The sequence below is a fragment of the Legionella birminghamensis genome, from assembly GCF_900452515.1.
Classification (GTDB): Bacteria; Pseudomonadota; Gammaproteobacteria; order Legionellales; family Legionellaceae; genus Legionella_C; species Legionella_C birminghamensis.
The window spans coordinates 2,537,540-2,595,210 of the sequence record NZ_UGNW01000001.1 but is presented as its reverse complement, the minus strand read 5'-3'; the positions used below and the strand labels follow the sequence as shown (position 1 = coordinate 2,595,210).

Genomic DNA, 57,671 nt, shown 5'->3' with positions numbered 1-57,671 from the left:
GCGGCTAAACCTTCGTCAGTGCTTATCGCGACTGACAGTGAAATTATTGCAAACCATGCCGAAAATTTTCGCGCTCCGGTGATCATGACTGATAGCAGGCACCCAACGGGAACTGATCGTCTTGCAGAGGTAATTAGAAAAGGCAGTTATCGACCAGAGGATATCATCGTGAATGTTCAGGGTGATGAGCCATTTATTGAACCTTCGCTGATTCAGCAGGTTGCCGCCACCCTTCAAAATGCAGAAGTGCCTATGGCCAGCCTGTGCTGGCCTGTGGAGACGAAGGAACAACTACACAATCCGAATGTGGTTAAAGTCGTTCGCGATCAGTTCAATAATGCATTGTATTTTTCCCGCAGTGCGATTCCTTTTAACAGGGATAATCCGGAATCAATGGAACATATATTTCGCCATATTGGTTTATATGCTTATCGCGCGGCATTTATACTTGATTATGTCAGTTTTACACCAGCCCCCCTGGAGACTTGCGAGTCATTGGAGCAATTACGGGTTTTATGGGCAGGATATAAAATTCGCATCGAGGAAGCCTGTGTCAGGCCGAGACAGGATATTAATACGCAGGCGGATTTTGATGCAGCCTGTATGATGGTTCAGGATTGATTCGTTCAGGCTAAGTCAGCGCGCCGCGGAACACAGCCTCGCTCTGCGGAATAGAGCAACTCATTCCCGGGGCAATAGACGATGCGTATCCCCGCGGCTGCGACCCATAGCTATCAACACAAATGCATTAGCTATCGAATCCCCGCGGCAACGACCGCGGGGCCCATGGTGGGTTTAAACAAGAACTTAGAAAAACTATAATCCTGCCAGAAGTAAAGATTGAATGAACTGCTTAGTAAATTGAGGCTGAGAATAAGATTCATTGGGCCCCGCGGTCAAAGCCGCGGGGATTCGAATGCATTTGTGTAGATAGCTATGGGCTTCGACCGTGGGGATACGAAGGAGGAGGGCCCCATTAGACCAAAGCATGCATCCTTCTTCGCCTTAAATAAAGAACAAAAGCAGGCAAAATCATCAATACTATTCCGCAACTAAAGATCAGGCGGAAATGGTTGGCTCCGCCTATATCCATGCTGTTTTCGGGAGGAATGAAGCCCACAATTAAAGTAATAATGCAGCCTGTCAAACCGAGAAGGCATGTCGCATAATATCCGATTTTACCGCCGGGGATCTGAAAAGCGCGGGCAATGTTAGCGGTTTTACTTTTTAAACGCCAGGCGGCAATGAACATAAATACATACATCAGGATGTATAATTCAGTACTCAAATCTGTAAACAGCCAGTAGATTGCATTCACACTGGGGAACAGCAGAAACCCGCTGCATAGTAAGGTCACAAGCACCGCTTGCAAAATAAGGATCCGTGAGGCAATGCCATGTTTGTTGAGACGATAAAGCCAGTGCGGCAAGAAGCCATTGTCTGCTGCCAGTAACAGTCCTTTGGCGGGTGAAATAATCCAATTGACCATCCCTCCTAAACTACCCAGCAACAACATAACGATAATAAGAGGCATGAGCCAGGTCATATGATAGGCGCGAAAAAAATTATTAAAGGCCTGCATCACCCCATCGACAAGACTAATCTGATCCTGCGGTAAGACAAAGGCAATTGCCAGGGAACCGAAGATCATGGTTGACAGAATCAGTAAAACGGAAAAAAACATGGCCTTGGGAAAATTATGCTGGGGTGATTCAACATTTCTCACATGCACCGCGGCAAGCTCCATCCCAAGAAAAGAAGTCATAATGGCTGTCAGTGATACCCAGGACTGCGTATCGCCCCAGTGGGGGAGCAAATGATCCAGGCTTAAATCAACGGCAATAGGTTGACCCTTAATTAACCAGATGATGGCTAAGAGGATGATAAACGCCATTGGAATAATCATTCCGAAGATCGCACAAAAACTGGCAAAGCGGGCAGAGGCTTTGAGGCCGCTTAATCCCAGCAGGGTGAGGGACCAGAATACTGTCAAAATAACGGCAATCAAGTAATACTTATTTTGGGCAAGTGCCGGGTTAATCAGATAAGCGAGGGTTCCGGCGATGAAAGACAGAATAGTGGGATACCAGACCATGGTGTTGATCCATTGCAGCCAAATCGTAAAAAAAGCCATGGTTTCACCGAAGGCATGTTTAACCCAGGAGAAAACGCCGCCTTCCTCTTCCGACCAGGTTGAAGAGAGCTCGGCCGATACCAATGCCACCGGGATTAAAAAAACAATGGCAGAGAAACTGAAAAAGAAAATAAGGCTGGAGCCGAAAAGTGCTGTTGCAGGTAAATTGCGAATACTGTCGATCGCTCCGGTGATGAGGAGAACAAGTGCTAAAACAGAAATTTTTTCGGAGGACCAGGCTTTCATTAACAAAAATTCCAACAACAAATACTGATAAAAAGATATACATTATAGGGGATTGGGACGCTTGAATAAACTGATTTTTATTAAATCTAAAAAAAGTAATCAAAATGCAAAAATCATTAGGCTTGTATCTCTTTTTTTCATGATGTTAAATTGAGATTCGATATTAACAGGAGTGAGACATGTTCGGATTTTTCAGTACACAAAGTTCATGGCGATTGAGCTGGCAAATATTGAATCTGGCCGGTACTGCAGCGGGTTTAGCGTATCTATTGACTAGCGAGGACGCAAAAAGCAGCGAATTAGCGTTTAAACTGGTAATAAATTTAATTACTGTATTAGGTTTACGCGATAATAACGGCTATTTAAGTTATCTCTCCGGCGTTTTCTCAAATACAATGGGTTTAGGTAATGATTACGCTGCCCTTACCTCAGATGATTACAGTTGCCTTCCCGCTGATTTAAATGCGCTAGTGACTCTTATCCACGGAGTAAATCTGGGTATGATCGTTGTGCGCGTCCCTGAAGATGCACCGCAAGCTCAAGCCGGGCCCAAATGATCAAGCTTTGAAAGTGCTGCTTATCAGGGCTTGTCGCTTCCTTCTGCAGCGAAGACATTAGCCCTGATTAAACCCGCCCCGGCAAGGCGGGGAGCCTTGGGTTTCACCTTGCCTCGCCCGCCATTCCTCCTCAGTAAATAAATGCATACTAAGCGCATGCAAGCCGCGGCTGAATTCGTCTGCCAGCAGATTATTAATTAAGCGATGTCTGCTGATTCTGGACTGGTTTTTAAATGCATCGCTAACCAGAATCAGCTTGATATGAGTTTCTGCACCTTGCGGTACATGATGTTGTCCTGATTCATCCTGGACATCAAGATAATGAACGGATAAATGCTGATGCAAGCAGTCTTCAATGCGCTTAGTTCGGTTCATAATATTAAAATTAAAAGCCATGATGGCTTCATTATAATCCATTTGTATTTTAAGGCTATGTCAGTTTATGACTAAATTGGTCCATTTTTTTGTATTTGCTGGCTTAAATTTTTATTTGACAAGCCTAAGCGTTTTAAAATAATCGGTATCCATTTGAAAAATAGAATATTTCATTTGCTGGCATTGTATTTGCTTTAATAAAGCAGATTGCTGAATTTTAATTGAGGAGACTAGCATGAAGCAAAGGGGTTTTACATTAATTGAACTGATGATTGTTGTAGCAATTGTCGGTATTCTGGCTGCGATTGCCATTCCTGCTTATCAGGATTATACCATTCGAGCCCGGGTAACTGAGGGATTGAATATGGCAGCATCGGCCAAATTGGCGGTATCGGAAACGGCAATTTCAAGAGGCGCATTGCCGGCAACGCAAGCTGAAACAGGTTATCAAAGCCCTGCCGCAACGGCAAATGTACAATCTATTACTATTGGCGCTAACGGTGTAATCACCATTACTTATACTCAAGCTGCAGGCAATGGAACTCTTCTTATGACACCTGCCTTGCAGCCAAATGGCGATGTTACCTGGACGTGCACGCAAGGAGGAACATTGCTTGCCAAATACCGGCCAGCGAGTTGTCGAGCTTAATCGTTGATAAATCCCCGCCTTGGCGGGGATTTTGCTTGTATTGACGGTTATTTATAATTTCTGCGCTGTTAACTGATTTTTCAATCGAACATAAACCGGTAGTCCGTTGTGGTAATCAGGATAGGCTTCGCCCTGGATTAGCGGGCTCAAATAACGACGGCAGGCTTCAGTAATTCCAAATCCGTCATCACTGATAAAATCTGCGGGCATCGCTTTTTCCTGGTTGGCAACTTCACTTAAAGGCACGTGGCTGATTGACCATTTATAAGGGGAGTCTTGTTCTCTTTTCACGATGGGCATAATCGCATTGTGTCCATTAATAGCGAGTTCAACAGCTGCTTTGCCTAAGGCGTATGCGTGTTCCAAATCGACTTGTGAGGCGATATGGCGCGCTGCGCGCTGGAGATAATCCGCTACGGCCCAATGGTATTTATAACCCAGGCTGCTTTTAATTAATTGGGCGATTACAGGGGCAACGCCGCCTAATTGAGCATGCCCAAAGGCATCGCGAAGTCCGGCATCGCTTAAGAATTTTCCTTCCTGATTGCGGATCCCTTCAGAAACCACAACGACACAGTAACCATATTCCTTAACACAGGCATCTACTTTGGCAAGAAATTTTTGTTCATCAAAAACAATTTCGGGGAACAAAATAATATGGGGCGGTTCGCCTTTATTTTGCGAAGCCAGGCCGCTGGCGGCAGCAATCCATCCAGCATGACGGCCCATGACTTCAAGGATGAAAACTTTGGTAGAAGAGGCAGCCATTGACGCCACATCAAAACCAGCTTCCATTGTTGAAACGGCCACATATTTTGCAACTGAACCAAATCCAGGGCAGTTGTCGGTAAACGGTAAATCATTATCGACTGTTTTTGGAATACCGACACAAGTAATAGGATAATTCATTTCCCGGCTCATTTTGGCAATTTTATTGGCAGTGTCCTGAGAATCCCCCCCGCCATTATAAAAGAAATAGCCAATGTCATGGGCTTTAAACACTTCGATTAAGCGCTCATACTCAGAGCCGCTATCTTTTAATTTGTAACGGCATGAGCCAAATGCTCCGGCGGGCGTGTTCATTAAACCGGCAATAGCCTCATCGCTCTCAAGGGAAGTGTCAATAAGTTCCTCATTTAAAGCGCCGATAATGCCATTTTTAGCCGCAAATACTTTCCCAATTTTTTCAGGATGCTTACGGGCAGTCTGGATTACACCGCAAGCGGATGCATTGATTACAGCGGTCACGCCCCCGGATTGGGCATAAATTGCATTTTTTACTGACATTATGTCTCCCTAAATAATTACGTGTTAAGTGGCATAAAGACTATCATATTCATCGATCACTTCATCAATATTGCGGATTAATTCAGCGAATGTAGCCTTGAGATCATCAATTTTTTTTGCTTCCTTGGCTTGTTTTTCAAGTTTGGAAACCTGGGTTTGTAAACGAGGTACGCCGCAAAAACAACAGGCCCCATATAACTTGTGGGCGGCGTTTTGCAAATCCTGAATATTCTTTTTGCTATACAGCTCAAGAAATTCAGAGCGGCTCTTGTGAAGTTCGGCTACAAAGCGCTTAAGGAATTCTTCGGCTAAAGCCTGATTACCTGATACTTTCTGAACGCACAAGGGCCAGTCTATGGCCTGATTCCTGGCTTTATTCAGCAAGCGCAGAAGATGGCTGAGCAACTGTTTTTCATCAATTGGCTTTTGCAAGCAAAGATTAATGCCGGCTTTTTTCATTTTTTCCTGGTTGATATCATTGCCGCTGGCACTGATAAGCACAATCGGGGTGGATTTGTTTAAAGACTGGTGTCGGATCAATTGCGCCGCCTCCAGGCCATTTAACTGAGGCATTTGCAGATCCAGCAACAGTAAATTATACCGTTTGCTATTGCAGGCTTTGACAGTTTCTTTCCCGTCTTCTACCGTTTCAATATTGCTTAGTTCGCTGAGAAGTGAGTTTAAGAGCATTCTATTGACCGGATTATCTTCCGCTATCAGAATTTCAGGGTGAATCAGACGCAATTGCTTGCGCAGGTTATCCAGTTCCTGATCCATTGCTACTGGGGCTGTGGTCTGACTGGAAAGCTGTTCGATTACTTCGTGTAATTTTTGAATACTGATTGGCTTGAATAAGAATGCCTTGGCCCCGAGAGACTGGGGATTATGAATTAGCCATTTGGAAATTAAAACGCTTGGCATGGATTGTTTGCTAAGGATTTGCGCAACCTGTTTTTCGCAACCTTCATTCACATTTACAAAGGCAATCGTACAATCCTGATGTTTGACGAATGCTTTTTCCAGCTGATTAAACGAAGTAACCGGTACTGATTCAATACCCCAATAGCCCAGTCCATTACATAGCGCCTCCAGTTGCAGACTGTTGTCATCAAAGCAAAGTGCTTTGATATTATTGAAACGATGGCTCTGGTTTTTCTCTACTTCATAAGCAGATAATTTTTCAAGCTTGATATAAATGGAGAAAGTGGAGCCCTTATTGAGTTCGCTTTGAAGCATAATACGGCCTTCCATAGCTTCAACCAGTTTCTTACAGATAACAAGACCAAGCCCCGTACCGCCGTAGCGGCGGGTGATGGAAGTATCGGCTTGATTAAAGGCATTAAATAGCTTGGTTTGGTCTTCGCTGGAGATGCCAATGCCGGTATCAGTCACTGAGATGCACAGAAAATAATCTTTCTCCGATTCCTGTTCAATAGAAGTACGAACCAGAACATAGCCATGATCGGTAAATTTTACTGCATTGCTTACCAAATTACTCAGAATCTGCTTGATTCTTAAGGGATCGCCCAATACCGTTTTGGGTACATTAATTTGGGTGGACGGGATTAAATCAATTCCTTTTTTATGGGCATTGGGAGCGGCCAGAGTTAATACTTCATCAATACAGGCGCGCAGATCTAAGGGTATGCAGTCCAGATGAAGCTTCCCGGCATCCATTTTTGAGTAATCGAGGATATCGTTGATGATAGCCAGCAAATCCTGTGCGGATGATTTAATGGTTTTGACATAATCAAGCTGCAAGGCATCGAGCTTACTCTCCAGCAGTACATTGGTAAAACCGATAACGCCATTCATGGGGGTGCGAATTTCATGGCTCATATTGGCGATAAATTCTGATTTCTGCCGGCTTTTCTCTTCTGTTTTCTTTTTCTCTAACGATAACTGGATATTCTTTTCTTCCAGGAGTTCAAGACCCTGCTGTAAATCCGCAGTGGCGACTTCGATATGATGATTCAATTCACGGACAATGTTCAGATACTGCTTTTGTAAATGGGCACAACCTTGCTCAATCTCTCCGAGTTCACCTGGGCTTGAAACGTTAATTTTGGTTTCAAATTCATTGCTGAGAATTTGTTTCATACTGCGGCGAAGACGGGAAATCGGCTGATAAATACGCTTGGATAGAAAGTAATGAATCGTCAGGCTGATTAGCAGTCCAAGCAAAGTGATAAAGATGGTAATAATATACATCTTGTACTGCTTAATCAGTGTCGACTGGGTATCAATATCGATAGAAAGCCAGCCCAGGATATCGTCGGCCTGCAGGGGAATGAAATCTGTGGGCGTGCGGAAAGGCGTTGTCGCATATAGATTATATTTAGGAATGGTAATTGGCGCGACAAAATTGATAGAGTAAGGTCTGAATTGCTTACTTTCAATATAATCACCGGTGTACTCAGGCGGTTTGAACGGTTTGTGGATAGAATGTTTCCCGCCGCGATAAGCGACTAGCTGGCCTTCAGCATTATAAAAAGCGAGGGCTTGTACCTCTGGATTGACGGTAGAAGCATTGATCAAGCCTTGCAGGGTTCGCCGGTCGTTACGCATCATTGCTAACTGCGCCGCCGGTAATAATTGCCTGATATAGGCTTCCCCCAGACGGGACATGTGCTGATTTAAATCTTTACTGAACTGGCCATTATAAAAAACAGCAAAAAGAAGGGCGACCAGAAATACTGGAATTAAGGTCGTTAACCTGAGTTGGTACTTGATACCAATTCCCTTCATAAGGGAATCCTGTTATGGGGCATAGTAATAAGCGATAAAATTTTTGAAAACGATACAAAGTTTAAATGAAAACATCAATCAATTCCTGCATTTTATTTCCGAAATCCCTGCATTTCGACCATCAGCCATGGCCCCTCGGCCTGCGCCCACAGCTATCTACACAAATATTTTCCCCGTCCGAATCCCCAGACACCGACCACCGAATCCCCAGGCACCGACCACTGAATCCCCGCGGCACCGACCACCGATCCCCGCGGCACCGACCGCCGAATCCCCGCGGCACCGACCGCGGGGCCCATGCCTGTTGGAGCATTGTCCTCAGACAAGTTTCAATGTTGCCAAAAAATAGGGTTTAAAAGGTCATCATAAACAAGTGTTCCTAACATTAAATTGGCTTCGTGTGGGCCCCGCGGTCGCAGCCGCGGGGATTCGATAGCTTTTAATTCTTATGCACCTATGGGGCGCAGCCGCGGGGATTCGGTGCTGGAAAACATTTGTGTAGATTACCCATGGTCTTTGCCGGGCGTTGAAACTGCGCTATCATAACAGGTTAATATTGATTATTTATTGGAGAACCTGATGGTTGTCAGAACAAGGTTTGCCCCGAGCCCAACCGGGCTGTTGCATGTGGGCGGTGTGCGTACCGCATTGTATTCATGGTTGTATGCCAGGCATCACCAGGGTGAATTTATCCTTAGAATCGAAGATACGGATCAGGAACGTTCGACCACCGAGTCAGTGCAGGCTATTCTGGATGGAATGTCCTGGTTAAATCTTGATAGTGATCAAGGGCCTTTTTATCAGTCCGAACGCTATGCGCGTTATGAAGAAATTGCCAGTTTTCTGCTGGAAAAAGGGATGGCATATCGATGCACCTGCTCCAAAGAGCGCCTCGAAACTTTGAGGGAAGAACAGCTGGCTGCCAAACAAAAACCCCAGTATGACGGGCATTGCCGCGAAAAAAACTTTGCCCCGATGAAGGAGCCGCATGTTATTCGTTTTAAAAACCCTCAATCCGGCATGGTCTCTTTTTCGGATCAGGTTTATGGCGACATCCACATTGATAACACAGAGCTGGATGATTTGATCCTTATCCGTTCCGATGGACACCCTACCTATAATTTTGCAGTGGTTATTGATGATATGGATATGGGCATCACTCATGTCATCCGCGGCGATGATCATATTAATAACACACCGCGGCAAATTAATTTATTCAAGGCTTTAAATGCGCCAATCCCGGTTTTCGCCCATTTACCGATGATTCTTGGCGATGACGGAAAGCGCTTATCCAAACGACATGGTGCTGTCAGCGTTATGCAGTTTAAGGAAGAAGGAATATTACCCAAAGCCTTGCTAAATTATCTGGTACGGCTGGGCTGGTCCCATGGGGATCAGGAAATATTCAGTTCGGAAGAGATGATTGACTTTTTTGATTTAAAGCATGTCAGCAGGGGCGTTTCCAGCTTTAATTATGAAAAATTATACTGGCTCAACCAGCATTATTTAAAAGAACAGGATCCAGAAGAAACCGCAGAAGCGCTTGCCTGGCACTTTGAACAGCAGGGCATCTCCCTGGAAGAAGGGCCAGAATTGGCAGCTATCGTAAGGTTGCAGGCCGAACGTTGTAAAACATTGGTGGAGATGTGTGATAAAAGCCGGTATTTTTACGAAGACGATATAGCCTATGATGAAGATGCCGTAAAAAAACATTTACGCCCGGTTGTTCTGGAACCCTTGAATAAGCTTTACGGCTACCTGGCTGAGCAAGCTGATTGGAATGCCGAAGCATTGCATGGTTTAATTGAAAAAGTATGCAGCGAATTTGATATTAATATGGGCAAGTTGGGGCAGCCTTTGCGCGTGGCCGTTACGGGTACAGGCATGTCGCCGGCGATTGATCAAACGCTGATGCTAATAGGTAAAAAAAGAACTCTGGCGCGTCTGGATTATGCCCTTGGACGTATTCGTGAACGTGCAGCGGCCAGTTCCTGATTATTTCGAATCGGGTCATCCGAATCCCCGCAGCCCGCTCTCCTCGAATCCCCGCGGCTCGCTCTCCTCGATCCCCGCGGCTCACTCTCCTCGAATCCCCGCGGCTCGCTCTCCTCGAATCCCCGCGGCTGCGACCGCGGGGCCCACACGAAGCCAATTTAATCTTAAGAACACTTGTTTATGACTACCTGTTAAATCCTATTTTTGGCAACATCGAAACTTGTGTGAGGACCATGCTACTCTAACAGACATGGGCTCCGCGGTCGCAGCCGCGGGGATTCGGGTGGCCAGCTTTGCGGGGATTCGGGTGGCCAGCTTTGCGGGGATTCGGGTGGCCAGCTTTGCGGGGATTCGGGTGGCCAGCTCTGCGGGGGTTCGGGTGGCCAGCTCTGCGGGATTCGGAGTGACATACACCGCGGAATTCCCCCAAAAGCCCCTCAATTCTGCTTAATCGTACTGTCTTTAATATTCTTCAACCACAAGGCCCGTCTTTCTTCGCCCATATCTGCACTGCGGTAAACATAGTGGAGTACATAAAGACCATTATTCGTGCTTACAATTTTTTGAATTTCATCCTGGGCTGAGTCACTAGGTTCTTTCACTTTGAATTCGAAAATAATCTGGTCAGGTGTTTCTTCAATAATAGTAATTTCAGGATTGGCAATTTTTTTCAGGTTTTCCATAATGACGCTGGCGAATTGCTTTACGGTAGCCTGTTTTTGCAGTTCAGGAAAAAATTGGGTGGTAATCAGTTCCTGCCAATGATCAAGCTGCTCGCCTGCTGGTAAATACTCTATTGTGGTTATTGCGGGATCTTTTTTCCCCCATGCTGCCTGCCATATACGATTATCAAATACCAGATTCTGTTGTTCTGATTTTACAATTTCCTGATCAATTTTAATTCCAGGATTTAAAATCTTTGTACTGCAATATAATTCATTCTGATAAGTGTAATATTCAATGCATTGACCCGCATTCTCCTGATTCATTTTAATCAGGTCTTCCGGTTTTACCTCAGAAGCGTGTAGCGATGGGGCGGTGCAGAGGAGGAGGTAGATGCTCAACAGGTTGACCAGTTTTGTCATAATGGATATCCCTAGAAAAAAATCCATTGTAAATGATTTCATCCATAAAGTCTTTTTTGAAAAAAGTGAATACGATCATCTATAGTTAGAATAGCAAAATCAAAAGGGTCATTCGCAATGAAAGTTAAGGGATTTTGTTTTCTGCTATGGTTAAGTCTCACCACCAGCCTGTTTGCCGCTACACCTGTCAAGATTGGAACTCCTTTTTTCGATCCACCTTTTGCAACGAATGACAGCCATTACATTTTGAATGGTTTTGATATTGATTTGATGAAAAAAATATGTGAAAAATTGCAATGGCAGTGCAGCTTTGTTTCCTTGGAAGGGCCTAAATTATATACTGCCTTGTCGGAGGGAAAGATCGATTACGCGATCGGAGATATCGCAATTACCCCCTCAAGACAGCTCAATTATTTATTCTCAATCCCCTATATGATTACTGAGGGCGGGTTTATTGTATTGACTGATAGCTCGTTAACAGATTTGAAATCCCTGAAGGGCAAGCGGGTGGGGGTTATGGCCTGGCGTGTGTATAATGAATACCTGCAGCAGAACTCTGAATTGGGCATCACAGTGGTTCCCTTTGATGATTTTAATAATTTAGCGGAGGCCTTGGTAAAAAAGGATATTGATGCTGTATTTATGAACAAATACAGCGCTTCGTATTTGGCTCGCCAGCATCCGGACAAAATCAAATTGTTAGATATTGACTTGAAAATGAATGAGGGTATCGGCATTGCAAGTAACTATGGCAATGAAAAAAATATGGATAAAATTAACCACCTGATATTACAGTTCCAGGCTGATGGAACTTTTGTTAATTTATATAATTACAATTTTGGATTCTTTATAACTCGCTGACTATGTCTAATTCCCAGGAACAACAATTACATCGTGAACTTTCTTCTGCCGCGGTTATTAAAGAGCAGTTAACTGCCATAACCGATGATTTTCAGCGTAAATACAAGGATGAAGGGGCCAGGCAGTTTGCTGAACTGGCGCATGCCAGTACCGATGAGGCCCTTGATGGTATGCTAAGCGCCAAGACCATGGATAATTTTCTGCTGCATGAAAAACGCTTATCTAACCTGTTAAAAAACCTGAAAAAGAAATCAAACCTACCAGATAATCTTGAGGACTCATTAGCAAGTTATCGTTTTTATCGCCATCTCATGTCTGTACTTGGTGCCTTACGTTTAGAAAATGCAGAGCCTTTGCTTAAGCATCAACCGCAGTGGTTTATCGAAGATCTTCAATATCAGGAGTGGGAGCCACGGCTTAATCAATTAGCCAAATTAAAAAATGAAAATGAGCTTGAGGTTTTAAAAAGCAAATTTTTTGAAGAAATTCTTAAAAAAGACTCCAGAATGGATTTAGCCAACCTGGCCTCTCTCGCAGTCATGGAGCGGCAGATTCGTGCCTTTAGTAAGCAGCGTATGGCGGAATTGAAGCAAAGCAAAAAATGGCAGCATTTCTTGCAAGATGCCGGCTGGATGGGGCTTGGGTTAGGATTAGTAATAACATCCTCTGTATTTGGCATTGCATTTCCATTTCTGGCGATACCCGGTTTGGTGCTCGGGGCAGCAGTAGTCGGTTACAGCGTTATTGACTTTATCAAGCAAAGCCGGGAAGTGTATTCGGAACTGTATCCTGAAGATAAAGGGTCTCACATCACCCAGGAATTTATTGAGCAATTAAAAAAAGAATACGGCGAGAGTCTTCCTGGAATTAATATTGAGGTCTTGGTCAAGCAGCAAATGACCAGTGATAGAAAATGGTCGCTGGAGAAAAAACTGGTGACTGGTCTTGGTTATGGTTCCTCAGCAGCGGGTCTGGGGCTGGCTATGCTCAGCATGGCCTTTCTTTTTCCCGGATTCACTGTACCGTTAGGTGTCATTATTGCTGTCAGCGTCGCTGCTCTGGTAATTACCAGTTTTTCCGGGGTTCTGCTGGGATTCAAAGTGTATCGCGAAAATGCAGAATATAAGAACAGGGAACGGGAAATTAAAGAGTTGATCACAGAAGATACCCAGTCGCTTGCAGAGCTTCCTCTCTTGCCCCAGGATCAATTCGAGCCAAGCAGTACAGCCAGATTATTTCAGAAAGGAATTGCGACCCATGTAGAAAATGGGGAATCAGCTTTAACTGACGAAGGGCATGATAAGATACAGGAGCGGGAAAAAACGCCGGAGACTGGTAATGGGAATGCGCCAGAAATCAAAGATGAGGGTGAAAGTGAAGGGGAAACGCAAAGACCTCACTAATGTTTGCCTGCCCGTCTTTGCGAGCCTCTGGCGAAGCCATCCAGATCGAGGCTTGAATGGGGCATCGAGCTCTAGATTGCTTCACTTTGTTCGCAAAGACATGATAAGCAGCTATGATCAGGCCGCTTCCGACCTGTCATGACTCGCCAATAAGGCTTCTGCCAAACCCAGCATAGCGCATTGCGGGTTCATTTCTCTGGCTTTGTTAATCGATTCAGCGGCCTCTCTCCATTGTTTGTTCAGAATAGCCACTAATGCCAGACCCGACCAGGCATCTGAAAGTGTGGGTTCTATCTGTGTCGCGGATTGATAGCAATGCCAGGCTTTGTCCGCATCATTCATCAACAAATGGCACCAGCCAAGCCCCAGCCATGCCTGATAAAAATGTTGATGGTACTCAATGCTTCTCTCAAACGATTTTTGCGCATCCAGTAGCTGATGCTCCTCCAATTGTTTAATGCCAAGCCGATACCAGAGGCGGTAGCTTGACGGATGCATTGCCAGGAATGATTCGATATCGCCTAAGCTTGTTTGCTGATCAAGAAATAACATGAGCATGCGCGCATCCTCATGAACTGGATTAAGTGCCAGGCTTGCTTTTGTAAAATGAAGCGCCTGCTGTTCGTCTTCAAGCTCAAAATAAGCAGTGGCTAATAAACCCAGGAGCTCTTCATTATGTTCAAAACCTTGCACAGAACAGATAAGTTGAATACTGTCCTCAAAGCGCTGAAGCCGCTGTAGTATCCTTGCTTTCAGAACAAGTATTTCATTGCTGCTTTCCAGTGATTCAAGCATTTCATTAATTGAAAGGAGTAGATTGGTATTATTAGGATCTTGTTGAAGATAAGAAAGATAACGCTGCAGTGTTTGATTTTCCATTATTAAATCCTTTAATTGCTTGCGAGGCAGGGAGGATTGTAATAGAAAACAAAAGACTGAGTAAAGGGCTTTGGAAAGATTCTAGGGTGGGGAAAATACTCCCCACACTATGTCTTAAGTTTAATAATTGAAAGTACTTTTCGAATTTTCCTCTGAAAAATCAAGAAATTCAAAATCATCGATATCCAGTTCGTCAGGAACACCGGCGGGCTCGAATCCATCCAGGAGGCTGCTGCTTATGTTCAAATGAGGGAGATCGATTTTTTCACTTTGTTCTGATTTAGCGGAGGCAGCTTGCGGTGTATTATCTTTTTGATAGCGGCTAGAAAGATAGCTACTGATATAGCCTATTCCTTGGATCACCTTTTGTGTAGCCGCTTTACTGTAATCACCAAACTCATATCCTTTCTTCATCTCTGAAGTTGCTTTGTTAGCAGCCTGGGCGCAAAGCTTGATATGCGCTGATATTCGCTGGACTTCCTGAATCTGTTCTTCCTTTAATTTGACTGGAGACTCTTCTGATAAAGTTTCATTAAATTTAATCACCGCGGCAACCAGAATATCGTAACGAGGACCACGCTGCACCGGATCAATCAGATAATCGGCCAGTCCAAATCCTTGTGTATTATTCGCAGAGATATACTCTTTCATAGCCTGAAAGCCGCGGCCATCGCCTGATATCGGTGCAAATGCAAGATAAGTTTCTGCATATTCCTGATAGGTTCTAAAATACAAGGCGAAAAGATGCGCCCGTTCGGCCCTCAACTGATTAAATTTCTCTATTTCAGTCGTTGAAGCATTTCCTGCCTCAATTTTCTGGGAAAGAAGAAAACCATAGGCGACATTCTGATGAATTTTAATGGAATGGTTAATAAGCTGCGGAATCAATTCTTTGAATTTATTTAAAATGGGCTGATTTCCAACAAGCTCATCTTTCGAAAAAGCGTCTTTCAAAAAAGTTAATTTGTCACGATAAACTTTTTCACTCGAAAAAAGTTCCTCAATTGCATAATTAATACTTGGTTCTTTCTTCTCTTGCATTGGTTGCTCCAATCGACTTTGTAGATTAAAAAATAACCATTTTACAGTTTTTATATTAAGAGAAGATTAATTGCCATCGTTCCGTCATTGCGAGCCTTGGCGAGGCAATCCAGAGCGGGGCTTGAATGAGGAGTCGAGTTCTGAATTGCTTCACTTCGTTCGCAAAGACGGGGAGTGGAGTATTATGCCATCGTCCCGTCATTGCGAGCCTTGGCGAAACAATCCAGATCGCGGCTTGAATGAGGCACCGGGCTGCGTCTGGATAATTTGATAAATGCAAAGGGGACAACAAAGAGCGAAAAGAATGTCCCTACTACCATACCGCCAAGGATAACAACCCCCAGTTGCCGGCGGCTTTCAGCACCAGCGCCTGTTGCCAGGGCGAGCGGGAGGGCGCCGAGCAGCATGGCCATGGTTGTCATTAAAATAGGGCGTAACCTGATTTTTGCACTTTCGATCACTGCATTAAACTTATCCATCCCTTCCTGGATTTTCTGGTTGGCAAATTCAGTAATCATAATGCCATGTTTGGTAATCAGGCCCACAAGGGTTACCATGCCGATATTGGTGTAAAGGGAGATGGTTTGGTGCGTTAAATACAGGGTCAATAAAGCGCCTACGAGACACAGCGGAACACTTAATAGAACAATGAGCGGATCGATAAAACTTTCAAATTGCGCAGAAAGAACCAAATAGATAAAGAGCAATGCCAGAAGCATTGCATAGATGCTGCTTCCAGAGGATTCAAGATAATCCTTGGCGGTTCCAGTAAAGCGGAACTGGATGTCATCAGGCAATTTCTTTTCCAGCAGATCCTGAATTTTATCGATTACCTCATTTAAATGAGCACCGGGAGCCAATTCAGCACTGATGCTCGATGTTCTTAAACGATTCAAATGGGGCAGGCTATCTGGGCCAATGGAATGGCTTACATCAATTAATGTGGACAAAGGCACCATTTTATGCCGACCGCTTTTCACATAGAGTTTGTTGAGAATGGCAATATCGCGCCGCTGCGAATGTTTTAGCTGTAAAATGACTTTGTAGGTTTGTCCATCATAATTAAAATTGACCGGATTGCTGCCGCCAAGCATGGTGGAGAGCAATTCGGCCACCTGTGCCAGATTAACGTCGAGATCAGCAGCAAGCTGCCTGTCGATTTCAATATTCACCTGCTCGCTGTCCAGGGCAAGATTATTTTTAACATGCCTGAGTTGTGGAAATTCACTGAGGGACTTAACCACGTCATTACTAATTTCATTTAAACGCTTGTAACTGGTATTCCCCATGATGGCCAAACTGAACTGATTGCTGCTTCCGCCGCGATTGCCAAGGGGGTTGGGGCTTACCGGGTATACATTGACCCCGGTTAATTTCTGCATTTTTTCACTGAGCTCATCGCTGATCTCTTTTTGCGAACGTGAGCGCTCATGCCAGGGGCGTAGTTTTAAAATGGTAAATGCTGAAGAAGGTTTTACTGAAACAAAATAATTGACCTGCTCAGGTACGGATTCATAAATAGCTTCCAGTTCCCGGCTGTAGTGATCAGTATATTCCGTACTTGCGTTGGTGGGTGAGGCAACAGGTCCAATGATATAGGATTGATCTTCAACAGGGGCGAGTTCGGCCCCCAATTGATGGTAACAGAAAAAACCAAGCAGACAGGATGCCGCAAGAATCAGGGATAGGCGGTATGGGCGATGCAGCATCCGGATTAGACTCTCGCTGTAACGTTCGCCAAGCCGGCTAAAAAAATGATTGAGTAAGTGACTGTAGCGGCTTTCCTTATTATCGAGCAATTGTGAGCACATCATTGGCGAAAGACTTAAGGCTACTAACCCAGATAATAAAACACAGATCGACAAGGTGGCCCCGAACTGGAAAAAAAGTTTACCGGTAAAACCGTTAACGAAACCCATGGGCGCATAGACTGCTGCGAGGGTGATGGTCATTGCTAGAATGGCAAATACGATTTCATTGCTGCCTTTGATGGCAGCGCGGATAGGGGACAAGCCATTTTGTATATGCCGATGACAATTTTCCAATACCACAATGGCATCATCAACCACTAATCCAATGGCTAACACCATTGCCAGCAGGGTTAATGAGTTAAGCTCAAACCCAAGCCAGTACATCGGCCAGAAGCAGCCAATCAGGCAGATTGGGATAGTTACAATAGGTATCAGTGCCGCGCGAATACTCCCAAGAAACAAAAGAACAACCAATCCCACAAATAAAGACGCTTCAAAAAAAGTCCAATACACTTCATGGATAGACGCTTTAATAAAGCTTGTCGAATCAAAAACGATCTCTGCCTTGAAGCCTTCAGGAAACGTTTTCTCCATACGCAGTAAACTTTTACGAACGGCTTTGGCAACATCCACCGGGTTAGCATTGGATTGGGCTAAAATAGCCAGACCTACTGCCGGTTTGCCATTGATTCGTAATAAATTATCTTCATTTTCACTGCCGACGGTGACAGATGCAACTTCACTTAAACGGATTAACTGATGGTTCCGCTGCGCAATGACCAGTTCCGAGAATTTTCTGGCATTCTGCAGCCGCGCATGGGTCACAACTGTATAATAGCGGTTCGCACTTTTAATCTGCCCGCTGGGAACGTCGATATTCTGTTGTGCAAGTGCGTTTTTTATTTCGGCAACAGTAATCTGGCGGGCAGCCATCTTGACCGGATCGAGTGCAATTTTTACCGCATAATTTCGACCGCCGTGGAAACTGACCTCGCCAACTCCCTGAATTTCCTGCAAAACCGGTTTGATATTCCTGGAAATATAATCGGTAATTTCAAGCGGATTTTTTCTCGCATCATGGAAACCAAGCACCACCACGGGATTGGCATCAGAATCGTTTTTATTGACGACAGGTGCATGGCTCCCCAAAGGCAAGTGGGTCTGCAGCGATGACATTTTATTGCGGATATCGCTGATCGCCTCATTAATGTCCACCCCTAATTGAAAGTCGATGGTCACACGGCTTTTTCCAAGCAGACTGGTTGAACGCAGGCTGTCTACACCCGAAATGCTGGATAACATGTTTTCAACCGGAATGGTAATTTCTTTTTCAACCAACTCGGGGCTTGCCCCATCAAATTCAGTGTTAATGGTGATAGAGGGTTTCTCAATATTGGGTAGATGACGCAGTGACAGTTTGGCGAAATGCAAAAGACCGGTAATGACAATCATGAGGGTTAGAACAATAGTGAATACAGGGCGCTTGATGCAATGTTCTGGAAAAGTCACCTCGGACTCCTGATGTGATTAACGGCAATAACCTTGCTGCCTTCTTTCAATTTATGCTGGCCACGGACAATAATGATGTCATCCGCTTTCAAACCCTGGCAGATTTCTGTCATAGCGGCATGGTGCGTGCCTGTTTTCACACGCACAGTGATCGCTTTATCCCCGCGAAGCACAAAAATTTTCTGCCCGCTGATGGTTGGTATTAGGCTTTCCTCAGGAACAAGCAGCCGTTTTCTGGCTAAACCCAACTGGTGTTTGACCCTGACGAATAAACCGGCAGAGAGCTGGTTTTTGCTGTTATCAATCAATGCTTCTACAGCAATCGTGCGCGTGTCTTTATCCACCGTGGGAGCCAGATAATTCACTTTTCCAATAAAAAAAGTATTGGGAAAGGCGTCTGAACTAACCCGGACACGTTGCCCATTATGAAGGCGGGGCAGAAGTCTTTCCGGCACATTGTATTCTACGCGCAGCTGCTGGTTGGCTACCAGATGAACCAGAGGCTGCCCTACTTTGACATATTGCCCAACACTGACCTGTTTCGAGCCCAGGGTACCAGTGAAGGGTGCACGCAGGTTGAGCTTTTCCAGTTGCGCCTGTTTTACTTTTACCGCATTTCGTTTCTCGCGCAGATCGGCTAATGTCCGATCAAGTGCCTGGGCGGAAGCAAGGCTTTTCTGTGCCAGCTCTTTGGTGCGTTTATAATTAGTCTCACTTAATGCGAGGCTGGCTTTGGCACTGGCCAGCTGGCTTTTCATAACCGTATTGTCCAGTTGAATGAGCAGGGTGTCTTTTTTTACCAAAGCACCGGGCTGAAAATGAATAGCAACAATTTGCCCGGCAATTTCTGAACTGATATCGATATTATCCATGCTCGACAGACTGCCCAGAGTCTCAAACTGTTCAGCTAAAATGCGTTCAGTCACATGAGCAGTTTCAACTGTAACGACTGGTGCTTGTGGTTGGGTATGTTGTTTACCGGAAATTGCAAACTTGAAGTAAAAAAATGAAATTGCTGCCAGGCCAGTCAAAAGCAAAAGTGAAAACCGAGATTTCATGCGAGGATCCTGGAATGTTTAGCTGATCGGATTATTATAAAGCAAGTTGCGGCAATGGGAAACCTTGATGCGCTTTGCTTATCGGGGCTACGTGTTATGATCCAGGCTGATTAATCCGGGAAATGAAAATATGAGATATCGCTTTATTCCACTGTTACTTATTCCATTAGCCTTTAGTGGAGCCTCCTTTTCCCGACCGCAAAAGATTAATCAACCCCAATTAGAGTCTGTAAGCATTCACTCTATTCATGATGCCATTCAAAATCATCAAATGACCTGCTTTGATCTTGTGGCTGCATATATTGAGCGTATAAAAAAATATAACTTAAGTGCCAGAAGCGCTGCCCCAATCAATGCCTGGACTGAGCTAAACCCTTCAGTTCTGGTGGAGGCGCAGCAATTAGACGCTGCTTTTAAACAGTCCGGCAAACTCACTGGGGCACTTCACTGCATTCCAGTCATATTAAAAGATAATATTGATTCGTTTGATACAACGACAACCTCTGGTTCCTATGCTTTATTGGGAAGTCAGCCTGTTCGTGATGCGTTTCTGGTGAGCAATTTACGTAAGGCAGGCGCTATTATCCTGGGAAAAGGCGGAATGGACGAGTTTGCCTGGGGCATGATCGGGATAAGCAGCCGTAGTGGTCGAATGGGTAATGCTTTCAATCCCAATAAAAATCCTGGCGGATCCAGCGGTGGACCTGCAGCCGCTGTCAGTGCCAGTTTTGCTGTACTGGGTATTGGTACTGATAACAGTGGCTCAGTAAGAATCCCGGCAGCATTCCATGGATTAGTTGGATTACGTCCGAGCACCGGCTTAATTAGTCAACAGGGTATTTTCCCTATGGGGAATCTGGATGGCACTGCGGGGCCTATAGCAAAATCCACAGAGGAGCTCGCCCTTGTATTGGATATCATTGCCAAACCCGATCCACAGGATCCCAAAACGCTTGATATTCCCAGAATAGAAAGCTACAAGCAGTTTTTGAACAGGAACGGCTTAATGAATAAACGGATTGGTATTGTGCATAATGTCAACGGCATTAAACCATTCGAAAACATGCCAGGCCGCATTTTAAAAATAGTACAAAGCGCAACTCAAGACATGCATAAAATGGGTGCCACTTTCATTGATATTGATCTCCCATTGTTTAATAACGATCGAAAAAATAACCAGGCAGGGGAGCTTCAGGATGTCAATGCATACCTGGCTTCCTTTCCCTCAACCAGGAAAAATTTTCAGGATATTTGTGAATCTAATCGCACGCGAAATTTTGGAACCAATAAAGAATGTATTCGCTTTTTCAAGAACATGGCAAACAAGGGCAGCACGACCTATCAAAAAGCAGAATCGATATTTGCCAAAAATAAAATCTATGTCCACAGGATTATGAACGAACATAAACTGGATGCTTTACTGATACCAATAACGACCCATGGAACTGCGACCTATGAAGCAATGAGCGTCAATACCTGGCGTGCTCCAGTCTCTTCTAACTCTGGTCTTCCTTCCATCAGTATAAATGTGGGTTATAGCGCTGGCATGCCTGTGGGAGTTGAGCTGGTGGGTAAGCAATTTCATGAGGGCCTATTAATAGGAATTGCCTACGCTTATGAAATGCAGGCTTCAAAAAAAATTAATCCAACGATGCCTGAAGAAAATGCATCCTTACTCAATTTATCAATTCCAGAACTTAATAACTTATTTACCTTACTCGGTAAAAATTCATATGAAGAAGTTTTAATACATAATGGAGATCCGGAGGATAAGTCTCATGAATTAACACCAGAAAAATTTCAAAAGATTACCCTCGAAACAATTGAAAACATGAAGTTGAACCAAAAATGAATCTGGACGAATACTTGATTCTGGATCTAAATGGGCGGAGGATTACCCTATTTTTAACAGGCGATAAATGTATTTTTAAACAGAGATATATCCAGGCCTGTTTATTCAGTGAAATATTCATCGCTATGTTTGGGAAGCCCGTCCTTCCGTCGACTCTTAGCCAGGAATTATTGTCGCTGAAGAACCGAACTTTTCAGTAGTAATAGTGCTCGGAGCCTGGAAGAAGGCAGATGAATAGCCTGTATCTGAAAACAACTGCCCAGATGTTTGTGTATTAACCCCTGGATTGGCGCCTTGCAAATATGGGTTGATGCGACTTCTTATAACGCTGATTTTCTTTAGAACCGTTTTATAAGCAAGACTAGCATTTAACTGATTAAAATTTTGTTCTAAACGTTTAAACAAGTCGTTTAATCGCTGAGTATGGCTGCTATCGTTAGCCAGGTCCGGATCAAGAGCCAGTAAATCCAATTCAAATTCTAAATTTTTATCCTCTAATTCCAGGCGAATACACTGAATGACCTTTTGTAGTCGTTCATTATTTTTATAGTAGATTTCAGTTTCACTCTTACCCAAAAGGGTTTGAACTCTTAAAGTTGATTTTAAAGCTTTATTAAGTATTTCGAGGCTTGCAATTGGATCGTCTTTAACTCGAATTTCAATAGCTGCAAATCGGCCAGCAGCTGCCTGGACAGCAAGCCTGGTGGCTATGGAAATATAATTTTTTTTCTCAGATACGGATAGTTTTGCCGCAGCGGTTTCGTAAAGATGGCTGAAATAATTGTAAGCACTGATAATAGATTTCTGTCGGTTTTGCAGCAATAGAGTCAGATTGCTTTTATACTCGCCATCGATTAACTTAAAAACGTCTTTTTCAATCGCCTTCAGGTCAATAGATTCAATTGATCCGTTATTGACTTTAGTATGCATGAGCATGATTTCAAAACAATCGATCCCGCAATCAACGCCGGACGCAGTGCGGTAATCAGTGCCTTTTAATGCGTCAAAACCAATGAGGACTGTTGGAAGGGCGGGGGATTTAAAGGTGGCGCGATTCGATACATGAATCTTATTACGAAAGCTCATAATTCTTGGTTTATCTTCATATTTAACAGCTGGTTTTAAAGGGGTGTAGCTAGCGACTCTCCCTCTGCTGTTAATGCCTAGCAATAAATTAAGCCACTCCTGTTGTTTCGCTTCGGGTAAATCAGGCGGCGCCTCCATGTAGGCACAGACTTTTCCTTTGGCTTCCCTTGAGTAAGTATAAAAAGTAGGAAACGCCTCATAATGCCAGCCAAGTGTTCGCAGCGCTTCTCGTGCCGCTATATTTTGTTCAGGAGATTTATGGAATTTATAATCAGAGGGAACCGCATCTGTACTTTCCAGACTAAAGAAATTTTTTATTGACTCAGAATCAGCGACGATAATCTGGGCTATTAAATGATCAGGAATGGGGTTGAGATCAACAAGAGGACTGGGTATAAAGACTTCGTCAAGTTTTTGTTTCTGCTGAAAGTTATTTACTGCCTGTGCGACGACTCCTCTATATCCCGAGCAGTCATACACATAATTTGCAGGATAAACATGCTGGGTACCATCATTGCTAACAGTGATTACACCATATTCCTGGCCTTCCTTTGCCGGTTTCATATCAATAAAGGTCTCGTTTAGAAAAAGGCATCCCGTTGATTGGAGGAACTCGTACATGAAACGTTCCAGCTCTTTTATATGGCAAGCGGGTGAGTGATTGCTGGTATCAATCCCTGTTTTATCCTGAACTTTAGTAAATGTAGACTTATTGATATGTCCAGGTCTGGTGTAAATACCGATACGGCGATCGATAAGTACTATATTCTCAGGATTAACTTTTTCATTAATTAATCGATTCGCTGTATATAGGCCGCCTAAACCAGCGCCTACTATAACAATTTTTGACATATTACAAATAATTAATGTACATAAATATAGCCGATTATATAAAAATAATATTAAGTGTTTATTAAGCAAGTATTTAGTGCATTGATAAAAATGTGAAAGGTATGGAACTGGATTGCTTCACTTCGTTCGCAAAGACGAGGCCAAATTCACCCGTCATTGCGAGCATAGCGAAGCAGAACGGAACCAGAATGAGGCACTAAAGCCTGGTTTGCTTCACGTTGTTCGCAAAGACGGACACTAGACTGCCAGCCATTGATTCAGGACTTCCACAATTTTTTTGGCCTGATCCTCACTGGAAATATTAAATTTTGACTTCATCCAAAACTGGTTATTTCTTTTCTGGTAGCGTCTGATGGAATATTTGACAGGGCCAAAATCGTTCTTGGCATTGTCCCAATCCTGGTATTTGAACATGATGGTCGTCCAGGCGCCTTTTGATAAAACGTATTTATCCAGTTCGCGCGTAGTTTCTGTACCGTTTTCGCTAAATGCGATCGTTAAATCATCGATTGTTTCACTCATTTAAAACCCTCAGGAAGACATTAATCGATGGATTGTAGTTTGCCATCAACAAAAGTCAAGGACATGGGCGGACCATACTGGGAAGGCTGATAGGTCCAGATCTGCGGTTTGGTTTGACTTTGTACAGGCACTTCGATGAAGGTATTATTGACGATAGATGGACTGCCGCAGGCACCGTATACTTTACCTACCGGGTCGCCTGCCTGAATACTGGTGCCGCCACAGATTGAAAAGGCATTAGTAGAATTGCCATTTAGAACAATATCGTGAACCTGATTATTCACTACATCCACCTGCAATTGTACACCGCCACCAGTTCCCTGAAAGGGGGCGCTGCCATAATTACTGTTTCCAATAGGCAACTTCCATACGCCATAAAAAGCGGTAGGCGCGCCCTCATTGTTATAATACAGTTGCTGGGCAGGAATTTTTTGCATGAGAGGACGATTGGAATTCTGCTGGCTTAGCGGTTGTCCGCAGGCAGCAATAACCTGATCCTGTGTCATACCTACATTGATATACCCGTGATTCTGCGGACAGTACACCGAATCAGCTGCCCAGAGGATGCAGGGGAAAATAATTGTTCCTACGGCTACTGCAATTTTTGCGGCCATTTCAGTCTCCTGAAGTTCCCTCATAATCAGTATATACCCTGCAGCGTAAATTTATTGATTTGTAGCGTATAAAAAAAAAAAATCTTTTATTTCAGTCACTGTTAATAAATACTTCATAATTATTTTTTATACTTTATGGTAGGCAACCAATAGAGAAGTTAGTTATGCCACTAAAAATCAAAATTAAAAATCCTGCTGAAGTGAATGCTGGAATTTCAGCCAAGAAGGAAAGAGTCACAGATATTAAACAAGGCACTGAGGTAATGCTGCAGAATGTGGAGATGGATCTAAATGGCGGCCTGGCCGATATGTTGAAAGCTGAAAAAATTGATCAGGAAATGTATGATGCGGGAATTGAAACCAATCTGATCATGAAAGATGATTACACCAAAGCGCTAGGTGTGGCAGATAGAACCATTGCCCGCTATGACCAGCTCATGGCAGAAAGCTCTGGACTGGTCATTATTATACCTGCTGCAACGCAACGAGAGGAGCTTAGCCAACTGATCAAGCGCGCTGAAGCATTGCTGCCAGGAAGCGAGGACAACGGCGAAAAAATATTTTTGAATGAGATAATATCCGTTGCACGCGGGTTGAAGGATACCCTTGATACCGGTCAGGATATAGCAGAAACAAGTATTCCCTTGAGCGCCAAAGAATTGATGTTGTGGGCCGGATTGACCAAAGGCCTCGATCCAAGCTACGAGCATTTGGACAAAACGGCAAAAGATATTAACTACTTATTGACGCGAAGAAGTATTGCTCAGACGAGTGAAAATCTGCTGGTTGAGGAAAAACATATCCTGGTCAATTTGTTTAGTAAGCTGATGTCGATCATTCTGGAAGATGATGCCGATAAAACTACCAAGATACAGCATACTATTGGATTAGCAGTAGGGTCTTCTGCGTCGATTGAAAGAACTCAGGGGTTTAAAGGCTGGATAAATGACATCTGTAAATCCTTATCGCTTCCTGCAATTTTTACTATCAAGTCAGAATCTGTTTCCAGGACAGATAATCTCAGGCATGAGCTTGAATTGGCTAAACATACGAATGATGTAAATGAAGAATCAAGTGAACAACAGCAAGCCGATGATTCTGAAGAGCCACAGACACATAGTCCCTCATAAGTGTCCATACTCCCCGGTTGCCCCCAACCGGGAATGCATTACTTTTACACCAGCGGCAATGGCATCGATGCACTAATAAATAATGTAATAACCTTGATAATTATCATCACAATATAAGGTGCAAAGTCGAAACCCGAAATATTGGGGATTAATTTATGGCCTATTCGAATTAGTGGATTGGTCATCAGGTTAATCACATAACCGGCTGGATTCTGCTGCTCCCAATGGGGGTTAACCCAACTCATGATGACTCGGATCAATAAGGCGAAGAACAGTAGATTGAGCGGTTGCACAATGAGGTCAGCCAGCACAAAAAGAAGCAGGTAGGGCACAGGCAGCAGACGCCCATATGCCAGCAGGCCAAGGCAAATAAATTTTATAATTTCGATCACTATGATCAGTGCAAATCCTGGCCAGTCATATTGGGATGGCGCTTTTCTTGGTTTTCCGGGAGTCTCATGTTGAATCATTCGTTCAATGGGGCCGAGTACAGGCCCAATCAGCGCATTAATGCTTTGATTCACGGGATGCAGCGGGCTTAATCGGTAATAACGCAAGATCACTCTAGACCAGAGAAGAAAAAGAATCAGAGTAAAAATTACTGACACTAAAAAATAGGCTGCTGTTAAAAGTCCTGTCATCATTTTTATCACCTGCACCTTATTGATTGCTGTGTGCATTGTACGGCATAACAATTATTTGACAAGATCTCCCCCCATCCGAATCCCCGATGCTTTGGCCATCGAATCCCGCGGCATCGACCATCGAATTGACCATCGAATCCCGCGGCGGCGATCATCGAATCCCCGCGGCGCCGACCGCGGGGCCCATGAGGAGTTCATACTGGACCCCGCGGTCTGCGCCGCGGGGATTCGAAAAGGAGGCGTTGTGGGGATTCCGAAAAGGAGGCGTTGTGGGGATTCCGAAAAGGAGGCGTTGTGGGGATTCGAAAAGGAGGTGTTGCGGGGATTCGCAAACGGAAGACTCTGCTGGTTTCGATTATCGATTGATTAATATAAAGAGTGCGTCAATGTGATTATATAAAGTTTACTGGATTGCTTTTTGATACTGACAATCCCGCTTTTTCGATCAAGCGCAGTATTAACAGAAAAATCATTATCAGTGATTAGTGCAATCTGATTAGGCGATATCAAAGTAATTCCTTCTATTTTTGAATCTCTGATACCCAAAGCTGCAAGGTCAAGCAACTCCTTTTTATGCACAGGGATAATATTTACTGATGATGGGGAGCTCTCTTTATTTGTCGCGCCAGCCAGGTCAATTAAATAAATCTTTTTATAACTACCTTTTCCTTCTCGATCATTTTGCTCAATGACTAGAAAACGGCCATCACCAAGGGCAACCATATCTCCGGTTCTATCAGAGTATTTTTTATCAAGCTGATATATAAATTGACCGCTTATCTGCTGTGTTTGATTATCGAACTCAATTAAGGGAAGGTTTTTATCCGCTTTATCTGTCACCACGGGGCTTTGTAGCAGTACATAGACCTTGTTTCCCTGCAAGGCAATGCTTTCAAAACCGCGATTCATTTGTCTCTGCGTCAGATAAAAGGGTAATCCCTTGCCAGGAGAAAATGATTTTAGGAGTTGACCATCGGACGAGAACTGCAAAATGGATGGTCCATATTCTTCAACCAGCCAGTAACTATGATCACTGGCTATTTCAAGGCCTTCCAAATCGATGCCCAAGGGATTAAAGGGTAAATTCTTTCCAAAAATATCAACGGGCTGTTCATTATGTTCCGCTGCAGGCGGAAGTCCGGAAAAAGGCCTGCTATCAATGGTTTTCAGTACAATCTGCTTATTCACTGTTAGTGATTTAGAGGTCGGGGTTAAAGACAGGATAACCAGGCGAGGATTAAACTCGGGAAGTAGAAAGGGACGCTTTATGTTGCCCTCTTCTTCATAGGCAGCAGAATTCGGGCCTCTGTCAGTATGAGTCAGAAACTGAAGTGTTCCGTCAGCTGTCGTTCCCATATATCTTAATCCCGAAAATCCACCCAAGTGAACAAGCTGTCCAGCTTCAGTTGTCCCTATGGCAGGAGGCTCATTCAGCTCATAACTTTCAATAGCAGGAGATGAGGCTGCGTATCCGCTTGATTGGTAAACAATAAGTAGAAAAAAAAGCGACAGGCTTTTTAGAGGTCCCACATTTGCTCCTTATGAGTGCTTTGCCTAAATATACCCTAGTTCTGAAGGCATGATAACGCAAATTATTCAATACAAGCCTGCTATCGAATGAAAGGGGTGCAACGCAGATGGGTAAGCTCCAGACCCGCTCTTAGACTATTCAATTCTTTCACTGATTGTGTGTCAATTAAGTCTTTTTTACCGAAGAAGGTGCCGTAATAGCCTTGTTCTGAACGCTGATGAGTGATAAGGGCAGGGACCACAGTGATGGCTGCGAGAATTCCCAAGATCTTTCTCATCGCCGCATTAAAGGCATACCAGCCCCGATGCTTGGCCAGTTCAGTTTTAGCCCCGTCCATTGCCAAACGGCAGCGCCCAATAAATGCAGCCTGAGATGCTTTATTTATATGGTTCAAAAACTCATCTTTAGCAGTTTTTAATTCCAGAACCAGGTTGCTGACAGTGTCATGATAGGCTGGGTTTTTTCGTGTCGTGGATTGTTTGATCCGCGTTTCAAACAAGTTAATTTGCTTATCAAAAACTGCCATGGGCTCTTTTAAAAGCTCACGCAATGAATGCTGACGCTGAGCCCGGGATCTCTGCTCCCGTTGCCGGCGCGCTTCGGCCTGACGTTGTTGTTCCTGTCGTTGTCTTTGCTGTTCCTGTTGCAGGCGTTCTTGTTCCTGTCGTTGCCTTTGCTCTTCCTGTTGCCGGCGTTCTTCCTCCTGACGCTGCCGTTCCCGCTCCTGTTGCCGGTGTTCTTCCTCCCGACGCTGGCGCTCCTGTTCTTTGCGTTCCTTCTCCTGACGCTTGAGGTCTACTTCCTGTGCTTGTAGTTTATTAAGACTTTTTGAGTCATTTTTATCAAGTTTATTTATGAGATCGGGACGATTCTTGAGGATTAATTCTGCTAATCTTAGATCATTGTTATCTAAAGCCTGAGCAATATGAGTTTGGGTAAACCTGTATTTATAATTTTTATCTGAATTAAAATTAATTTCTAATTGTTGATAATAATCATCAAATAGTTTGATAATGGATTTTGCCGATACATCCTTATCTGTATTTAGAAGCGTTTCGGCCCATTGTCTGGCTGTTTTTCCATGCATCCGTGAATAGTGGGGATTGTCAGATTTTAATACGGATTTAGCATGAATATTGGCTCCCATGTCCATGAGAAATTTTGCCATGGTCGGGTGACCATGGGCGCAGGCATTAAGAAAGGCGGTATGCTGGAAAGCGCCTTTATATTCAAGCAAGTCGGGTCTATATAATAAAATCAATTTGATCATACCCGTATGTCCCGCCCTTGCTGCATCAAGAAACAATGGACCGCTAAAATATTTCCTCAGATCTTTTTTCCACCGCAATAACTGTTTAACGAGTTCAGCCTCTCCCTTTTTGACCGCAAAGAGAAAAATTTTCTCCGCACTCAAATGCAGATAAGGATCATTAGTCTGCAAAAAGGTTTTAATGAGATTTAAATTACAAGGTTTCTGAAGAAATGCTGAATTAAAACTGGAAATACTGAAAGGAATGCGGGAAATCAATAATTCAGCGCAGTGATACTTTTTATCGTTAATCAGCCGGGTCAATATGTCTGAAGCTTTATGAGGAGTAATTTGTGCTAAGTGTTCTTCGATCACTTCCCATAATAATGCCTCGCCGCTGTCTGAATTCAGTATCTGATAGATTAATGACAAGTGATCATATTCAGTAATATAATGCCGGCGCTTATCATAAAAAAGCCCAAAATTATTTGCAGAGATTTCACTTGCTTGTGCGGGTGTATTGATATTGCCACTCTCTGTAAGAGGCGAGGTGCTCCAGCAAAGCTTCCCTCCCATGACCAGGTAATGGGTGTTTTTCAACTGGACTGCCGAGCATGCCGTACGCAGCTCATCGTAGTGGGGCGCATCAATATAGGATATGGCAATCTCATAAGTGGCATCGAGAATAGACTGCCATTGACCTGGCGAAATTGGCAATTCGGCTATCGAAGGGATGGAATGGCTTCGGGTAAGTTGAGTCAGTAATTCAGATAATTTTCTTGGGTCCTGAATGTGATCAAGGAATCGTTTTGCCTGCTTTTTATCTGTTAAATGTAACTGAAGGGTTGCTAAATAGAGGAATGTTTGGAATATGAATAACTGATAGCTCAGGGCTTGCGGCATATACTCCTTGTAATTACTGTGTTCCTCGGTGTATTTCAGGAAGCATCGCTGATAAAGACTAAGAAAATTATTGATTCGAGGCTGCTCAATTTTTATATGCGGATCAAATAATGAAAAAATAACACTTTCTATATCTTCAAGTTTCCAGTCATTTCTCTTATCCTCATCTTCCTCAGGAAAAGCTGCTCTGAACTGTGCTTCAATATAATTAAAATCAACATCGGGGGCATTAGCAAGTTGTGGAATATTCTCTTGCAGAATTGAATAAACCGTGCGGAAACAGAGCTTGCTTTTTTTAGAAAACAGACTTAAAAGCTTGTCAGTATTTAATTGATTAACTGCTGCAGAAATCGATTTTTTTAAACTGCTTTCATCGCTAAAAGGGATGCGGTTCAAGCGTAGGGAAACGGTATCTGAAGCGATTATTTTATCTAAAACACTCGCTGCGGGGCTAGTTATGTCGATAATATTTGGAATATCAAGATTTCGTATTTTATCAGGTACTGTTTTTACAATAAATTCAGCTTTTGATACCATTATCGAGTGGTCACCCGATAGTAAATCCCGACGCATGGTATCATACCCAGGAGACCTTAATTTACAATCCAAAGCCTTTTCCTTGGCTTTAAAAAGATTAAACATCAACGCTTCGATGAACTGCTTATCGCTTGCCTGAGTTTGGTCAGCGCCAAGCTGTATTAATTCCTTAATAAGATCATTAAAAAGATATTCAAAGGAGTGTCTGCTATCAAAAGTTTTAGTAACCTCATCAAAAGGGCCGTCAAAAAAAGCCCTTCTCTCAAGATCTGATTTACAAGTATTGTCGCCAAATAAGTAGAGGGACACAGGGGCGTTTTTATCCCCGGTGAAATTATCTGAAACCTTACTGGCGCCAGTGAGAGGAATGATTATCGAAAGTCCCAAGCTATCAAAATGAATAAAAGGATATTTTTTAAATAATTTAAGTAGCTTGTCTTTCATGTAAGGATAAACTATCGTCAATTTTGGTTGCCTGATATTTTATCACAGTTGAAAGAAAATGTGTTATTATGATTAAATTAAGCTCATATAAATATTTTCTTCTGCAGGCATATGGCTAGCTAATTTGGCAAATACAGCGACCATAGCCGCTAGTGCAAATGCGGTACCTAGACCCAAATCAAATCCATTTTGCCCGCCGAGCTTTTTCTCTACCTTATGGTATGCAAATTGCTTTACCACCTGAGTATATCCTTTACTTTCTGCAATTCGCAGTGCTTGCCGATCATTTTCATTAAAGCCGAAGATGGGGATCTGTTTCAGAAAATCACCGAGCACCTCGGCTGCATTTCTTGTAGCAGCATAATACACAGGATCAAACGTTTTACGAGAACCAGACCAGGCCGATGCGCCGTGTGCGAGTAAAAGCTTAATGATGTCTATACAGGCTTTCTGCTTATAGTCATTTTCTCCGGTTAGCTGCTCGCAGGCAAGAATCAATAACTCATAGCCAAGGATGGGATATGCTCTTTCTGGTAAATACCTGGGGTTAAACAAGCATGGGCAGAAAGAGTGATTACTCTTGGATTCTTTTACACTAAAATCAATCGGATATTTTCTGAATGCTGCTTCCAGCGAATTCAGGTCTCTTTCTTTTACATGTTTTTTCAAGCGATCAACAACTAAATAGGGGAGCATTTTTCCTCCATGCGATTGTAAATTCAGGATTTTGCCAGATAGTCTTTATAAATTTGAACAGCCTTATTACCGGACTCCTCGAAAACATAATGGGCTGATGAGGGAACACGGGTAACATAAAATTTATCCGCATCATCCATATACCTGGTTGCATCTATACCAACCTTTGAGCTGATACTATGTTTTTTAATTGAGGGATCCAGCTTGGAGCCCAGTGCCCCATTGATAACCACTAGATCACGCTCTGCCTGAAACCGGGTAGCGACTGCCCACTCAATTTCATTGGGATCATCAATATTGATGTCTTCATCGACAACGATGACTAACTTTATATCATAATGGCATCCAAAAGCGCAACATATTACATTTTTTGCTTCACCCAGATTTGTTTTTTTCATCTTGACAACCAGATGATAGCGTCCTAGACCGCCAGTGGTTAATCTTAAATCCATCACATTGGGAAAATTAACGCGGATCCTTTCCAATAAGGAGGCTTCCCGAGGAACCCCGCCCAGGACTACATTTTCCAGACCTGAAGGATGATTGGTCTCAAAAATAGGTTTATGGCGATGGGTAATACATAGTATTTGCACCACTGGCAGCATGGAGCTTCCGCTGTAATACTTGGGAAATTCACCAAAGGGGCCTTCCAGTGCCCTGACACCTGGCAGAACAACACCTTCGATGGCTATTTCCGCCTCTGCCGGTATAAACAGATCATTGGTATAGGATTTTACAACGGGCAAGGGTTTTCCGAGCAGGGCGCCTGCTATTTCCAGTTCAGACTGATCGCGTGGGGCAATCATCTGTGAGGCCATTTTGGTAATTGGATCATGGCCAATAGTGATGGTCACAGGCAGCGCCTTGCCCATACTTTCGGCATCCTGGTAATAGGCATGCAGATCGCGCGGCAGCATCAGAATACCCAGTTTATCGGGTGCATGCACTTGCAGGCGGTTGATAGAGGTATTCTGTTTGCCGGTTTTTAAATTCAAACCATGTACCAGACCGGAAGTGATATAGGGCCCGACATCTTTTTCATGGTGGGTTACCACCGGCAGGAGCTTTAGTAAATCAATCCCCTTGTCATGGATAACCTGATGAACTGGTGCCTGCTCCTGGTTCACTGAATTCCAGGGCAGGGGGTTATGCAAAGCTTTCTGGATATGGGCAAGCATGTCCTCTTCCCTGACATTCATCGCCTCGCCAGCCCAGGATCGCTGGCCAAGCGTTCCTGCCACAATAGGGATAGTATGCCCAAGGGGTTCAGGAAAAAAACAGGCTTTTTTCCCCTCAAACTTCTCTATCCATGTCATCACTTCAAATTTGGGATCAGCACCTGTTTTGCAAATCATCAAACGTTCAGTGTTATAAAGCTTGTCGAGCCATTCTCGTAAATTATTCATGGTTTCATCCCTGTTTAATAATGATGACAGTCAAGAAAATGCAAATCATGGAAGGAGTCCATGGAGGTAGATGGATCTCCTTTTGCAAGGGGCTGTCCATTTTCCGGTTCCAGAGCGAAAAACAGGGGATATCCAGGATTATCCTGCACAACAATATGATATCCTTCTATAGGTATACCTCGGTCTTTCATAAACTGGTAGGGGTTTTCGAGCAACTGTTTTTTGAGTACAGCATCCTGGACGGCTTCATCGAGTAAATTCTTTATTTTCTCAGCCAGTTGAGGGGATTGAATATCGGTCATGTTAATCTTCCTGATTGATAAGGCTATTTATTTTGTAAGTATAATCTCACCCATATCAAAATGTACTATAGGTTTCACCCAGTTCCTTGGCGCGTTCGCAGGCTTTGTGCAGCGCTTCTTCAATTAGTTGCATAAATCCGCCCTTTTGCAGGACATCCAGAGCGGCTGCCGTGGTGCCGCCTGCTGAGGTAACGTTTTGCCGTAAGACCTCCGGGGAAGACTGGCTGCGGTCTAACAATTCAATAGCCCCCAAAATAGTCTGTGCTGCCATTTTCTTTGCTAAATCCTTGCTTAAACCCAACTTCTCGGCACCCCGTATCAATGCCTCTATAAACAAGAACACATAGGCTGGTCCACTGCCCGATAATGCGGTGACAGGGTTGAGAAGTTGCTCATCATCAATCCAGAACGCATAGCCGCCAGGGCTGAAAATTCGTTCTATCATCAGGCGTTGCTCAACTTTTAGCCATGCGTTTCCAACCAGTGCTGTAACGCCTTTACCAACAGCAATCGGTGTATTGGGCATGCTTCTGACTATACTTTGCCCTTTGCGGCAAAAATGTTCCAAATGGGAAAGACGAATGCCGGCCGCCATTGAGAGTAAAACAGCGTTTTCGGGAAGCAATTGACCAATCTCGCCAAGGATGTCATTTACTTTAAAGGGTTTAACTGCCAGAACAACGACATCGGCGTTGTCTATCACTTGCGTATTATCATGATGCGTAAGCAGATTTGCTTGTGGTTGGCCTTTTGGCAGGGAAGGGGATGAGACGGCTAATTGAATATCAGGTTGGCTCATCAGATTATTTGCAAAGGCTTTTGCCATATTGCCATATCCTATAATACTTATTCTCATAGACGGTCTCCAAAAATAGCGCGGCCTATTCTGACTATCGTACTTCCAGCCCGAATGGCAGCAGCCAGATCATCGGTCATGCCCATGGATAGGGTATCCAGCGCAAGCCCGGTTTTTTCATTAACCCGGTCAAGTAGTTGTTTAAGGCGCTGCAGGCTCTGGTATTGTCCGGTTTTATCCGGGCGGGGCAAAGGAATCGCCATTAATCCACGGAGTTGCAGACCTGGCAATTCAGTAATGAGTTGCGCCAGAGGCAGGATTTCATCTGGTTTTACACCCGATTTACTTGTCTCATCATCCAGATTTACCTGAATACAAATGTTAAGCGGCGGCATAGAAGCGGGGCGGTGCAGGGCAAGGAGCCGGGCTGTTTTTTCCCTGTCAAGGCTGTGAACCCACTCCACCTGTCTGGCAATGGCTGCTGCTTTGTTACTTTGAATGGCACCGATAAAATGCCAGTGGATTGCCAGATCATGAAGCGCCTGGATTTTTTGTTCGGCCTCCTGCCAATAATTTTCGCCAAAATGACGCAAGCCAGCTGCATAGGCTTCACGAATCGCATTAGGTGGCTGGGTCTTACTGACTGCCAGCAGAGTAATGCTGCCGGGAACGCGATGATAGTCAGTTTCCAGTCTGACAATATCAGCTTCTACCCGGATAATCCTTTCAGCGATAGTCATTTTCTGATTCATAAATAGCTGATAATAACTGATTCTGGCCGCCAGATCACTCTACTTTGAAGGGCCTGCGCTGCAATCGTTTGCGTCATACCATGACCTGAGTTACTCTTGCAATTATAGTAATGACTTAGAGCCATATATGGATATCGCCGAGCTATTAGCCTTCTCTGTAAAAAATAATTCTTCCGATTTGCATTTATCCGCTGGCATGCCTCCGATGATTCGGGTAGATGGCGATTTGAGAAAAATTAATATTCCGCCGCTGGAGCATAAAGATGTCATAAAAATTATGTATGACATCATGAATGATAAACAGCGCAAGGAATATGAGGAGCATCTGGAGACCGATTTCTCCTTTGAAATTGCCAACCTCGCGCGTTTTCGGGTTAATGCCTTTAACCAGGCCCGTGGGGCGGGTGCAGTATTTCGGACAATCCCCTCCAAGATTCTCGGCATGGAAGAGCTGGGATTGCCGCCGGTGTTTACGGAAATTGCATCATTCCCTAAAGGACTGGTGTTGGTGACCGGTCCCACGGGTTCGGGTAAAAGTACGACGCTTGCTGCTGTTATCGACTATATAAATTCAACTCGTTATGATCATATCTTAACCATAGAAGACCCGATTGAATTTATGCACACCAGTAAGAAATGCCTGGTTAACCAGCGTGAGGTGCATCGTGATACCCATAGCTTTGGTGCGGCTTTACGTTCAGCATTGCGGGAAGACCCTGACATTATTCTTGTCGGTGAGCTCAGAGATCTGGAAACTATTCGACTGGCGATGACTGCGGCAGAAACGGGGCATTTGGTGTTTGGAACCTTACATACCAATTCGGCCACCAAAACAATTAACCGTATTATTGATGTTTTTCCTGGTGATGAAAAATCGATGGTGCGCACCATGCTTTCGGAGTCATTGCAGGCTGTAATTGCTCAAACACTATTAAAAAAACGGGGCGGGGGCCGATTGGCTGCTCTCGAAATCATGATTTGCAATTCTGCTATCCGTAACCTGATTCGCGAGGACAAGGTCGCGCAGATGTATTCTTCAATCCAGACCGGTCAAAGCAGGGGAATGCAAACTTTAGATCAGCATCTTACGCAACTGGTCAATCAGGATCTGATTGCACGGCAAACGGCTCGTGAAATTGCGATTAACAAGTCAATATTCTAGATCGATCTGTTTTAAACGGCCTGTTATTCATTTTTTATTTCAGGTAATATCACGCATTCCCGAATTTTTAAGGATGAAAAGTGTTTAAGCAATGGGTAAAAGCCGCTTCTTTTGCTGGCTTACTTTTTTCAGGGGCAGCTGAAGCAGCGATCCCCAAATTTAGTCTGGAACCTCTGACTCCAACGATTTTGCAGGTACCGTTTAATTCAACTGCAAGCGTTAGCTATCTGGTAAGAAATAACACCAGTGTTCCTCGTATCCTGACAATGGAGCCGTTACCGGGCATAAGCCAGGTAGTTAACACTGGAACTTGTGGCAATCCTTTTTTTCTAAGCCCGGGTCAAACCTGTGTCTTGAGCCTTCAGGTTAATGGTAATTTATTGCCAGCCAGTGGTATTCATGATGGTCCTGTGGTGTGTAAAACCCTTGGAGCCGGAAATAATAATCCCGATCCCTTCTTATGCTCTCGTCCAGGCCCTGCTGCAATCCTGAATATTAGCGTGGCTGCTCCGACAACCGGCCATTTGCAATGGTCATCCAATGGAACACCAATCACAAGTATTGACTTATTAACCAATACCAGTGGCAACATTACTTTAAGCAATACAGGGATCAATACTGTCTATAATCTGCAGATAACTATTCCCGCTCCCTATAATGCTTATTTCACCAATGGTTGCGGCGCCAGCTTATTGCCGAATAGCAGTTGCAATATAGCCTATGCAATTCCCTCGCCGGTATTCTCAAATAATTTTGTCATAACCGCTTCAGCGACTAATGCCAATAACAGCCCTTTGCCGTTGGCAGTGGAAATTGGGGCAGTGGGATCAGTGCAATGCTGGGGGGATAATTCTTCCGGGGAATTAGGGAACGGTACAACCTCTCCGCCACAACCGCCAGTCACTTCTCCGGCTGACCCGAATAGCGTTGTTTTTGGGATTACTAATGCAACGGAAGTCAGTGGAGGCAGCAATTATACCTGCGGTATGCTCGAAACTGGCATAGTGCAGTGCTGGGGAAGCAATACAGATGGGCAGTTAGGTAATGGCGCTGCACTTCCTGGCGGTCCTGTTCTGTTTCCGGGTAATGTTCTGGATATTAATACGGCCGTCGATCTCAGCGCTGGCGAATCGCATGCCTGTGCAGTACTTGCCAATGGCACTATGAAATGCTGGGGGCAAAATACATACGGACAATTAGGTAATGGCTTAAACACTAATAGCAGTACGCCTGTTACCGTCACAGGAATTAGCAACGCAGTGGAAGTCAGTGCCGGTCAGCTCCATACCTGCGCGGTTCTGGCAACTGGCCAGGTTGCTTGTTGGGGGGCGAATGATGAGGGTCAATTGGGGAATGGCACTACCAACCCTCTGCCCCAATTTTTCCCGCCTGCCCTCGTACCTGGAATTACTAATGCGATTGCAATTACCAGTGGCTCTAAATTCACCTGTGCCCTCCTTGCAAATAGGCAGATGAAATGCTGGGGGCGAAATGCAGAAGGGGAGTCTGGCAGCGGACAATTTAGTGCTTCTGAACCAACACCTGTTACCGTTGTGAGTCTGTCTGGTTCAGGCGTTTTATCCGGTATTGTTGATATTTCAGCCAGAGGAGATCATATCACTGTATTAGCAGGCAACGGCCAGGTTTACGCTTGGGGTTTAAATAATGTGGGGCAATTAGGAAACGGTAATCTTATCAATAGTGCAGTCCCTACAGCTGTTGTAGGCCTCAGCGATTCTGCCATTGATGTTGGCTCAGGAATTGCCCACGCCTGCGCCCTGCTGGTTACTGGCCAAATGGAATGCTGGGGAATAAATGATCATGGCCAATTAGGTCTGGGCAATGCACCCCCTCCAGCTCCTGTACCGCCAAATATTTATAATTCTGCCTATCCTGTACAAGGCTTAACAAATGGTATTGGCTTGTTTGAACATCATTCAGACTTTGTCAGTTGCGTAATCGTTCCATAAATTCTATCTCCACTCGGGAATACCGCTTTTTTTCTGGCGGTATTCCGAGTGCCATGCCAGTGCTTCCTGTTTTGCAAATAGAAACGCTTCTTTAATATTTTGTTAATGTTGCTCTACTAAAATACGCTTACTTTCTATCAGTAGAGAAACAATATGGCCGCCCATGCAATAGATAGTCCTGTCATTTTATTTTCACATCCTGAATATGGGCAACGCCTTTTATTTAAAAATAGTGCTGCAAATACGCGTAATGAACTGGGAAAAAATGGGGTAAGCATCCACAATGGATTCAGTTCACTTTTCTATAAAACAATTAAGATAAATGCCCAAAAAATAAACAGGGATGGAAGTGTAGAAGCAACTACTTTTTCTGTAAATCGCAGCAGCCTTAGCAAGTATTTAGGTATTAAAGATCCCAGGAAAATGAAGGATGAAGATCTGGTTGCTGCTCTCCAAAAACAGTTCTGGACCGATGATCCTGAAAATAAAGAAACCGTAAAAGCTCAGGCTTTAGCGGGTGAGAAGTTGCGGCATGCAGGGGAGCACAATAAGCGGCCGATTAGTAGTTGGCGCAATGCATTAAGTGATTATTTGAAAGGCAGTTTTCTTAATTGGCTTTATAAAAAAACAATAAGCGGTGTCAATCGGATAAAGGTTCGTTTTCTTTTTGTGAGAACGGAAAAAGACATTTTTGAAGCCGGGGAAATATTGGCAAAAAAACGTGTCAAACAAGCCTATAAAGAGGTTCCTGCATATAAAGAACATCTGGAACGATCCAAGTTTAAAATTACCTCAAAAACCCGGCTTGTCGATCTGCCGGTTACTAACAAAGAAAACTATATTAAAATCAATCAGAAGCATGATGCAAAAACACACCGTCATGGAAAATACCCAGCGAAAGCAAAGGTAGATACCTCAACAGGAACGACTGGAAAACCAACCCCTTGGGTGCGCAGCCATGAAGAAGTAGAGATTGTAAAGGAATCCCTGCAATTAGCTGCAAAAATACAATTTGGCGATCGAAAACTCCATTATATTGATGCCTTTGCGCTTGGTCCCTGGGCAACGGGCCTTACCACTTATGAACTCATGCGCAATACTGGCAGCGTATTTGCCACGGGTTCAGATAAGGAAAAAATCCTCGATGAGTTGCTTCGTATTGAGAGTTATGACAATGATTTACGCGGACAGGCCTTAGATCGATGGCAACAAAAGCACCCCAAAGACATTAGTGATCAGGATAAGGAATTAATTGGTGATTTAATTAAAAAAGTACTGGCTAAAGTTTTAAAAAATCGCGATTTGGACTTATACGATGCCCTAAAAGAAGCCTTTGAGCAAACTACGGGCCGCAGTGCAGAGCTTGTCCGCCGCTATAAGGGCGAAATACGCCGAATGGCTGCCGAGTTAAATAAGGACAAACAGCAAATCATTATTGCCGGTTATCCGCCATTTTTAAAAGATTTGACTGCTTATGTTGAAAGCAAGGGCTATCATTTTGATGATTTCTCGGCAATCGGTGTAGTCGGCGGCCAGGCGATTTCAGAAGCAATGCGAGAATTGCTGATAGAGAAAGGTTTCAATCAGATTTATTCCTCTTATGGGGCGTCTGATTTAGATATCAATCTGGGAGTGGAAACTGAATTTGAGATAGCGCTGCGTAAAGCGATTGAGAAAAATCCTGGGCTGGCGCGGGAGCTTTTTGGTGAAAATAAAGGGATCCCGATGGTATTCCATTACGATACCATGAATTATCATGTGGAATGTGACGGCGATAACCAACTGATTTTTACTTGCACCCATGATCACCGCTCTTCCGAACGCGCTCGTTATGTTCTGGGAGATGAAGGGCGGCTTTATGCCTGCAGTGATGTTCAGGCGATTCTGGCTAAACATGGGCTTTTCCTCAAACCTAAAACGAATCTTCCTCTGATGTTTGTCTGGGGGCGTGAATCAACTGTTGTTTATAATGGGGCCAATCTGGCGTTTACCGAATTGGAACGTGCAATTACTGATGACGAAGAGTTGAAGGAACAGGTACTCAAAAAAGCATTTTATGCCTACCATGATGAAGAGGGTGCAGAAAGGCTTGAAATATGGCTGGAGCTTGATGAAGGCAAGGAATTTCCTTCAGAAGAGGAGATGCAAGCATCTACACAACGCTTGTTTAACAGCCTTACAGCGATTAATCAGGATTTTAAATGGCAGCTTGAACAGTTGGACAATGGCACCCTACTGCCTGTGGTACGCTATTTCAAACGCGGTGCAAGCCCCATCAGCGAAACCGATGGTCACCGTAAACAGGTACTGGTATTTAAACAAAATGCTAATCTGGCGAGTGATTATCAATTCCCTGATGCAAGTCAGTGCAAGGCAGTTGCTGCAAAAATGGCGCCTGAAATCCTCCAGGAAAAAATACCTCAATTGAAAGGCTGATAGCCTGCTTCCTTAGAGCAAAGACTCCCCTTTGCGGGAGTCTTCTGCAAAGAACCTGTAGTGTATGTCTCTTGATTTGCGATAGAATAAATCTTTTTATTCAGGTCATATAACAATGAATGTTAACGAATCAATTTTCCTGCGCAGCCTGCGTAGGGAGCCAGTGCCGAGGACTCCTGTATGGTTAATGAGACAGGCAGGCCGCTATTTACCGGAATACCGCCGTGTCCGTGCACAGGCAGGTGACTTTATGACGCTTTGTAAAACGCCGGAACTGGCTTGCGAGGTTACGTTGCAGCCGCTTAGACGCTTCCCTTTAGATGCGGCAATTTTGTTTTCAGATATCTTGACCATCCCCGATGCGATGGGACTGGGATTATATTTTGTGGAAGGGGAGGGTCCCTGTTTTCGCTTTCCGCTGCATTCACAAAACGCCATTCAAATTCTTCCCTATGAAGGATTAAACGACCGGCTTGCTTATGTTTTTGATGCTGCTCGCTTAATTCGGCAGGAAATGCCGGCGGAAATGCCGCTGATTGGTTTTTCAGGCAGCCCCTGGACGCTTGCCTGCTACATGGTTGAAGGCCAAAGCAGCCGCCAGTTCCCGAGAGTAATGCAATTGATTGAAAAGGATCCTCATGGAGCTATGCTTCTGTTAAGAAAACTAAGCCATGCAGTCAGCCAATATCTACTGGAACAAATTCACGCGGGCGTTAATGCTGTTATGTTATTTGATACCTGGGGTGGAATGTTGTCGAGCGAAAATTATTTCAAATATTCCTTGAATCCTATGAAGGAAATTGTTCAAACACTGAAACGGCACCACCCTGAGGTACCGGTCATTTTATTTACCAAAGGAGGAGGGCAGTGGCTGCTGCAAATGGCTGAAACGGGCTGTGATGCTCTGGGTCTGGATTGGAATACTGATTTGGGAGTAGCCAGGAAACTGCTTGATGACAAGCTTAGCCTGCAAGGTAATTTTGAGCCTGCCCTGTTATTAAGTGATGAGGAAACGATTATTGATGAAGTAAAGCGCCTTCTTGCTTCTTATGGCAAAGGGCATGGTCATGTTTTTAATCTTGGACATGGGATAACTCCCGATGTTCCTCCTGAACATGTAGGTATTTTATTGGAAGCTGTCAAAACCTACAGTCCTGCTTATCACGAGGGAGTCCAGTGATTATCGAAAGCCGTTTCAAACCAGCCTGGTGGCTGGGAAATGCACATGGCCAAACGATCTATCCTGCGATTACCCGCAGCATCCAGATCGTTGCTGATAGCACAGAACATATTGAATTGGCGGATGGTGATTTTCTTGAATTATCCTGGATGACTAAAGGGCTGCCAGCAAATACACCAGTAATCATTCTGCCTGGTTTAGGCGTTAATCTGAATGCGGCTTATGCTGCCGGGTTAATGAGGGCATTCAATAAAGCCGGCTGGCGGGCAGTGATGATGCATTTCAGGGGCGGCGGAAACCAGCCTAACCGTTTACCAAAAGTTTATCATTTAGGCGACACCAGCGATTTTGCCTGTTGTATTAATATCCTCGCTGAAAGGGAACCCCATACTTTAAAGGCGGCTGTCGGTGTTTCCCTGGCAGGCAATGTGTTGCTGAAATACTTGGGAGAGACCGGCTCGCAAGACTTGTTAAAAGCAGCCGTCGCAGTTTCTGTACCGTTCAAATTGACTCTTGTTGCTGAGAAAGTGAATAAAGGATTCTGCCGCATCTATCAAACTTATCTATTGAAGAAATGGAAAAGAATGATGCATCGCAAAAAAGAGGTTTACGCTAAAAATTGGAAAGATATGTCAAACAGGCTAGATAAATCCCGTTGTTTTTTGAGTTTTGATGAAAACATTACGGCGCCTTTGAACGGCTTTTCCAGTGCCTGTGAGTATTATGAGAAAGCGAGCTCACTCCCGTATTTATCATCGATTAAAACGGATACGCTGATAATCCATGCCAAAGATGATCCCTTCATGACGCCCGATGGTCTTCCGGCGGTTGAGCAACTATCAGATAAGGTTACATTGGAGCTAAGTGAAAAAGGCGGACATGCTGGTTTTATCAGTGGCCATTTGCCAGGGCTCCCTGTTTATTGGCTTGAAAAAAGAATACCAGAGTATATCCGATCGGTGTTTTCTAACAAATCTTAAGACCCTGAACTACTCCGAAACTTCACAATGAAGACTTATCTGAATCCCGCGATGTAGACTCATCCGAATCATCCCGCGATGAAGGCTTATCCGAATCCCCGCGGCAGCGACCGCGGGGCCCGCACGAAGCCAATTGAATGTTAAGAACACTTGTTAATGACTACCTCTTAAATCCTATTTTTTGGTAACTTTAAAACTTGTCTGAGAACCATGCTACTCCAACAGGCATGGGCCCCGCGGTCGGTGCCGCGGGGATTCGGACGTCGGTGCTGCGGGGATTCGGACGTCGGTGCTGCGGGGATTCGGACGTCGGTGCCGCTGGGATACGAGCCCTTCGCCCGCGGGTTGTCGGCAACTATCCTCCCCGTCCCGGTCGCGGATTAAAATGACGGCTCAGCTGTATAGCCATCTCCAATGACTGCTCATAATTCAAGCGTGGATCAACCAGGCTGCGATAGGCATGCTTTAAGTCCTCTTCGTTCAATCCTCGTGCGCCGCCGATGCATTCAGTGACATTATCGCCTGTCAATTCAAAATGAACGCCGCCAAGATTACTGTTCATTTCACTATGAATTCGATCAGCCTGCTGCAGTTCTGATAAAATATTGTCAAAATGGCGGGTTTTAATCCCATCTGCTGTTGTCTCAGTATTTCCATGCATAGGATCACAAGACCAGGTAACAGGGATATTGGTTGAATGGACTGCTTCAATCAGAGGAGGTAATAACTGGGAAATGGATTGGGCGCCGAATCGCGTAATCAGCAGCACTCTGCCGGCTTCACAATTAGGATTGATAATTTTGAGTACATCTATTAACCATTCACGCGTTGCTTTGGGACCTACCTTAATGCCAATCGGGTTTTGAATACCGCGCATAAACTCAAGATGAGCACTATCAAGCTGTGCAGTACGCATGCCTATCCAGGGGAGGTGAGTGGATAAATTATACCAGAGACCGTCATGCAGGCGCCTGGTCAGTGCTTGCTCGTAATAAAGATGCAAGGCTTCATGGGAGGTGTAAAAATCAACCTTGCTAAGATTGTTTAATGCATGGCCATTGATGGCCTGAAAAAAATCCAGGGAATCAGCTATTGAATGAACCAGCGAATGATATTCATCGGCCTGGGGTGAATGGTCGACAAAGCGCAAGTCCCATTGCTGAGGATGGTTCAAATCAGCGAAGCCCCCGTCAAGCAGGGCGCGGATAAAATTCAAAGTCATTGCTGCACAACTGTAACCCTGCAACATTAATTTGGGATTGGGAACACGCGACCGGGCATCAAACTGAGGCGAGTTGACCAAATCGCCTCGATAGCTGGGCAGCGTAACTCCATCTATTGTTTCGAAATCCGAGGAGCGGGGCTTGGCATACTGGCCGGCAATCCTTCCCACGCGGATAATTGGCTTGCGCATCCCATGCAGCAGAATCAGACTCATCTGTAACAGAATTTTCAATTTATTGCTGATTACGTCGGAACGGCATTCGCTGAAAGATTCTGCACAATCACCACCTTGCAGAATAAATGCCTTACCTTGTCCTGCTAGTGCTATTTCTTTCCTGAGTGTTTTAATTTCCCCACTGGTAACCAGCGGCGGTAACTGGCTTAACTGCTCAACGACTTTTTGCAGCTGATTTTGATCAGGGTAAACTGCTGCTTGCTGGTAGGAGAACTGTTGCCAGGAGATTGGCGACCACGCGTTCATAAGCACCTTGGATTATTTAAGTATTGTACAAGTATGCGATAACTCCCGGGGAGTAGCAATACATATACAGGTTTCCTTCAAAACAGAATCTGCAAAAAATATTTTATAAGCAGGCTTGATTTTCTTTCTGCCGGCCCCATTTTATTTTGTCGGTAAATTCAGGAGTTGTTCAGATGAGCAGTGAGAAAACAAAAGACTGGAAAAAAATCAAAGAAACGATCGAGCAAAAACTCAATGAAGACACTGAAGATTCGGTTGAAATTGATGATGAAGAGGATGGTGGAAACGGCCAGACAGGCACAGGAAATGCCCTGGATCACCCCAGTTATGTGGCATTGGAAGAAAAATTGACCTTGGCTGAGCAGCAGGCTCATGAAAACTGGGAAAAGTCAGTCAGGGCAATGGCCGAGCTTGAAAATGTAAGGCGCCGCGCTGAAAGGGATATAAGCAATGCCCATCGCTACGGCCTTGAGAAATTTATTACCTCGCTTCTGCCTGTTGCTGACAGCCTTGAGCAAGCCATGCAGTTGGCTGATAAATCGGCGCAGGATGGTATGTATGAAGGCTTGGAATTAACGATGAAGCTGTTTCTGGATGCCTTGGCTAAACAGGACGTCCAACAGATCGATCCGCAGGGACAGCTATTTAATCCCCAGGAGCATGAAGCGATGTCAATGGTGGATGCACCGGGTGCAGAGCCTAATACAATAGTGACCGTGTTTCAGAAAGGATACAAAATGGCGGATCGAATTATTCGTCCGGCCCGGGTGATTGTGGCAAAAAAATAACATAGATTTCAGGGCATTTTGGCTTGAATTTTCAACATTCATCCCCATATGTTTGACTAATTGCAGTAAAAATTATTGGAGCAAAGGCAAATGGCAAAAATTATTGGTATTGACTTGGGTACAACAAACTCTTGCGTTGCGGTAATGGAAGGCAAGAATGTACGCGTGATTGAAAACAGTGAAGGCCACCGTACTACACCTTCAATTGTTGCATTCACTGATGATGACGAAGTATTGGTTGGGCAATCTGCAAAGCGCCAGGCTGTAACCAATCCTGATAAAACTCTATTTGCCGTCAAGCGCTTGATTGGCCGTCGTTTTGACGATGCGGTCGTACAAAAAGACATCAAAATGGTACCTTACAAAATCGTCAAAGCAGATAATGGCGATGCCTGGGTACAGGTTAAAGGCCAGGATAAAGCGCCTCCGCAAATCTCCGCAGAAGTATTACGCAAAATGAAGAAAACTGCTGAAGATTACCTGGGCGAAGAGGTAAAAGAAGCCGTTATTACAGTACCTGCTTACTTCAATGACTCTCAGCGTCAGGCTACCAAAGATGCTGGACGTATTGCCGGTCTGGAAGTCAAACGGATTATCAACGAACCCACTGCTGCTGCCCTTGCTTATGGCATGGACAAAAAACGCGGTGATTCTATCATTGCGGTTTACGACCTTGGCGGCGGTACATTTGATATTTCAATCATTGAAATTGCTGAAGTTGAAGGCGAGCACCAATTCGAAGTACTTGCGACTAACGGCGATACATTTCTCGGCGGTGAAGACTTCGACCTGGCATTAATTGAATACCTGGCTGCGGAATTTAAAAAAGATACCGGCATTGATCTGCATAATGATCCTCTGGCGCTGCAACGATTAAAAGATGCGGCAGAAAAGGCAAAAATTGAATTGTCCTCTGCTCAGCAAACGGATGTCAACCTTCCCTATATTACAGCCGATTCGACCGGGCCCAAGCACATGAATATCAAATTAACCCGTGCCAAGCTGGAATCATTGGTTGAAAAGCTGGTTGAACGTACAATTGAGCCTTGCAAAACAGCACTTAAGGATGCGGGATTAACCGTTTCACAGATTAATGAAGTAATTCTTGTCGGTGGTCAGACGCGTATGCCCCTGGTTCAAAAAACCGTACAGGATTTCTTTGGCAAAGAGCCCCGTAAAGACGTGAATCCTGATGAAGCAGTGGCAGTAGGTGCTGCTATTCAGGCTGCTGTATTGTCTGGTGAAGTAAAAGATATTCTTCTGCTTGACGTAACCCCGCTTTCTTTAGGTATTGAAACCCTGGGCGGAGTAATGACCAAATTGATTCAGAAAAATACAACCATTCCTACTAAAGCCAATCAGGTTTTCTCTACAGCGGATGATCGCCAGACAGCCGTAACCGTCCATGTATTACAGGGCGAGCGTGAGCAGGCATCTGCCAATAAATCCCTGGGTCGGTTTGATTTGACTGATATCCCTGCAGCTCCTCGCGGCGTACCGCAAATTGAAGTTACCTTTGATATCGATGCCAATGGTATTTTGAATGTATCCGCAAAAGACAAGGCAACTGGCAAGGCGCAGTCCATCGTGATTAAGGCTTCCAGCGGTTTGAGCGATGCTGAGGTTGAGGCAATGGTCAAAGATGCGCAATCCCATGCAGAAGAAGATAAAAAATTCAAAGAGATGGCAGATCTTCGTAACCAGGCTGACAGTTTGATCCACAGCAGCGAAAAATCCCTGACTGATTTGGCAGGTGAGCTTGCTGATGATGAGAAAAAAGGAATCGAAACTGCAATTGCCGAGTTAAAAGAAGCTGTTAAAGGAAATGACAAGGCTAGCATTGAAGAGAAGCTGAAAGTTTTATCCGATGCTTCTGGTAAAATGGCTGAGCGTGTTTATGCTAAAAAAGCGGCCGAAGGGCAAGCACAGCAAGGTGCAGAAACACAACACGCCGGACAGCAATCCCATGCTGGAGAAAGCAGTACTGGCAAGTCTTCTTCTGATGGCGTAGTGGATGCCGAATTTGAAGAAGTCCAGGACGATAAGAAATAAGAAATTTTACCCCGCGCAAGCGGGGATCTTTTTTAAACTGTAGCCTTGATAAGTGTCGCGTATCAAGGTTTTTTACGTTGCAGGGGCTACAATTTAATTATTAATGTAGGGTGAGAGAGCGCTTCTTCTCTGGTTTATTCGTCTTTGCGAACCAAGTGAATAATCAGTCGAATGAATCCTGCTCTTTCTGTATTATTCCGCTTTTACCTCAGGTAAAAGCATAGAAATTGGTGTGTGCAGTCATGGATCAGCGGGATTATTATGAGATTCTGGGTGTTAGTCGCGGTGCCAGTGAAGGCGATATAAAGAAAGCGTATCGAAAATTGGCAATGAAGTATCATCCGGATCGTAATCCAAATGATAATGTTGCAGAAGAGAAATTTAAAGAAGTGCAAAGAGCCTATGCAGTCTTATCGGATACACAGAAAAGGACTGCCTATGACCAATTTGGGCATGCCGGCGTTGACGGCGCTGCTGGCGGTTTCGGCGGTCAGGGCGGATTTGGTTTCGGTGATGTGTTTGAAGATATTTTTGAGAATATTTTCTCTGGCGGCAGGGCGCATGGCCGGCAGTCAAGGGGGCAGCGCGGCTCCGATCTGCAATATAATATTCAACTAACGCTTGAAGAGGCAGCACAGGGCAAACAGGTAGAAATCACTGTTCCCAGGCATGCCGCATGCGAAACTTGTAACGGCTCAGGCGCAAAAGCAGGCTCGACCCCAAAAAATTGCGAAACTTGCGGTGGAATAGGCCAGGTGCGAATTCAGCAGGGCTTTTTCTCTATCCAGCAAACCTGCCCCGGTTGTCATGGTGAGGGGAAAATAATAACCGATCCATGTAACAGCTGCCACGGTCAGGGACGTGTAAGGGAAAGCAAGAAATTAACGGTTAAAATCCCTGCGGGCGTTGATAATGGCGATAGGGTACGCTTGTCTGGAGAAGGGGAAGCCGGAATTTATGGTGGAGGCTCAGGGGATTTGTATGTACAAATCAGTGTTAAACAGCACGCTATTTTTGAACGTCATGAGAGCGATCTTTATTGCGAAGTGCCAATCAGTTTTGCTACGGCAGCTTTAGGCGGCACTATCGAGGTGCCGACACTTGAGGGGCGCGTCAGCCTGAAAATACCAGCGGAAACACAAACAGCAAAAGTATTTCGTTTGCGCGGCAAGGGAATTAAATCGGTTCGCGGACATGGGACCGGTGATTTGCTTTGTAAGGTAGCGGTAGAGACGCCGGTTAATCTTTCAAAAGAACAGAAAGAATTGTTAACCAAATTGCAGGAATCATTGGACAGCAGTAAAAAAACGCATTCGCCCAAATCAACGTCCTGGTTTGATGGTGTAAAAAAATTTTTTGAAGACATGAAATTTTAGTAAGTCTGAGCTACAATTACGGCTTTGAATATTTTTTTTTGTCCTTTTTGACAAACATCAAATCGAGATGCCCCGCTTGCTTGCAACCGGATTATCTTATTATTGCCCTTTTGTAGGATTTCTTCATGTCTAATAAACCAGCTATACTAGCTCTTGCTGACGGAACAGTTTACCACGGACTGTCCGCAGGTGCTTCTGGCCACTGTGTGGGAGAGCTCGTTTTTAATACGGCAATGACTGGTTATCAGGAAATGCTGACCGATCCCTCCTATGCCCGCCAGATCATCACTCTGACTACTGCGCATGTCGGGAATACAGGTTGTAACGAAGAGGATATGGAATCTTCACGGATCTGGGCAGCAGGTCTGGTCATGCGTAATTGCTCCCAATACCCCAGTAACTATCGCTCCACTCTCTCTTTACCAGAGTGGCTTAAACGAAACAGTATTGTTGCTATTTCAGGGATCGATACCCGGCAATTAACTATTCATCTGCGCGAACAGGGTGCAATGGGAGCTTGTATTAGCACACAGGTAGATAAGCCAGAACAGGCAATTGCCAGGGCGCGTGCCTTTAATGGTTTGAATGGTGCTGATTTGGCCTGCGAGGTATCGCGTCAGGCAATTGATCGCTGGGATGAAGGCCGGGGAGCCTGGGCTTTGGATTCCCGCCCGCTGCAATATCACGTGGTGGCCTATGATTTTGGCGTAAAACATACCATTCTTCGTATTTTGAAGGATAAGGGCTGTTACATAACACTTGTGCCAGCCAAGACGACTGCTGAAGAAGTGCTGAACTTAAACCCGGATGGTATATTCCTTTCAAATGGACCCGGTGACCCGCTTGCCTGTGATTATGCCATTGAAGCAACCCGCACTTTTCTCGATGCGGAGATCCCTTTATTTGGTATTTGCCTTGGCTTTCAGATTTTAGGTTTGGCCGCAGGCGGTAAATCATTAAAAATGAAATTCGGGCATCACGGTGCAAACCATCCAGTTGCCGAATGCACTGGTGAAAAACGGGTTTTTATTACCAGCCAGAATCATGGGTTCTCTATTGATGAAACCAGTTTACCCGAATGTCTTGAGGTAACTCATCGCTCTCTGTTTGATAATAGTTTGCAAGGAATCAAACATAAAACCAAACCTGCTTTTGGTTTTCAGGGACATCCTGAATCAAGTCCTGGCCCTCATGATATCGAGGTTCTCTTTGAGCAGTTTATTGCGATGATGAAAAATAATAAATAATCAAGAAGTGCCGATATAAGAGCGAGGGACTGTTTTTATATCCCTAAAACGAATCGAGTCTTGCACGTATGACTTGCAAGACAATACAAACCAAGGAGTTTGTATATCAATTTTGATTGCAAACTCATATTAACGTTGAAAGGAAATATAAAAGTGACTGAGCTAAGAGTATTTACTTCAGAATCCGTTTCTGAAGGGCATCCTGATAAAATCGCTGATCAAATTTCTGATGCCATTCTTGACGCAATTCTGGCGAAAGATCCAAAGGCAAGAGTTGCCTGTGAAAGTTTTGTAAAAACCGGAATGGTTCTTGTCGGCGGAGAAATAACTACTTCTGCCTGGGTAGATGTAGAAGAAATTACCCGCCAGGTGATTAAAGATATTGGCTATAACAGTTCTGATATGGGATTTGACTGGGCTTCCTGTGCGGTGTTGTCTGCAATTGGCAAGCAATCTCCGGACATCGCGCGAGGGGTAGATAATCAGGACACCAAAATTCTGGGCGCAGGCGATCAGGGCTTAATGTTCGGTTATGCAAGCCGGGAGACTGATGTTTATATGCCAGCCCCTATTGCCTATTCTCACCGGCTGATGGAGAAACAGGCGGAGTTACGAAAGAATGGCAGTATCCCCTGGCTTCGTCCTGATGCAAAATGCCAGCTCACGCTTATTTATGAAAACGGTATGCCTGTAGCGGTGGATACCGTGGTATTTTCTACGCAGCATCACCCGGATATTGGCTATAATGATTTAGTTGATACCGTTAAATCTGAAATTATTCAAAAGGTCATTCCCTCTGACTGGCTGAATGCAAAGACCCGCTATTTTATTAACCCTACCGGACGATTTGTCATTGGCGGTCCCTTGGGGGATTGCGGTCTGACCGGGCGTAAAATCATTGTAGATACTTATGGCGGAATGGCCAGACACGGTGGCGGATGTTTTTCAGGAAAAGACCCCTCAAAGGTGGATCGCTCAGCCGCTTATGCTGCACGCCATGTTGCTAAAAATCTGGTGGCTGCCGGGATTGCAGAAAGATGCGAGATTCAGGTTTCCTACGCGATTGGGGTTGCTGAACCCACATCGATTAGCGTGGAAACATTCGGCACTGGCGTCCTCCCGGAGAATATGATTATCAATCTGATTCGTGAGCATTTTGATTTAACACCGCAGGGAATTATTGATCATCACGATCTGTTAAGACCGATTTATCGCCAGACAGCTACCTATGGCCATTATGGCAGACCGAATTTACCATGGGAAAGGCTGGACAAAGTCGATGCTTTAAAAAAAGCCCTTTAATCAGAAGCCAGTAACTATTAATTGCAAGGAATACTATGAAACCAACCAATGTAGCCAGTAATCTGCAGAAACAGCAGGACTATAAAGTGGCTGATTTATCGCTTGCCGATTGGGGGCGCAAGGAAATCGCTATCGCTGAAACGGAAATGCCAGGCTTAATGGCATTGCGGGAGGAGTTCGGCGAAAAACAGCCATTGAAAGGGGCTCGCATTGCCGGTTGTTTACATATGACCATTCAGACAGCGGTATTAATTGAAACATTAATTGCCTTAGGCGCTGAAGTCCGATGGTCTTCCTGTAATATTTTCTCCACCCAGGACCATGCTGCGGCAGCCATGGCTGAAGCGGGTGTCCCGGTATTCGCCTGGAAAGGGGAGACAGAAGATGAATACTGGTGGTGTGTCGAACAGACCCTGCGCGGCCCCCAGGGTTGGACACCTAACCTGCTATTGGATGATGGCGGTGATTTAACCCAGGTTCTGCATGAAAAATACCCTGAGATGCTCAAAAATATTCATGGCGTTTCAGAAGAAACAACTACAGGTGTTGCCAGACTGTATGAAATGGCCAGAACGAGTCAATTAATGATTCCAGCCATTAACGTCAATGACTCGGTGACCAAATCCAAATTCGATAACCTGTACGGCTGTAGAGAGTCATTGCTGGATGGCATAAAACGCGCCACTGATGTCATGATTGCAGGAAAGATTGCCCTTATTATGGGCTATGGCGATGTCGGCAAGGGATGCGCACAGGCTTTACGCGGTCAGGGAGCTACCGTGTGGATCACAGAAGTCGATCCGATTTGTGCTCTACAGGCTGCTATGGAAGGGTATCGGGTGGTTACGCTTGAAGACGTGGCTCATGAAGTAGACATTGTTGTAACGGCCACAGGCAACTATCATGTAGTGACCCATGAACACATGCAGCGTATGCGTAATCAGGCAATTCTTTGCAATATTGGCCATTTCGATTCTGAAATTGATATTCAAAGTTTACGTCAGTATCAATGGGAAAATATCAAGCCGCAGGTCGATCATGTTATTTTCCCTGATGGCAAGCGTTTAATTATTCTGGCAGAAGGCCGTTTGGTCAACCTGGGCTGCGCAACCGGGCATCCAAGTTTTGTGATGTCCGCTTCATTTTCAAATCAGGTCATGGCACAAATTGAACTATTCACTAATGCCAGTAATTACCAGAATCAGGTGTATGTACTGCCCAAATTACTGGACGAAAAGGTGGCGCGCCTGCATCTTAAACGCATTGGAGCCAAGTTGACTACACTCACTAAAGAGCAGGCAGAATATCTTGGTGTGAAAGTGAACGGTCCATATAAGCCGGATCATTATCGCTATTAATGGCTTAGATCTCGAATCCTGCGACATAGACGTCGAATCTCCGCAACGTCGACCATTCGAATCCCCGCGGCTTCGACCATTCGAATCCCCGCGGCGTCGACCACTCGAATCCCCGCGGCTTCGACCACTCGAATCCCCGCGGCTTCGACCACTCGAATCCCCGCGGCTTCGACCACTCGAATCCCCGCGGCTTCGACCGCGGGGCCAATGTCTGAGTGATCCTCACAAATTTAGACAGCCAAACTCAGCTTATATCCCAATCCGTTCGGCCTGAGGAGCCGCTTTGCTCCTCCTCAGGCCGAACAGTGCTAATACAATTTGGGTTAGACTGTTTCTATTCGTTAGCTAATGCATTTGTGTAGATAGCTATGGGCCCCGCGGTCGGAGCCGCGGGGATTCGACTGAGGAGCCGCGGGGATTCGACTGAGGAGCCGCGGGATTCGACTGAGGAGCCGCGGGATTCGACTGAGCAGCCGCGGGGATTCGGGTGGTGTTGTTGGATAGGAAAGCGAAAATTACTTCCAGGCTGGTACAGCAGCGTCACCAAACAATTCTTTGGCTTTCGCTTCAACTTCTGGAGATTGAAAAGCCTTCACAAACTCCCCAAGCTGTACTTTCTTCTCGCTGTTCTGATTAATTACAATGAGGTTTGCATAAGGCGAATTTTTATCTTCAACAAAGATTGCATCTTTTAAAGGATCCAGCCCGGCAGGAATAGCGAAGGTGGTATTGATAATCGCCGCATCGACATCATCAAGCACACGGGGCAGCTGGGCCGCATCCATTTCCTTGATTTGCAGCTGTTTTGGATTGTCACTAATATCAGCTACCGTCATCGTTTTCCCATCTTGTTTAAGCTGAACCAAACCGGCTTTTTGCATTAGCAGCAAAGCACGTTCTTCATTGCTGGGATCATTAGGAATGGCAATAATAGCCTTGTCTGCAATTTCACTGATTGCCTTATGCTTGTTGGAATAGATGCCTGTGGGGTAAACAAAGGTTTTACCAATCGGCTCCAGGGTATAGCCATGCGCTTTCATAGACGCTTTTAAATAGGGGAGATGTTGATAAACGTTCGCATCAATACTGCCATCCTGTAATGCTTCATTGGGTAGATTATAATCACTAAATTCAACTATTTTGACGGTTAAATCGTATTTTTTGAGTGCGACCTCTTTGGCAGTTTCCACCAGATCCGTTTCCGGCCCTGAGATGGTTCCAATGGTTAAGGTGTTAGGAGAGGGCTGACTGCAGCCCAATAAGCTTAAGGCCAGAAAAATAAGGGAAAATACGCGCATAAAAATCTCCTGTTAACAATGAGTGTAACGTTTGGCTAATCTATCCCCAGCCATTTGCAAAAATTGCACGATAGCGACCAGAATAACAACGGTGATAATCATGATAGTCGAATTAAAACGCTGATATCCGTAGCGTATAGCCAGATCTCCAAGGCCGCCGCCGCCAATGGTTCCGGCCATTGCCGTATAATTAACCAAAGCGATTGCCGTAACCGTGGTGGCCTGTATTAGCGCAGGGAAGGCCTCCGGCAGCAATATATGTTTAATCATTTGCCAGGTACTTGCTCCCATTGAGAAGCCAGTTTCAATTAACCCCCCGGGAAGCCCCTGATATATATTATCCACCAATCGTGCATAAAAAGGGATGGCGCCTATGGTCAAGGGAACAATGGCTGCGTTAATTCCTATCGATGTGCCAACTAAAAGACGGGTGAATGGAATTAAGGCGACCAGTAGAATAATAAAAGGAATTGAGCGGGTAAAATTGATTAGGCCAGCTGTAAATCGATTGATCCAGGCGTGTGGTTTTATCTTCGCGGACGTAAATAACAGGGTACCTAAGGGCAGGCCGATTAAGGTAGCCAGAATCGTGCTGACTGCCGTCATATAAACTGTTTCAAGGCTTGCTTGAACAACATCAAAAAACAGGTTCAGTGACATAACCTAATATCTCCACAGTTAAATTGGCTTTTTTGCAACGCTCGATAAATGCAGTCAATAAATTCTGATCGGCAATCAGTTCAACAATCAATACCCCGCAGGTCACGGTATCGAAGCGATCGATATTGGCAAGCAGAATATTAATATCAATATGTAATTCACGGCTGGTTTGGCTGATGAAGGGGACTGTTGCATTATCCCCCTGGAAGAGCAGGCGCAGCAGCGGCTTGTTATTGGGCCGTTGGGTGAGGGTGCTTGCCAAACAAGCGGGTAATTGAGGGCTTAATTGCGAATACAACATATTTCTTGCCGGGCTTTGCGGATCATTGAATGCAGAGGCGATTGAAGTAATTTCGATAATTTCCCCTTTTTCCATAACGGCAAGACGATGGCAAATCCGTTTCACCACATCCATTTCATGCGTAATCAGTACGATAGTGATCCCGTAAAGGGTATTAATTTTCTTAAGCAGAGCCAGAATGGATTCTGTGGTTTCAGGATCCAATGCCGAAGTCGCTTCATCACAAAGTAGAATTTTAGGTGAGCAACTCAGTGCACGCGCAATGGCAACACGCTGCTTCTGCCCACCGCTTAATTGAGCGGGATAGGCAGATTTTTTATCGTCCAGTTCAACCAGGGGTAATAACTCATCAATCTTTGCAGCAATTTCTTCTTCGCTGATTCCTTGTATCCGCATGGGCAAGGCAATGTTGTCATAGACAGTTTTTGACTGCAGCAAATTAAAGTGCTGGAAAATCATGGCAATTTTATGGCGGGCCTGACGCAGATCCCCGTCTATTAGTGACGTCATTGATTTATTGTCAACAAGAACCTCACCAGAATCTGGTCTTTCCAGCAAATTGATACTGCGAAGTAAAGTGGATTTCCCGGCACCGCTGCGGCCAATAATGCCAAATATTTCGCCTTCCTGAATAAAAAGGTTGACATTATTCAGTGCGGTTACCTGATTATAAGATTTATAAAGCCCAACTAATTCAATCATGCATATAACCTATGGAGTACAGCAGGCGGGGATTTGGGGCAGGATAGAATATTATCCGCTTTAGCCGTTTTACAAAAACCAGGTACTGGCTTTGTGCGCCCGCAAGCTGAAAGTTCAAATCGGCGCAATTGATCTAATGATACGCTATTTCTAAACAGAGGGGAATAGATTTTTAAAAGTTGCTATGTTTTTGAGCTGGAAAAGATTTTAGAAGTAATTGATTGATTTGACTTTTCCAAAAGATCTTGGCATCTTAGCGAGTTTTAGCAAGGAGCAGTAAATGAAAAAAATAGTCCTCTCTTTAATGGCAGGTGCCGCGTTCTCTGTTCAGGCCGCCGAGTTAAGCAGTTTTTCTGAGGTAGCCGATGCTGTGAGCCACGGACAAGCGTTGAGCTTTGTTTGGTCCGTCAAAAACTGTGTTTCCGAAATGCCTCTTCCTGATCTGACCACTTCTATTCAACCCAACGCTGTAATGCTGGTTGCAGGTCAATTGATAACTGCATCTGATCGCCATTTTACGCTGAATGATCCTTTCCTGCCAGGAACCCCTGCTTTTGGTTATAGCAAATTTGAAGTCACCGCAGATGGCAAGGCAGCTCTGAAAATTACATTAATGCGTGCAGCCGATTATAGCAAAGTGCGGGAATATAGCATTCAGTGCCAGCTTGGAAATGGCTTGAATATTTTTACCGCAGGTTAATGCATTACTGAACCCAGGCGGTGAAGACCATTGGATCCGCGCGGGAAGACCATCGAATCCCGCGGGGATTCGAAGGGGGGTCGCAGCCGCGCGGATTCGGTATAATCTTCGCCGAGGTGTTCCCACTAAACCTTCAACTCCTCCCTGTCTTTATAATACTCAAGCGCTTCCGGGTTCGCGAGCGAACTTAAATTACTCACTGTCTCCCCATGAACTACTTGCCTGACGGCAACTTCGACAATTTTGCCGCTCATGGTGCGCGGAATGTCAGAAACCTGGAGTATTTTGGCTGGCACATGCCGTGGAGATGCATTTTTTCGAATGATATCCTTTATTTTTTGTTGTAATTCTTCGCTAAGCTTTAGGCCATTACGAAGTTTCACAAATAAAACGACTCGTACATCGTCATCCCATTTCTGCGCAATAACAATACTTTCCAATACTTCCTCAATCTTTTCCACCTGGCGATAAATTTCTGCAGTGCCAATGCGTACTCCTCCAGGGTTTAGAACGGCATCGGAGCGGCCATAAATGATCAAGCCATCATGTGGGGTTAGTTCGGCATAATCGCCGTGAGCCCATACCTGCTCGAAACGCTCAAAATAAGCCCGTTTATACGCTTTTCTATCCGGGTCATTCCAAAAGCCAACCGGCATTGAAGGGAAGGCCTGGGTGCAGACCAATTCGCCGCATTCCTCCTGTATTGGCTGACCTTCTTCATTAAAAATACTCACTGCCATGCCAAGGCCGCGACATTGTAGCTCTCCGCGATAGACGGGCAGGGCCGGATTGCCCAGGGCAAAGCAGGAGACTATATCGGTTCCGCCGGAAATGGAGCTTAACTGCACATCCGATTTTATCTTCTCATAAACAAAATCATAATTTTTAGGCAGCAAGGGGGAGCCTGTTGATAATATCGTTTTTAAGGCGGACATCGAATAGTGCTCACAAGGGATTGCGCCCGCTTTCTCTACAGCCGAAAGAAATTTTGCACTGGTGCCGAATACTGAAACTTTTTCTTCATCAATGAGTTGAAAAAGCCGATAGCTGTCGGGGAAATTGGGTGCGCCTTCGTAAAGGGTTAATGTAGCACCCAGGGCGAGTACTGAAACCATCCAGTTCCACATCATCCAGCCGCAGGTGGTATAAAAGCAGAGATTATCCTGTTCAGAAATATTGGTATGCAGCCCCAGTTCTTTAAGATGTTGCAGCAGGGTGCCGCCAGCACCATGCATGATGCATTTGGGTTTGCCGGTAGTGCCCGATGAAAACAGAATATAAAGCGGGTGGGCGAAGGGCAGGGAGGTAAACTGGCAATCATCAGCTGGTTTCAGGAAATCTTTCCACCATATGCCCTGTTCAATCGCCTTAATATGAAAATCACCATCGATAACCGGACAGATAACTACTTTCTCTATTGATGGAATGGCCGCTTTAATCTCGGCAATCTTTTCTTGTGCCAGATGCGTTTTGCCTATGTACTGGTGTCCGTTACAGGCAAATAATACTTTGGGTTCTACCTGTCCCAGGCGATCGATAGCCGCCTGGGCGCCGAAATCA

General features: G+C 44.7%; 45 protein-coding genes (2 of these 45 running past the window's edge). 20 read left to right on the top strand and 25 right to left on the bottom strand.

The features are described 5' to 3' along the window. Positions 1–621: the 3' portion of a 3-deoxy-manno-octulosonate cytidylyltransferase gene (gene kdsB / locus DYH42_RS10970; protein WP_058523644.1), read on the top strand. 120 nt of this gene lie to the left of the window's left edge; 621 of the gene's 741 nt are visible here — the last part of the coding sequence; its start codon lies off the left edge, out of view; the stop codon is at positions 619–621. Between the two features lie 355 nt (positions 622–976). Here kdsB and DYH42_RS10965 read toward each other — a convergent pair whose 3' ends face one another. Beyond that, positions 977–2,380, bottom strand: coding sequence for an APC family permease (locus DYH42_RS10965; RefSeq protein WP_058523645.1), 1,404 nt, complete (start codon positions 2,378–2,380; stop codon positions 977–979). Between the two features lie 179 nt (positions 2,381–2,559). On the opposite strand from DYH42_RS10965, the gene DYH42_RS10960 reads away from it, so the two are divergent. Beyond that, complete coding sequence (locus DYH42_RS10960) at positions 2,560–2,937, top strand: hypothetical protein (RefSeq protein ID WP_058523646.1); 378 nt, start codon at positions 2,560–2,562, stop codon at positions 2,935–2,937. Between the two features lie 57 nt (positions 2,938–2,994). Here the strand turns inward: DYH42_RS10960 and DYH42_RS10955 are convergent, their stop codons facing one another. After that, on the bottom strand, positions 2,995–3,333 hold the full coding sequence (locus DYH42_RS10955; RefSeq protein ID WP_341272421.1) for a BolA family protein: 339 nt from the start codon (positions 3,331–3,333) through the stop codon (positions 2,995–2,997). 214 nt (positions 3,334–3,547) lie between these two features. Between DYH42_RS10955 and DYH42_RS10950 the strand changes: the two genes are divergently transcribed. Then, positions 3,548–3,961 carry a pilin gene (locus DYH42_RS10950; protein ID WP_058523647.1) on the top strand — a complete coding sequence of 138 codons (414 nt, stop codon included), beginning with the start codon at positions 3,548–3,550 and terminating at the stop codon, positions 3,959–3,961. Between the two features lie 51 nt (positions 3,962–4,012). On the opposite strand, the gene DYH42_RS10945 is transcribed toward DYH42_RS10950, so the two are convergent. Both DYH42_RS10945 and letS read right to left on the bottom strand, forming a co-directional pair. Next, positions 4,013–5,248, bottom strand: coding sequence for a 6-phosphofructokinase (locus DYH42_RS10945; RefSeq protein ID WP_058523648.1), 1,236 nt, complete (start codon positions 5,246–5,248; stop codon positions 4,013–4,015). Positions 5,249–5,272: 24 nt separating this feature from the next. Then, the gene (letS, locus tag DYH42_RS10940; RefSeq protein ID WP_058523649.1) at positions 5,273–7,996 is read right to left on the bottom strand and encodes a two-component system sensor histidine kinase LetS; all 2,724 of its coding nucleotides are present in this window, start codon (positions 7,994–7,996) and stop codon (positions 5,273–5,275) included. A 579-nt stretch (positions 7,997–8,575) separates the two neighbouring features. On the opposite strand from letS, the gene gltX reads away from it, so the two are divergent. Next, positions 8,576–9,991, top strand: a complete 1,416-nt coding sequence (gltX, locus tag DYH42_RS10935) for a glutamate--tRNA ligase (RefSeq protein WP_058523650.1) — start codon at positions 8,576–8,578, stop codon at positions 9,989–9,991. A 437-nt stretch (positions 9,992–10,428) separates the two neighbouring features. Here the strand turns inward: gltX and DYH42_RS10925 are convergent, their stop codons facing one another. After that, on the bottom strand, positions 10,429–11,076 hold the full coding sequence (locus tag DYH42_RS10925) for a hypothetical protein (protein WP_058523652.1): 648 nt from the start codon (positions 11,074–11,076) through the stop codon (positions 10,429–10,431). A gap of 117 nt (positions 11,077–11,193) precedes the next feature. Here DYH42_RS10925 and DYH42_RS10920 point away from each other — a divergent pair, with 117 nt between their 5' ends. After that, positions 11,194–11,937, top strand: a complete 744-nt coding sequence (locus DYH42_RS10920; protein ID WP_058523653.1) for a transporter substrate-binding domain-containing protein — start codon at positions 11,194–11,196, stop codon at positions 11,935–11,937. Between the two features lie 2 nt (positions 11,938–11,939). Beyond that, the gene (locus DYH42_RS10915; protein ID WP_058523654.1) at positions 11,940–13,340 is read left to right on the top strand and encodes a hypothetical protein; all 1,401 of its coding nucleotides are present in this window, start codon (positions 11,940–11,942) and stop codon (positions 13,338–13,340) included. 117 nt (positions 13,341–13,457) lie between these two features. Here DYH42_RS10915 and DYH42_RS10910 read toward each other — a convergent pair whose 3' ends face one another. From DYH42_RS10910 to DYH42_RS10895, 4 genes are all read right to left on the bottom strand, one after another. Next, entirely contained in the window at positions 13,458–14,219 is a 762-nt protein-coding gene (locus DYH42_RS10910; protein WP_058523655.1) for a tetratricopeptide repeat protein, read from the bottom strand. A gap of 120 nt (positions 14,220–14,339) precedes the next feature. Continuing rightward, positions 14,340–15,260 (bottom strand): RhoGEF domain-containing protein, encoded by a 921-nt coding sequence (locus tag DYH42_RS10905; protein ID WP_058523656.1) that lies wholly within the window; start codon positions 15,258–15,260, stop codon positions 14,340–14,342. A 182-nt stretch (positions 15,261–15,442) separates the two neighbouring features. Beyond that, positions 15,443–18,520: an efflux RND transporter permease subunit gene (locus DYH42_RS10900; protein WP_058523657.1), complete on the bottom strand. Its 3,078-nt coding sequence runs from the start codon at positions 18,518–18,520 to the stop codon at positions 15,443–15,445. Next, complete coding sequence (locus DYH42_RS10895) at positions 18,517–19,578, bottom strand: efflux RND transporter periplasmic adaptor subunit (protein ID WP_058523658.1); 1,062 nt, start codon at positions 19,576–19,578, stop codon at positions 18,517–18,519. Before DYH42_RS10895 ends, DYH42_RS10900 begins: the two co-directional genes overlap by 4 nt. 130 nt (positions 19,579–19,708) lie before the next feature. Here DYH42_RS10895 and DYH42_RS10890 point away from each other — a divergent pair, with 130 nt between their 5' ends. Beyond that, positions 19,709–21,430 (top strand): amidase, encoded by a 1,722-nt coding sequence (locus tag DYH42_RS10890; RefSeq protein ID WP_058523659.1) that lies wholly within the window; start codon positions 19,709–19,711, stop codon positions 21,428–21,430. 156 nt (positions 21,431–21,586) lie between these two features. On the opposite strand, the gene DYH42_RS10885 is transcribed toward DYH42_RS10890, so the two are convergent. The 3 genes from DYH42_RS10885 to DYH42_RS10875 all read right to left on the bottom strand — a co-directional run bounded on the left by DYH42_RS10885 (position 21,587) and on the right by DYH42_RS10875 (position 24,504). Next, a complete protein-coding gene (locus tag DYH42_RS10885; RefSeq protein ID WP_058523660.1) occupies positions 21,587–23,368 on the bottom strand; it encodes a hypothetical protein in 1,782 nt (593 codons plus the stop codon). A gap of 237 nt (positions 23,369–23,605) precedes the next feature. After that, positions 23,606–23,890 carry a hypothetical protein gene (locus tag DYH42_RS10880; RefSeq protein ID WP_058523661.1) on the bottom strand — a complete coding sequence of 95 codons (285 nt, stop codon included), beginning with the start codon at positions 23,888–23,890 and terminating at the stop codon, positions 23,606–23,608. 20 nt (positions 23,891–23,910) lie between these two features. Continuing rightward, positions 23,911–24,504 (bottom strand): DUF2845 domain-containing protein, encoded by a 594-nt coding sequence (locus DYH42_RS10875; protein ID WP_058523662.1) that lies wholly within the window; start codon positions 24,502–24,504, stop codon positions 23,911–23,913. Between the two features lie 164 nt (positions 24,505–24,668). On the opposite strand from DYH42_RS10875, the gene DYH42_RS10870 reads away from it, so the two are divergent. Further along, the gene (locus DYH42_RS10870) at positions 24,669–25,634 is read left to right on the top strand and encodes a hypothetical protein (RefSeq protein WP_058523663.1); all 966 of its coding nucleotides are present in this window, start codon (positions 24,669–24,671) and stop codon (positions 25,632–25,634) included. Positions 25,635–25,678: 44 nt separating this feature from the next. Here the strand turns inward: DYH42_RS10870 and DYH42_RS10865 are convergent, their stop codons facing one another. The 8 genes from DYH42_RS10865 to DYH42_RS10830 all read right to left on the bottom strand — a co-directional run bounded on the left by DYH42_RS10865 (position 25,679) and on the right by DYH42_RS10830 (position 34,882). Continuing rightward, positions 25,679–26,278, bottom strand: a complete 600-nt coding sequence (locus DYH42_RS10865) for a YggT family protein (protein WP_237759014.1) — start codon at positions 26,276–26,278, stop codon at positions 25,679–25,681. A 366-nt stretch (positions 26,279–26,644) separates the two neighbouring features. Next, positions 26,645–27,808: an esterase-like activity of phytase family protein gene (locus DYH42_RS10860; protein WP_058523664.1), complete on the bottom strand. Its 1,164-nt coding sequence runs from the start codon at positions 27,806–27,808 to the stop codon at positions 26,645–26,647. A gap of 80 nt (positions 27,809–27,888) precedes the next feature. Beyond that, positions 27,889–30,963: a Dot/Icm T4SS effector AnkF/LegA14/Ceg31 gene (gene ankF, locus DYH42_RS10855; protein WP_131792996.1), complete on the bottom strand. Its 3,075-nt coding sequence runs from the start codon at positions 30,961–30,963 to the stop codon at positions 27,889–27,891. A 51-nt stretch (positions 30,964–31,014) separates the two neighbouring features. Further along, positions 31,015–31,638 (bottom strand): ankyrin repeat domain-containing protein, encoded by a 624-nt coding sequence (locus DYH42_RS10850; protein WP_058523666.1) that lies wholly within the window; start codon positions 31,636–31,638, stop codon positions 31,015–31,017. Between the two features lie 23 nt (positions 31,639–31,661). Next, entirely contained in the window at positions 31,662–33,044 is a 1,383-nt protein-coding gene (locus tag DYH42_RS10845; protein ID WP_058523667.1) for a UbiD family decarboxylase, read from the bottom strand. A gap of 14 nt (positions 33,045–33,058) precedes the next feature. Further along, the gene (locus DYH42_RS10840; protein ID WP_058523668.1) at positions 33,059–33,346 is read right to left on the bottom strand and encodes a hypothetical protein; all 288 of its coding nucleotides are present in this window, start codon (positions 33,344–33,346) and stop codon (positions 33,059–33,061) included. Positions 33,347–33,401: 55 nt separating this feature from the next. Beyond that, positions 33,402–34,202, bottom strand: coding sequence for a pyrroline-5-carboxylate reductase (gene proC / locus DYH42_RS10835; protein WP_058523669.1), 801 nt, complete (start codon positions 34,200–34,202; stop codon positions 33,402–33,404). Next, positions 34,199–34,882 (bottom strand): YggS family pyridoxal phosphate-dependent enzyme, encoded by a 684-nt coding sequence (locus tag DYH42_RS10830; RefSeq protein ID WP_058523689.1) that lies wholly within the window; start codon positions 34,880–34,882, stop codon positions 34,199–34,201. The genes proC and DYH42_RS10830 overlap by 4 nt, the downstream gene beginning before the upstream one ends. A gap of 139 nt (positions 34,883–35,021) precedes the next feature. Here DYH42_RS10830 and DYH42_RS10825 point away from each other — a divergent pair, with 139 nt between their 5' ends. The 5 genes from DYH42_RS10825 to DYH42_RS10805 all read left to right on the top strand — a co-directional run bounded on the left by DYH42_RS10825 (position 35,022) and on the right by DYH42_RS10805 (position 42,622). After that, positions 35,022–36,056, top strand: coding sequence for a type IV pilus twitching motility protein PilT (locus tag DYH42_RS10825; RefSeq protein ID WP_058523670.1), 1,035 nt, complete (start codon positions 35,022–35,024; stop codon positions 36,054–36,056). An 80-nt stretch (positions 36,057–36,136) separates the two neighbouring features. Further along, a complete protein-coding gene (locus DYH42_RS10820) occupies positions 36,137–38,026 on the top strand; it encodes an RCC1 domain-containing protein (RefSeq protein WP_058523671.1) in 1,890 nt (629 codons plus the stop codon). A 153-nt stretch (positions 38,027–38,179) separates the two neighbouring features. Further along, positions 38,180–40,462: a phenylacetate--CoA ligase family protein gene (locus DYH42_RS10815; protein WP_058523672.1), complete on the top strand. Its 2,283-nt coding sequence runs from the start codon at positions 38,180–38,182 to the stop codon at positions 40,460–40,462. Between the two features lie 115 nt (positions 40,463–40,577). Beyond that, on the top strand, positions 40,578–41,642 hold the full coding sequence (hemE, locus tag DYH42_RS10810; RefSeq protein WP_058523673.1) for a uroporphyrinogen decarboxylase: 1,065 nt from the start codon (positions 40,578–40,580) through the stop codon (positions 41,640–41,642). Beyond that, the gene (locus tag DYH42_RS10805; RefSeq protein ID WP_058523674.1) at positions 41,639–42,622 is read left to right on the top strand and encodes a hydrolase; all 984 of its coding nucleotides are present in this window, start codon (positions 41,639–41,641) and stop codon (positions 42,620–42,622) included. Before hemE ends, DYH42_RS10805 begins: the two co-directional genes overlap by 4 nt. Positions 42,623–42,977: 355 nt before the next feature. On the opposite strand, the gene DYH42_RS10800 is transcribed toward DYH42_RS10805, so the two are convergent. Then, positions 42,978–44,327 carry a 3-deoxy-7-phosphoheptulonate synthase class II gene (locus DYH42_RS10800; protein ID WP_058523675.1) on the bottom strand — a complete coding sequence of 450 codons (1,350 nt, stop codon included), beginning with the start codon at positions 44,325–44,327 and terminating at the stop codon, positions 42,978–42,980. A gap of 173 nt (positions 44,328–44,500) precedes the next feature. Between DYH42_RS10800 and grpE the strand changes: the two genes are divergently transcribed. The 6 genes from grpE to ahcY all read left to right on the top strand — a co-directional run bounded on the left by grpE (position 44,501) and on the right by ahcY (position 52,450). Further along, a complete protein-coding gene (gene grpE / locus DYH42_RS10795; RefSeq protein WP_058523676.1) occupies positions 44,501–45,115 on the top strand; it encodes a nucleotide exchange factor GrpE in 615 nt (204 codons plus the stop codon). 90 nt (positions 45,116–45,205) lie between these two features. Beyond that, complete coding sequence (dnaK, locus tag DYH42_RS10790; protein WP_058523677.1) at positions 45,206–47,167, top strand: molecular chaperone DnaK; 1,962 nt, start codon at positions 45,206–45,208, stop codon at positions 47,165–47,167. A gap of 242 nt (positions 47,168–47,409) precedes the next feature. Then, the gene (gene dnaJ / locus DYH42_RS10785) at positions 47,410–48,543 is read left to right on the top strand and encodes a molecular chaperone DnaJ (RefSeq protein ID WP_058523678.1); all 1,134 of its coding nucleotides are present in this window, start codon (positions 47,410–47,412) and stop codon (positions 48,541–48,543) included. Between the two features lie 125 nt (positions 48,544–48,668). Continuing rightward, positions 48,669–49,790, top strand: coding sequence for a glutamine-hydrolyzing carbamoyl-phosphate synthase small subunit (carA, locus tag DYH42_RS10780; protein WP_058523679.1), 1,122 nt, complete (start codon positions 48,669–48,671; stop codon positions 49,788–49,790). Between the two features lie 153 nt (positions 49,791–49,943). Next, entirely contained in the window at positions 49,944–51,092 is a 1,149-nt protein-coding gene (gene metK, locus DYH42_RS10775; protein ID WP_058523680.1) for a methionine adenosyltransferase, read from the top strand. A 35-nt stretch (positions 51,093–51,127) separates the two neighbouring features. Beyond that, positions 51,128–52,450, top strand: a complete 1,323-nt coding sequence (gene ahcY / locus DYH42_RS10770) for an adenosylhomocysteinase (protein WP_058523681.1) — start codon at positions 51,128–51,130, stop codon at positions 52,448–52,450. A 515-nt stretch (positions 52,451–52,965) separates the two neighbouring features. On the opposite strand, the gene DYH42_RS10760 is transcribed toward ahcY, so the two are convergent. The 3 genes from DYH42_RS10760 to DYH42_RS10750 are packed head-to-tail and all read right to left on the bottom strand — an operon-like array spanning position 52,966 to position 55,411. Beyond that, positions 52,966–53,748, bottom strand: coding sequence for a MetQ/NlpA family ABC transporter substrate-binding protein (locus tag DYH42_RS10760; RefSeq protein WP_058523182.1), 783 nt, complete (start codon positions 53,746–53,748; stop codon positions 52,966–52,968). Positions 53,749–53,760: 12 nt separating this feature from the next. Next, positions 53,761–54,408 carry a methionine ABC transporter permease gene (locus tag DYH42_RS10755; protein ID WP_058523183.1) on the bottom strand — a complete coding sequence of 216 codons (648 nt, stop codon included), beginning with the start codon at positions 54,406–54,408 and terminating at the stop codon, positions 53,761–53,763. Beyond that, positions 54,386–55,411, bottom strand: coding sequence for a methionine ABC transporter ATP-binding protein (locus DYH42_RS10750; protein WP_058523184.1), 1,026 nt, complete (start codon positions 55,409–55,411; stop codon positions 54,386–54,388). The genes DYH42_RS10755 and DYH42_RS10750 overlap by 23 nt, the downstream gene beginning before the upstream one ends. A gap of 280 nt (positions 55,412–55,691) precedes the next feature. Between DYH42_RS10750 and DYH42_RS10745 the strand changes: the two genes are divergently transcribed. Then, positions 55,692–56,111 (top strand): VirK family protein, encoded by a 420-nt coding sequence (locus DYH42_RS10745; protein ID WP_058523185.1) that lies wholly within the window; start codon positions 55,692–55,694, stop codon positions 56,109–56,111. 125 nt (positions 56,112–56,236) lie between these two features. On the opposite strand, the gene DYH42_RS10740 is transcribed toward DYH42_RS10745, so the two are convergent. Beyond that, a protein-coding gene (locus tag DYH42_RS10740) for an acetoacetate--CoA ligase (RefSeq protein ID WP_058523186.1) crosses the window boundary here: on the bottom strand, positions 56,237–57,671 show its 3' portion. Its footprint extends 506 nt past the window's final position; 1,435 of the gene's 1,941 nt are visible here — the last part of the coding sequence; the start codon falls outside the window, past its right edge; the stop codon is at positions 56,237–56,239.

Coding starts and splice junctions, on each gene's coding strand:
- DYH42_RS10965 (WP_058523645.1), bottom strand. CDS start 2,380: ATGAAAGCCTGGTCCTCCGAAAAAATTTCTGTTTTAGCACTTGTTCTC.
- DYH42_RS10960 (WP_058523646.1), top strand. CDS start 2,560: ATGTTCGGATTTTTCAGTACACAAAGTTCATGGCGATTGAGCTGGCAA.
- DYH42_RS10955 (WP_341272421.1), bottom strand. CDS start 3,333: ATGGCTTTTAATTTTAATATTATGAACCGAACTAAGCGCATTGAAGAC.
- DYH42_RS10950 (WP_058523647.1), top strand. CDS start 3,548: ATGAAGCAAAGGGGTTTTACATTAATTGAACTGATGATTGTTGTAGCA.
- DYH42_RS10945 (WP_058523648.1), bottom strand. CDS start 5,248: ATGTCAGTAAAAAATGCAATTTATGCCCAATCCGGGGGCGTGACCGCT.
- letS (WP_058523649.1), bottom strand. CDS start 7,996: ATGAAGGGAATTGGTATCAAGTACCAACTCAGGTTAACGACCTTAATT.
- gltX (WP_058523650.1), top strand. CDS start 8,576: ATGGTTGTCAGAACAAGGTTTGCCCCGAGCCCAACCGGGCTGTTGCAT.
- DYH42_RS10925 (WP_058523652.1), bottom strand. CDS start 11,076: ATGACAAAACTGGTCAACCTGTTGAGCATCTACCTCCTCCTCTGCACC.
- DYH42_RS10920 (WP_058523653.1), top strand. CDS start 11,194: ATGAAAGTTAAGGGATTTTGTTTTCTGCTATGGTTAAGTCTCACCACC.
- DYH42_RS10915 (WP_058523654.1), top strand. CDS start 11,940: ATGTCTAATTCCCAGGAACAACAATTACATCGTGAACTTTCTTCTGCC.
- DYH42_RS10910 (WP_058523655.1), bottom strand. CDS start 14,219: ATGGAAAATCAAACACTGCAGCGTTATCTTTCTTATCTTCAACAAGAT.
- DYH42_RS10905 (WP_058523656.1), bottom strand. CDS start 15,260: ATGCAAGAGAAGAAAGAACCAAGTATTAATTATGCAATTGAGGAACTT.
- DYH42_RS10895 (WP_058523658.1), bottom strand. CDS start 19,578: ATGAAATCTCGGTTTTCACTTTTGCTTTTGACTGGCCTGGCAGCAATT.
- DYH42_RS10890 (WP_058523659.1), top strand. CDS start 19,709: ATGAGATATCGCTTTATTCCACTGTTACTTATTCCATTAGCCTTTAGT.
- DYH42_RS10885 (WP_058523660.1), bottom strand. CDS start 23,368: ATGTCAAAAATTGTTATAGTAGGCGCTGGTTTAGGCGGCCTATATACA.
- DYH42_RS10880 (WP_058523661.1), bottom strand. CDS start 23,890: ATGAGTGAAACAATCGATGATTTAACGATCGCATTTAGCGAAAACGGT.
- DYH42_RS10875 (WP_058523662.1), bottom strand. CDS start 24,504: ATGGCCGCAAAAATTGCAGTAGCCGTAGGAACAATTATTTTCCCCTGC.
- DYH42_RS10870 (WP_058523663.1), top strand. CDS start 24,669: ATGCCACTAAAAATCAAAATTAAAAATCCTGCTGAAGTGAATGCTGGA.
- DYH42_RS10865 (WP_237759014.1), bottom strand. CDS start 26,278: ATGATGACAGGACTTTTAACAGCAGCCTATTTTTTAGTGTCAGTAATT.
- DYH42_RS10850 (WP_058523666.1), bottom strand. CDS start 31,638: ATGCTCCCCTATTTAGTTGTTGATCGCTTGAAAAAACATGTAAAAGAA.
- DYH42_RS10845 (WP_058523667.1), bottom strand. CDS start 33,044: ATGAATAATTTACGAGAATGGCTCGACAAGCTTTATAACACTGAACGT.
- DYH42_RS10840 (WP_058523668.1), bottom strand. CDS start 33,346: ATGACCGATATTCAATCCCCTCAACTGGCTGAGAAAATAAAGAATTTA.
- proC (WP_058523669.1), bottom strand. CDS start 34,202: ATGAGAATAAGTATTATAGGATATGGCAATATGGCAAAAGCCTTTGCA.
- DYH42_RS10830 (WP_058523689.1), bottom strand. CDS start 34,882: ATGACTATCGCTGAAAGGATTATCCGGGTAGAAGCTGATATTGTCAGA.
- DYH42_RS10825 (WP_058523670.1), top strand. CDS start 35,022: ATGGATATCGCCGAGCTATTAGCCTTCTCTGTAAAAAATAATTCTTCC.
- DYH42_RS10815 (WP_058523672.1), top strand. CDS start 38,180: ATGGCCGCCCATGCAATAGATAGTCCTGTCATTTTATTTTCACATCCT.
- hemE (WP_058523673.1), top strand. CDS start 40,578: ATGAATGTTAACGAATCAATTTTCCTGCGCAGCCTGCGTAGGGAGCCA.
- DYH42_RS10800 (WP_058523675.1), bottom strand. CDS start 44,327: ATGAACGCGTGGTCGCCAATCTCCTGGCAACAGTTCTCCTACCAGCAA.
- grpE (WP_058523676.1), top strand. CDS start 44,501: ATGAGCAGTGAGAAAACAAAAGACTGGAAAAAAATCAAAGAAACGATC.
- dnaK (WP_058523677.1), top strand. CDS start 45,206: ATGGCAAAAATTATTGGTATTGACTTGGGTACAACAAACTCTTGCGTT.
- dnaJ (WP_058523678.1), top strand. CDS start 47,410: ATGGATCAGCGGGATTATTATGAGATTCTGGGTGTTAGTCGCGGTGCC.
- carA (WP_058523679.1), top strand. CDS start 48,669: ATGTCTAATAAACCAGCTATACTAGCTCTTGCTGACGGAACAGTTTAC.
- ahcY (WP_058523681.1), top strand. CDS start 51,128: ATGAAACCAACCAATGTAGCCAGTAATCTGCAGAAACAGCAGGACTAT.
- DYH42_RS10760 (WP_058523182.1), bottom strand. CDS start 53,748: ATGCGCGTATTTTCCCTTATTTTTCTGGCCTTAAGCTTATTGGGCTGC.
- DYH42_RS10755 (WP_058523183.1), bottom strand. CDS start 54,408: ATGTCACTGAACCTGTTTTTTGATGTTGTTCAAGCAAGCCTTGAAACA.
- DYH42_RS10750 (WP_058523184.1), bottom strand. CDS start 55,411: ATGATTGAATTAGTTGGGCTTTATAAATCTTATAATCAGGTAACCGCA.
- DYH42_RS10745 (WP_058523185.1), top strand. CDS start 55,692: ATGAAAAAAATAGTCCTCTCTTTAATGGCAGGTGCCGCGTTCTCTGTT.